Origin of the sequence: Acidiphilium sp. (assembly GCF_049977125.1) — a bacterium.
In the GTDB taxonomy this organism is placed as follows: Bacteria; Pseudomonadota; Alphaproteobacteria; order Acetobacterales; family Acetobacteraceae; genus Acidiphilium.
In genome coordinates this window covers 3,776-61,446 of sequence record NZ_JBMFGY010000005.1, presented here as the reverse complement: position 1 = coordinate 61,446, position 57,671 = coordinate 3,776, and the positions used below count along the sequence as shown (strand labels likewise).

46 protein-coding genes and 3 tRNA genes (1 of these 49 cut by a window edge) are annotated in these 57,671 nt (G+C 62.9%); 40 read left to right on the top strand and 9 right to left on the bottom strand.

All coding sequences use genetic code 11. The annotated features are described in order from the left end of the window. From ACP5E6_RS01945 to ACP5E6_RS01930, 4 genes are all read right to left on the bottom strand, one after another. Nucleotides 1-686 carry the 5' portion of a gamma-glutamyl-gamma-aminobutyrate hydrolase family protein gene (locus ACP5E6_RS01945; RefSeq protein WP_427950931.1) on the bottom strand. It extends 58 nt beyond the left edge of the window, so the window shows 686 of its 744 coding nt (coding positions 1-686); its start codon is at nucleotides 684-686; its stop codon lies off the left edge, out of view. A 21-nt stretch (nucleotides 687-707) separates the two neighbouring features. After that, a complete protein-coding gene (locus tag ACP5E6_RS01940; protein WP_427950929.1) occupies nucleotides 708-1,925 on the bottom strand; it encodes a multidrug effflux MFS transporter in 1,218 nt (405 codons plus the stop codon). Nucleotides 1,926-1,996: 71 nt separating this feature from the next. Continuing rightward, nucleotides 1,997-2,392 carry a YidH family protein gene (locus ACP5E6_RS01935; protein ID WP_427950926.1) on the bottom strand — a complete coding sequence of 132 codons (396 nt, stop codon included), beginning with the start codon at nucleotides 2,390-2,392 and terminating at the stop codon, nucleotides 1,997-1,999. A gap of 21 nt (nucleotides 2,393-2,413) precedes the next feature. After that, nucleotides 2,414-3,313: a branched-chain amino acid aminotransferase gene (locus ACP5E6_RS01930; protein WP_427950923.1), complete on the bottom strand. Its 900-nt coding sequence runs from the start codon at nucleotides 3,311-3,313 to the stop codon at nucleotides 2,414-2,416. A 201-nt stretch (nucleotides 3,314-3,514) separates the two neighbouring features. Here ACP5E6_RS01930 and ACP5E6_RS01925 point away from each other — a divergent pair, with 201 nt between their 5' ends. From ACP5E6_RS01925 to ACP5E6_RS01910, 4 genes are read left to right on the top strand one after another with little or no spacing between them, the layout of a single operon-like run. Further along, nucleotides 3,515-4,033, top strand: coding sequence for a MarR family winged helix-turn-helix transcriptional regulator (locus ACP5E6_RS01925; protein WP_427950920.1), 519 nt, complete (start codon nucleotides 3,515-3,517; stop codon nucleotides 4,031-4,033). 13 nt (nucleotides 4,034-4,046) lie between these two features. After that, complete coding sequence (locus ACP5E6_RS01920; RefSeq protein WP_427950917.1) at nucleotides 4,047-4,742, top strand: response regulator; 696 nt, start codon at nucleotides 4,047-4,049, stop codon at nucleotides 4,740-4,742. Then, a complete protein-coding gene (locus ACP5E6_RS01915) occupies nucleotides 4,739-6,064 on the top strand; it encodes an ATP-binding protein (RefSeq protein ID WP_427950914.1) in 1,326 nt (441 codons plus the stop codon). The genes ACP5E6_RS01920 and ACP5E6_RS01915 overlap by 4 nt, the downstream gene beginning before the upstream one ends. Then, nucleotides 6,064-6,570, top strand: a complete 507-nt coding sequence (locus ACP5E6_RS01910) for a GNAT family N-acetyltransferase (RefSeq protein ID WP_427950911.1) — start codon at nucleotides 6,064-6,066, stop codon at nucleotides 6,568-6,570. Before ACP5E6_RS01915 ends, ACP5E6_RS01910 begins: the two co-directional genes overlap by 1 nt. 24 nt (nucleotides 6,571-6,594) lie before the next feature. Here ACP5E6_RS01910 and ACP5E6_RS01905 read toward each other — a convergent pair whose 3' ends face one another. Both ACP5E6_RS01905 and ACP5E6_RS01900 read right to left on the bottom strand, forming a co-directional pair. Beyond that, nucleotides 6,595-7,500, bottom strand: coding sequence for a GDP-mannose 4,6-dehydratase (locus tag ACP5E6_RS01905; RefSeq protein WP_427950908.1), 906 nt, complete (start codon nucleotides 7,498-7,500; stop codon nucleotides 6,595-6,597). A 9-nt stretch (nucleotides 7,501-7,509) separates the two neighbouring features. Then, on the bottom strand, nucleotides 7,510-8,481 hold the full coding sequence (locus ACP5E6_RS01900) for a GDP-mannose 4,6-dehydratase (protein ID WP_427950905.1): 972 nt from the start codon (nucleotides 8,479-8,481) through the stop codon (nucleotides 7,510-7,512). A gap of 371 nt (nucleotides 8,482-8,852) precedes the next feature. Between ACP5E6_RS01900 and ACP5E6_RS01895 the strand changes: the two genes are divergently transcribed. After that, nucleotides 8,853-10,220 (top strand): glycosyltransferase family 4 protein, encoded by a 1,368-nt coding sequence (locus ACP5E6_RS01895; RefSeq protein ID WP_427950902.1) that lies wholly within the window; start codon nucleotides 8,853-8,855, stop codon nucleotides 10,218-10,220. Here the strand turns inward: ACP5E6_RS01895 and ACP5E6_RS01890 are convergent. After that, the gene (locus tag ACP5E6_RS01890; RefSeq protein WP_427950899.1) at nucleotides 10,162-10,887 is read right to left on the bottom strand and encodes an SIMPL domain-containing protein; all 726 of its coding nucleotides are present in this window, start codon (nucleotides 10,885-10,887) and stop codon (nucleotides 10,162-10,164) included. The two genes, ACP5E6_RS01895 and ACP5E6_RS01890, sit on opposite strands and share 59 nt — an antisense overlap. 201 nt (nucleotides 10,888-11,088) lie before the next feature. On the opposite strand from ACP5E6_RS01890, the gene ACP5E6_RS01885 reads away from it, so the two are divergent. The 4 genes from ACP5E6_RS01885 (at nucleotide 11,089) to ACP5E6_RS01870 (ending at nucleotide 16,227) form a co-directional block, all read left to right on the top strand. Then, entirely contained in the window at nucleotides 11,089-12,210 is a 1,122-nt protein-coding gene (locus tag ACP5E6_RS01885) for a glycosyltransferase family 61 protein (protein ID WP_427950896.1), read from the top strand. Next, nucleotides 12,207-13,250, top strand: a complete 1,044-nt coding sequence (locus tag ACP5E6_RS01880) for a hypothetical protein (protein ID WP_427950893.1) — start codon at nucleotides 12,207-12,209, stop codon at nucleotides 13,248-13,250. Before ACP5E6_RS01885 ends, ACP5E6_RS01880 begins: the two co-directional genes overlap by 4 nt. A 215-nt stretch (nucleotides 13,251-13,465) precedes the next feature. Next, nucleotides 13,466-15,004 (top strand): DEAD/DEAH box helicase, encoded by a 1,539-nt coding sequence (locus tag ACP5E6_RS01875; protein WP_427950891.1) that lies wholly within the window; start codon nucleotides 13,466-13,468, stop codon nucleotides 15,002-15,004. A 5-nt stretch (nucleotides 15,005-15,009) separates the two neighbouring features. Continuing rightward, complete coding sequence (locus ACP5E6_RS01870) at nucleotides 15,010-16,227, top strand: acyl-CoA dehydrogenase (protein ID WP_427950955.1); 1,218 nt, start codon at nucleotides 15,010-15,012, stop codon at nucleotides 16,225-16,227. A gap of 118 nt (nucleotides 16,228-16,345) precedes the next feature. On the opposite strand, the gene ACP5E6_RS01865 is transcribed toward ACP5E6_RS01870, so the two are convergent. Then, nucleotides 16,346-17,161 (bottom strand): N-acyl amino acid synthase FeeM domain-containing protein, encoded by an 816-nt coding sequence (locus ACP5E6_RS01865; RefSeq protein WP_427950889.1) that lies wholly within the window; start codon nucleotides 17,159-17,161, stop codon nucleotides 16,346-16,348. Nucleotides 17,162-17,792: 631 nt separating this feature from the next. On the opposite strand from ACP5E6_RS01865, the gene ACP5E6_RS01860 reads away from it, so the two are divergent. Next, nucleotides 17,793-19,730, top strand: a complete 1,938-nt coding sequence (locus ACP5E6_RS01860; RefSeq protein WP_427950887.1) for a putative bifunctional diguanylate cyclase/phosphodiesterase — start codon at nucleotides 17,793-17,795, stop codon at nucleotides 19,728-19,730. On the opposite strand, the gene ACP5E6_RS01855 is transcribed toward ACP5E6_RS01860, so the two are convergent. After that, nucleotides 19,651-22,398 (bottom strand): hypothetical protein, encoded by a 2,748-nt coding sequence (locus tag ACP5E6_RS01855; protein ID WP_427950884.1) that lies wholly within the window; start codon nucleotides 22,396-22,398, stop codon nucleotides 19,651-19,653. The genes ACP5E6_RS01860 and ACP5E6_RS01855 overlap by 80 nt on opposite strands. A gap of 79 nt (nucleotides 22,399-22,477) precedes the next feature. Between ACP5E6_RS01855 and mutS the strand changes: the two genes are divergently transcribed. The 30 genes from mutS to proS form a co-directional block, all read left to right on the top strand. Next, nucleotides 22,478-25,132 (top strand): DNA mismatch repair protein MutS, encoded by a 2,655-nt coding sequence (gene mutS, locus ACP5E6_RS01850; RefSeq protein WP_427950881.1) that lies wholly within the window; start codon nucleotides 22,478-22,480, stop codon nucleotides 25,130-25,132. 1 nt (nucleotide 25,133) lies between these two features. Then, nucleotides 25,134-27,962, top strand: coding sequence for a [protein-PII] uridylyltransferase (locus ACP5E6_RS01845; RefSeq protein ID WP_427950879.1), 2,829 nt, complete (start codon nucleotides 25,134-25,136; stop codon nucleotides 27,960-27,962). 161 nt (nucleotides 27,963-28,123) lie between these two features. Next, the gene (locus ACP5E6_RS01840; protein WP_427950876.1) at nucleotides 28,124-30,082 is read left to right on the top strand and encodes an autotransporter domain-containing protein; all 1,959 of its coding nucleotides are present in this window, start codon (nucleotides 28,124-28,126) and stop codon (nucleotides 30,080-30,082) included. 99 nt (nucleotides 30,083-30,181) lie between these two features. Further along, nucleotides 30,182-30,263 (top strand) — tRNA-Leu (locus tag ACP5E6_RS01835). A gap of 36 nt (nucleotides 30,264-30,299) precedes the next feature. Beyond that, nucleotides 30,300-31,622, top strand: a complete 1,323-nt coding sequence (gene tig, locus ACP5E6_RS01830; protein ID WP_427950873.1) for a trigger factor — start codon at nucleotides 30,300-30,302, stop codon at nucleotides 31,620-31,622. Between the two features lie 156 nt (nucleotides 31,623-31,778). After that, nucleotides 31,779-32,441 (top strand): ATP-dependent Clp endopeptidase proteolytic subunit ClpP, encoded by a 663-nt coding sequence (gene clpP / locus ACP5E6_RS01825; RefSeq protein ID WP_427950870.1) that lies wholly within the window; start codon nucleotides 31,779-31,781, stop codon nucleotides 32,439-32,441. A 135-nt stretch (nucleotides 32,442-32,576) separates the two neighbouring features. Then, entirely contained in the window at nucleotides 32,577-33,833 is a 1,257-nt protein-coding gene (gene clpX / locus ACP5E6_RS01820) for an ATP-dependent Clp protease ATP-binding subunit ClpX (RefSeq protein ID WP_427950867.1), read from the top strand. Nucleotides 33,834-34,025: 192 nt separating this feature from the next. Next, a complete protein-coding gene (gene lon / locus ACP5E6_RS01815; protein WP_427950864.1) occupies nucleotides 34,026-36,485 on the top strand; it encodes an endopeptidase La in 2,460 nt (819 codons plus the stop codon). 163 nt (nucleotides 36,486-36,648) lie between these two features. Further along, the gene (locus tag ACP5E6_RS01810) at nucleotides 36,649-36,951 is read left to right on the top strand and encodes an HU family DNA-binding protein (protein WP_427950861.1); all 303 of its coding nucleotides are present in this window, start codon (nucleotides 36,649-36,651) and stop codon (nucleotides 36,949-36,951) included. A 79-nt stretch (nucleotides 36,952-37,030) separates the two neighbouring features. Then, nucleotides 37,031-37,102, top strand: a tRNA-Val gene (locus ACP5E6_RS01805). A 244-nt stretch (nucleotides 37,103-37,346) separates the two neighbouring features. Continuing rightward, a tRNA-Asp gene (locus tag ACP5E6_RS01800) sits at nucleotides 37,347-37,423 on the top strand. 213 nt (nucleotides 37,424-37,636) lie between these two features. After that, nucleotides 37,637-38,002 carry an NADH-quinone oxidoreductase subunit A gene (locus ACP5E6_RS01795; RefSeq protein ID WP_427950953.1) on the top strand — a complete coding sequence of 122 codons (366 nt, stop codon included), beginning with the start codon at nucleotides 37,637-37,639 and terminating at the stop codon, nucleotides 38,000-38,002. Between the two features lie 93 nt (nucleotides 38,003-38,095). Further along, nucleotides 38,096-38,656, top strand: coding sequence for a NuoB/complex I 20 kDa subunit family protein (locus ACP5E6_RS01790; protein ID WP_427950858.1), 561 nt, complete (start codon nucleotides 38,096-38,098; stop codon nucleotides 38,654-38,656). Next, nucleotides 38,649-39,284, top strand: a complete 636-nt coding sequence (locus ACP5E6_RS01785; RefSeq protein ID WP_427950855.1) for an NADH-quinone oxidoreductase subunit C — start codon at nucleotides 38,649-38,651, stop codon at nucleotides 39,282-39,284. The genes ACP5E6_RS01790 and ACP5E6_RS01785 overlap by 8 nt, the downstream gene beginning before the upstream one ends. Continuing rightward, entirely contained in the window at nucleotides 39,281-40,492 is a 1,212-nt protein-coding gene (locus ACP5E6_RS01780) for an NADH-quinone oxidoreductase subunit D (RefSeq protein ID WP_427950853.1), read from the top strand. Before ACP5E6_RS01785 ends, ACP5E6_RS01780 begins: the two co-directional genes overlap by 4 nt. 15 nt (nucleotides 40,493-40,507) lie before the next feature. Next, nucleotides 40,508-41,119 (top strand): complex I 24 kDa subunit family protein, encoded by a 612-nt coding sequence (locus tag ACP5E6_RS01775; RefSeq protein WP_427950851.1) that lies wholly within the window; start codon nucleotides 40,508-40,510, stop codon nucleotides 41,117-41,119. Continuing rightward, nucleotides 41,119-42,414, top strand: coding sequence for an NADH-quinone oxidoreductase subunit NuoF (gene nuoF / locus ACP5E6_RS01770; protein WP_427950848.1), 1,296 nt, complete (start codon nucleotides 41,119-41,121; stop codon nucleotides 42,412-42,414). The genes ACP5E6_RS01775 and nuoF overlap by 1 nt, the downstream gene beginning before the upstream one ends. Nucleotides 42,415-42,460: 46 nt before the next feature. After that, nucleotides 42,461-44,518: an NADH-quinone oxidoreductase subunit NuoG gene (nuoG, locus tag ACP5E6_RS01765; protein WP_427950846.1), complete on the top strand. Its 2,058-nt coding sequence runs from the start codon at nucleotides 42,461-42,463 to the stop codon at nucleotides 44,516-44,518. Between the two features lie 4 nt (nucleotides 44,519-44,522). Beyond that, entirely contained in the window at nucleotides 44,523-45,539 is a 1,017-nt protein-coding gene (gene nuoH / locus ACP5E6_RS01760; RefSeq protein WP_427950843.1) for an NADH-quinone oxidoreductase subunit NuoH, read from the top strand. A gap of 168 nt (nucleotides 45,540-45,707) precedes the next feature. Continuing rightward, the gene (gene nuoI / locus ACP5E6_RS01755; protein ID WP_427950841.1) at nucleotides 45,708-46,196 is read left to right on the top strand and encodes an NADH-quinone oxidoreductase subunit NuoI; all 489 of its coding nucleotides are present in this window, start codon (nucleotides 45,708-45,710) and stop codon (nucleotides 46,194-46,196) included. A 6-nt stretch (nucleotides 46,197-46,202) separates the two neighbouring features. Continuing rightward, nucleotides 46,203-46,886, top strand: a complete 684-nt coding sequence (locus ACP5E6_RS01750; RefSeq protein ID WP_427950838.1) for an NADH-quinone oxidoreductase subunit J — start codon at nucleotides 46,203-46,205, stop codon at nucleotides 46,884-46,886. Next, nucleotides 46,883-47,191, top strand: coding sequence for an NADH-quinone oxidoreductase subunit NuoK (nuoK, locus tag ACP5E6_RS01745; RefSeq protein ID WP_427950836.1), 309 nt, complete (start codon nucleotides 46,883-46,885; stop codon nucleotides 47,189-47,191). The genes ACP5E6_RS01750 and nuoK overlap by 4 nt, the downstream gene beginning before the upstream one ends. Before the next feature lies 1 nt (nucleotide 47,192). Continuing rightward, on the top strand, nucleotides 47,193-49,121 hold the full coding sequence (gene nuoL, locus ACP5E6_RS01740; protein WP_427950834.1) for an NADH-quinone oxidoreductase subunit L: 1,929 nt from the start codon (nucleotides 47,193-47,195) through the stop codon (nucleotides 49,119-49,121). A gap of 5 nt (nucleotides 49,122-49,126) precedes the next feature. After that, on the top strand, nucleotides 49,127-50,635 hold the full coding sequence (locus ACP5E6_RS01735; RefSeq protein WP_427950832.1) for an NADH-quinone oxidoreductase subunit M: 1,509 nt from the start codon (nucleotides 49,127-49,129) through the stop codon (nucleotides 50,633-50,635). Beyond that, nucleotides 50,632-52,080, top strand: coding sequence for an NADH-quinone oxidoreductase subunit NuoN (gene nuoN / locus ACP5E6_RS01730; protein WP_427950829.1), 1,449 nt, complete (start codon nucleotides 50,632-50,634; stop codon nucleotides 52,078-52,080). Before ACP5E6_RS01735 ends, nuoN begins: the two co-directional genes overlap by 4 nt. Further along, nucleotides 52,077-52,805, top strand: a complete 729-nt coding sequence (locus ACP5E6_RS01725) for a biotin--[acetyl-CoA-carboxylase] ligase (protein ID WP_427950826.1) — start codon at nucleotides 52,077-52,079, stop codon at nucleotides 52,803-52,805. The genes nuoN and ACP5E6_RS01725 overlap by 4 nt, the downstream gene beginning before the upstream one ends. A gap of 22 nt (nucleotides 52,806-52,827) precedes the next feature. Next, complete coding sequence (locus ACP5E6_RS01720; protein ID WP_427950823.1) at nucleotides 52,828-53,628, top strand: type III pantothenate kinase; 801 nt, start codon at nucleotides 52,828-52,830, stop codon at nucleotides 53,626-53,628. Nucleotides 53,629-53,650: 22 nt separating this feature from the next. Then, a complete protein-coding gene (locus tag ACP5E6_RS01715; RefSeq protein WP_427950820.1) occupies nucleotides 53,651-55,312 on the top strand; it encodes a ribonuclease J in 1,662 nt (553 codons plus the stop codon). A gap of 248 nt (nucleotides 55,313-55,560) precedes the next feature. Next, nucleotides 55,561-56,655 (top strand): acyltransferase family protein, encoded by a 1,095-nt coding sequence (locus tag ACP5E6_RS01710; RefSeq protein ID WP_427950817.1) that lies wholly within the window; start codon nucleotides 55,561-55,563, stop codon nucleotides 56,653-56,655. Between the two features lie 35 nt (nucleotides 56,656-56,690). Further along, a partial coding sequence (gene proS / locus ACP5E6_RS01705; protein WP_427950815.1) for a proline--tRNA ligase occupies nucleotides 56,691-57,671 on the top strand: 981 nt, incomplete at its 3' end.

The following is a 57,671-nucleotide window of genomic DNA, read 5'->3' as shown; positions in this document are numbered from 1 at the left end:
AACAGGCGCTGTCGATCCGGCGCGCCGAGTACATCCCACTCCGGATGCCACTGCACCGCCAGGGCGAAATTGCGGGCGGCTTCGACGCGCACCGCCTCGATCGTGCCATCGGGCGCCACCGCCTCGACCGCCAGACCCGGAGCCAATCGATCGATCGCCTGGCCATGCAGCGAATTCACCATGATGCTTTCAGCACCGCAGATCCGTGCGAGACTGCCGCTGAGGGTAACAATGTGGCGCACCGCATATTGCTCGGCCCTGGTGCCGATGCCGCCGCGATGATCCAATCGCCCGGCCAGTGTATGGACCTGCTGGTGCAGTGTGCCACCGAACGCAACATTCAGCTCCTGCAGACCGCGGCAGATTCCCAGCACCGGCATGCCGCGCGCGATCGCAGCCCGGATCAGCGGCAGAGTGGTGGCGTCGCGGTCGGGGTCGTGCGCGTCGGGTGTTTCATCACCTGCCACGCCATAGCGGGTCGGCATTACGTTGCTCGGACTGCCGTTGACGAGTAGGCCGTCCAGCCGGTCGAGCACGGCCAGCATCCGTTCGCCTTCGGGCGGGATCAGTAGCGGCACTGCGTCGGCAGCGCGAATCAGCGCCTCGCCGTAGCGCGCCGGCGTGGCATGCTGGTGGTGGTTGGCAATCATCTTGGTGCAGGCGGGAATCCCGATGATACTGGTCATGATGATGATCCTATAGCATTTTCAGAGCAGGTTTTGCGGCCGGAATGCGCCAGTCCCCAAGGCCAGCACGGCACAGCCGAGCATGGTGAGCGCCATTGGCCGCGCGGTTCCGTCGGCAAAACCACCGACCAGCGACCCAGCGATTGCGCCCCCCAGATACTGCCAAGTCCCCATCAACGCCGAGGCCGACCCAGCATGGGCCTGATGGCGCGACAATGCCGCAACCATGGTGCTCGGCAGCGCGAAGCCGTAACTCGCCTGGCAGATCAGGAGCGCGCCGATGATCGCGATCGGACCGGCATTGCTCATGGCGCCGATGGTCAGTGCCAGCGTGCCAATGAGCAACAGCGCAATCGCCGTCGTGACCACCGGCCGCAGCCCGAACCGGGCCACCAGATGGGGGTTCCATTGATTGAAACCGATATAGAGAGCCGCATTCATGCCGAACAGGGCAGCATAGCTGAGCGGTTGCCAGTGAAACTCACCGATGAAAACGCCGGGCGTCCCTGTGAGATAGGCGAACAAGGCCCCGATCGCGAATGTGCCGGTCAGAGCATTGGTCAGAAATCCCCGATCACTGGCGATATGGCCATAGCGGACCAGAATCGAGCGAAATCCGACCATGCTGCGTCGACCGGCTGCCAGCGTGTCGGGCAGTTTGAACCAGACCAACGCCAGGGCGATGACGCCATAAGCCGCCGCGAGGACGAAAATCCAGCGCCAGGAGCCGACCGACACGATTGCGCTGCCCAGAATTGGCGCGATGATCGGGGCGACGCCCATCACAAGCATCAGCTTGGAAAATAGCATTGCCGCGGCCGGTCCGTCTGCCACGTCACGCACCATTGCGCGGGGCACCACCACGGAAGCGGAGCCGCCGAATGCCGCAAGCAGACGGAAGCCGATGAGCGAATCGGTACTCCAAGCCAGGGCGCATCCGAGCGAGGCAAGGGTGTATATGGTCAGACCGATCAGGATGGGTAACCGTCGACCGGTTCGGTCGGAGAACGGCCCCTGGGTCATCTGCCCGATGGCCAAACCAGCGAAATAGGCCGCGAGAGTCAATCCAGGTGCCGCGGGATCATGAAAATCCCTCGCGATGGTCGGGAAAGCCGGCAGATACATATCGACCGAGACCGGACCGATCGCGATCAGAAACCCAAGCAGTAGCGCGAGGTGACGGGTGGTCGGCGGCGATATTGTGGCGGGCGGCACCAGGGCGATCGGAGCAGTGGACATTGAGGGGATTTACGGCCTTGGTGCTGCCGGGAGAATGAGCGATCCGCGCAACGCTGCCGGTCGCACGCGGCTCACCCCTGTTTCGCGCCGTGCAGCATGGTCAGGCCGAGATAGATCGCAAGTGCGACGCCAAGCACCACGATCAGCCCGGCCAGGACCAAGTCGAGCCGGTCGCTGGTGGCGCCGTGGGTTTGATCGTCGGCGATGTCGGCACGGTTACGCACGAACCGCAGCATCGCGGCCATGACCATTAGAGCGCCGGCGACGATCAGCGCCAGCCCGACCAAGCTGCCGGCGACCTGACCTGACATTGTTACGGTTTTGCCGAGCGACTTACCGGCGATTTTGAGAAAAATATCGAAACGTTCGACCAGGAAACCAAACGCCATCACGGCGATGGCGGTGCGGACCCAGGCCAGAAACGTCCGCTCATTGGCAGCGTGGTCGGTGAAATGCGGAACCGTCACGTTGTGGTCAGTGCGGATGGCTCATGCGGCGCGCCTGGCAACCTCGTCGGGCGACATCCGCACAAGGGCATCGTAATCGCCAATCAGCACCTGGGTAATGCGGCCGGGGTTGAAATGGAGATCGCCGATCTGGCGGACCGGTGTAACCTCGGCAGCGGTGCCGGCGAGAAACACTTCGCTCGCCTGCGCCATTTCCTCGGGTTTGATATGGCGCTCAACAACGGGGATCTGGCGGGCGCGCGCAAGCGCCATCACCGTGCGCCGGGTGATGCCATCGAGGAAACTGTCCGGCGTCGGCGTGTGCAGCGCACCATCGATCGCGAAGAAAATATTCGCCCCGGTCGCTTCAGCGACGTTTCCATCCAGCGTTAACATCAGCGCGTCATTGAACCCCTCGGCCTCGGCCGCGTGCTTTGACAGGGTGCCGATCATATAAAGGCCGGCAGCCTTCGAGGCGGTGGGGGCGCTGCGTGGATCGGGCCGACGCCATTGCGCCATGCCGAGGGTAATACCCTTCATCCGGTCCGAACCGAACAGATTGGGCCAGGCCCAGGCGGCAATCGCAAGATGAATCCGGGTCTGCTGCGCCGAGACCGAGAGTTGTTCCGAGCCGCGCCAGGCGATCGGGCGTATGTAAGCATCGGTGAAGCCATTGGCGGCCAGCACCTCATTACATGCGGCATCGATTTCGGCGGCGGTATAAGGGATATCAAACCCAAGTATTTTGCCTGACTGGATCAGCCGGTTGGTGTGGTCGCGCAAGCGGAAGATATTGCCGGCATAGGCGCGTTCGCCTTCAAAAACGGCCGAGGCATAGTGCAGCCCGTGCGAGAGAACGTGCAAATTGGCCTCGCGCCACGGACGCAAGGCGCCGTCCCACCAGATCATGCCGTCGCGGTCGTCGAATGGAATCAGGCTCATGGTCGCGTCCCCTCTCGATCGGGCCGCGGATCGATGCGGCCGTAGTTCATATCACCACCTTTAGATTGTCGGCGGTCGGTGGCCAAGGGGCGAGTCTCGGGTCTGCCCAGACAAAATCCGGTTTGCCATGGGCATTTTGTGCAATCGGGTATAAACACTGTCTTATCACATACCTCCTATACCAGTAATAATGAGTGCGTCATGCATGAAAAATCCGCTCAAACCGGTCAGACCGCCGGCCTGCTATTCCTTCGCGAGGACGAACTCCGTCTGGCGCAAGATATGATTTTTTTCGCCAATCGCGATTTGGTCGCGACTGCTGATGCGATGCTGGCCGAAATGGGGTTCGGCCGCGCGCATCACCGGACCCTGCATTTCATCGGCCGCAATCCCGGTCTGCCGGTCGGCGAGTTGCTGCATATTCTCGGGATCGCCAAGCAGAGTCTCGCCCGGGTGCTCGGACCGTTGATTCGTGAGGGTTATGTGAAGCAAACTCCTGGCCGCACCGACCGCCGGCAGCGGCTGTTGTCGCTCACGCCGGAGGGAGTCGCGCTGGAACGCCGTCTGTTCGAAACTCAGCATGAGCGCCTGACGATGGCGTTTCGCGAGGCCGGGGGGCCGGCCGTCGAGGGGTTTCGCAAGGTGCTGCGCGGGATGATGAAGGATGATGCCCGCGCCTGGCTCGATCGCGCCGAGGCGGCCCGCGCATCGAAACGATGATCGCGGCCACGTCGTGAGCGGCACCGCCGCACATATCCTGCTTGTCGATGACGATGCGCGGCTGCGCGCACTGATGTCGCGGTATCTGATCGAGAACGGCTTTCGTGTCACAACCGCCGACAGCGCCGCCGCCGCGCGCGAAACACTGCGGATCGTCGATCCCGACATGCTGGTGCTCGATGTCATGATGCCTGAGGAATCGGGGCTGGCTCTCACCGAATCGCTGCGCGCCGATCGGGCGCCGACCCTGCCGATCCTGCTGCTCACGGCGCGCGGGGCGCCAGAGGATCGTATCGCCGGCTTCGAGGCTGGAGCCGATGATTACCTGGGTAAGCCGTTCGATCCGCGCGAATTGCTGCTCCGCATTCGCGCCATGCTACGCCGGACCACCACGCCCGCGCTGAATACCGGACCGGTCCAGCTTGGTCGGGCCAGTTTCGATCCGGACCGCGGCGAATTGATCACCGAACGGGGGCCGATCCGGCTGACCGGCGGTGAAGCAAGCCTGCTTGGCGTGCTGGCTTCCCGTGCGAACGAAATCCTCTCGCGCGAGGTGCTGGCCCAGATTCTGAACATGGACGAAGCGGGGGAACGCGCGATTGATGTTCAGGTGACCCGTCTGCGCCGCAAGATCGAGAGCGATCCGCGCGAGCCACGCTACCTGCAAACGGTGCGCGGCCGGGGTTATATCCTCAAACCCGGTCCATGAGACTGGTTCCCCGCGGTCTCGAACCGGACCGCGCGCTCCGCAAAATTCTGCCGCGCAGCCTGTTCGGTCGTACCCTGCTGATCGTGGTGCTGCCGCTGATCCTGCTCGAAGGGGTGGCGCTACAGATTTTCTATGGCAGCCACCTCGATACCCTGTCGCGCCGCCTTGCCGGCAGCGTCGCCGGGGAAATCGCCTTCGTGCTCGATCAGGCGGATGTGTTTCCCGACGCGCGACGTCAGATCTTCGCCAATGCCGCCTACCGCTTCGAATTCGCGTTCCATTTCCATCCTGGCCGTACCCTGAGGCCTCATCGTCTGCCGCACGCGTTCGGTCCGGTCGATACCGATCTGGCGAACGCGCTCGCCACTGGACTTGGGCGTCCTTTCGCATTGGTCTGGCACGGCCCGCCGGGGATGGTGCGGGTCGATGTCCAGGTGTCCGACGGCGTGCTGACCATCGATGTGCCGCGCAAGCGGCTCTATATCGGGGAGCTTTATATTTTTTTCGCCTGGCTCGGGGGGACGACGCTGATACTGCTCACCCTCGCGATTCTGTTTTTGCGGAATCAGGTGCGGGGTATTCGACGCCTTGCCCTGGCCGCCGAAGCCTTCGGCATGGGGCGCGATACCGGCCCGATCCGTCCCGAGGGCGCAACCGAGGTACGCCGGGCCGGCACCGCCTTCAACCGGATGCAGGACCGGGTTCGCCGCTTCCTCGCCCAACGTACCGCCATGCTGGCCGGGGTGTCGCATGATTTGCGTACACCACTGACCCGGTTGCGCCTTGCCATCGCGATGCTCCCGGAAACGACGGCTGACATCGAAGGCATGACCAGCGACATCGATGAAATGGAACGTCTGGTGGCGCTGTATCTCGCCTTTGCCCGCGGTGAGGGGGCCGAAGCCCCTCAGCCGACCGATTTCGGGCTATTGATCGAGGAAGTCGCCGCCCGTGCCGCGCGTGGCGGTATAACCGTTGCTCTCGCGCTCTCGCCACTGCCGAGCGTTGTGCTACGCCCCGAGGCGATGCGCAGGGCGCTGGCTAATCTCCTCGATAATGCCGCGCGTCATGCCGGGCGGATCAACCTTGCCGCCGCTCCGGACGGTGCCAGCAGCGTCCGCGTGGTGATCGATGACGACGGTCCCGGGATTCCACCCGACCGGCGTGAGCAGATGTTTCGTCCGTTCGAGAGCGGCAGCGCCAGCGGCACCGGCCTTGGCCTCGCCATTGCGCGCGACATCATCGCGGCGCACGGCGGCGATATCCGGCTCGATGACAGTCCACTCGGCGGGCTCCGCGTGACAATCGTGCTGCCGCTATGATGCTGCGATTGCTTGAGGCCAGCGACGCCGACGCCTTGATCGCGGCCAACCGGGCCAGCCGCGACTATCATGCCCCCTGGGTGCAACCACCGCTCGATCGTGCCGCGTTCGAACAATGGTTCGCCGGTGTCGATCACCGACGCGCGGTCTCGATGATCGGATTGACCGACGATGGTACGATTATCGGTGTTTTCAATTTTAGCGAGATCGTTCTGGCTAATTTCCGCTCGTGCTATCTTGGCTATTACGGCATGGTCGCCTGCGCCGGACAGGGTCTGATGAGCCTGTGCTTGCGGGCCGGCCTGATCCATATGCGTGAAATCGTCGGTTTGCATCGAGTTGAGGCCAATATCCAGCCGGGTAACGTGCGATCGATCCGGCTGGTTCAACGCCTCGGATTTTGCCGCGAGGGGTATTCGCCGGACTACCTGTTCATCGACGGTGCCTGGCGCGATCACGAGCGTTGGGCGATCCTGCTCGATCAGGTGTCGGCGCGGGTGCCGTAGACACTTGACCGCCAGTGGTTGTTTTCAGCTCCGATTGGGCAGCATCGCCCGCAGCGTCGTGGCGAGATCGATCTGCGGCTCCCATCCCAGATCGCGCCGCGCGGCGGCGGCATTGCCAAACGCCATTGGAATATCGACCGGGCGCAGCCGGGCAGGATCGATCTCGATGGCGATCGGCCGACCGGCTGCTGCGATCATTGTTTCAAGCAAATCGCCAATCCGGCGTGGGGTGCCGGAGGCCAGATTGAACACCGCATCCGACGCCAGCGCTTCGGCATGGGCGATGGCCAGCGCGTAAGCCCGCACCACGTCGCGGACATCGAGAAAATCCCGCGCCGCCTCCAGATTGCCGACCTTGATCACCGGCGGCTGGGTCTGTGCCATGATCGCGGCGATCTGAGCGGCAAATGCGGGGATGACGAAGGCGCCGGATTGACCCGGACCGGTGTGGTTGAACGGTCTGAACCGCACCAGACGCAATCCTGATTCGCCCGCCATGGCTCCGAGGGTCAGATCCGCCGCCGCCTTCGTCGCGGCATAGATATTGAGCGGCGCCAGCGGTGCGGTTTCATCCAGCGCGATACCGCTGCGGAAGCTTGCACCGTAGGCCTCAGCACTGCCGACATGGATCATCAGGCAGCGCGGCGACGTTTCGATGATCGCGCGCGCCACCGCGATGCTGCCGCCGAGATTGACCGCGAAGGCCCGATCGGGCTCCTGCCGCGCCGCTGGCACCGAGGCGATGCCAGCCAGATGCACCACGACATCAGGCGCGCCCGATTTGATCATGCGGTGAACCGCCGCGGTATCGGTGACATCGGCAGCACCGGCGATCACGGTGGCATCCGGCCACATCGCGGCCAGTTCGGCACGCAGATAGCCGCCGACGAAACCGCTGCTGCCGGTGATCAGAATACGATGCGGTGTCACGTCAGCCCCTCAGCGCGACAGACGGGCCAGATCGGCCTCGACCATTTCGGCGGCCAGTTGTTCGAGCGTGACGCTCGCCTTCCAGCCCAGGACGCGCTCGGCCTTGCGCGGGTCGCCGAGCAGTAATTCGACCTCGGCCGGGCGCATCAGCGCCTGATCGGTGCGGACGTGATCATCCATCGACAGACCGGCGGCGGCGAACGCCAGCGCGGCGAAATCGGCCACCCGCATGGTTCGACCCGTCGCAATGACGTAATCATCCGCTACATTTTGTTGCAGCATGAGCCACATTGCACGTACATAATCTCGGGCATGACCCCAGTCGCGCTTCGCCTCGACATTGCCAAGCGTCAGATGATCAGCGAGGCCGAGCTTGATCCGTGCCACTCCGTCGGTAATCCGGCGGGTGACAAATTCGATGCCGCGCAACGGGCTCTCGTGGTTGAACAGAATTCCCGAGGAGGCGTGCATGCCGAAGCTCTCGCGATAGTTCACCGTCATCCAGTGAGCATAGAGTTTCGCCGCCGCGTAGGGGCTGCGTGGATAAAACGGCGTGGTCTCCGATTGCGGGATGGCCTGCACCTTGCCGAACATTTCCGAAGACGACGCCTGATAGAACCGTGCCTGCGGGCGGGCGATCCGCACAGCTTCGAGCATCGTGACCGCGCCGAGACCGGTGACCAGCCCGGTCAGCGACGGTTGTTGCCACGACGTGGCGACAAAGCTCTGCGCGGCCAGATGATAGACCTCGTCGGGTTGATAGGTCTGCACCGTGCGGATCAGGCTGCCCAGATCGGTCAGGTTGCCCTCCACCAGGGTGACCTTGTCGATCACGCCGAGCCAGCGCAGACGCTCACCGATCACATCAGAGGAGGCCGAGCGGCGCATCAGGCCGATCACCCGATAGTTCTTGCCCAACAAAAATTCACTCAGATACGCGCCATCCTGGCCCGTGATGCCGGTGATCAAGGCTGTCTTCATTTTGACTCCACAAATCCCATATCAAGAAAAAGAGTTGAAATCCGGCGCCGTTCTGGACGTAATCTGCGAAGCTGGCTAGAGGGGGCCGATAAGAAGCGATGAAATCGTCGATCAGTTATATTCCGGAGATGTATTTTGAGTAATGTAAAGTTGGTGACATGACGGTCTGGGTCGATATTGAAGATCTATTGGTCCATTTTTATGCCACCAGCCGCCCGAGCGGTATCCAGAGGCTCTGTTTTGAAATCTATCGCGAGTTAGACCGCAAAAAGACCGGTGCGTGTCCGATACGTTTTGTTCGTCATCTGCCAAACGGTCGCGACCTCGAGGAGGTTTCCTGGCTCGATGTCGAACATCGCATCACACAGGCGATGATCAGCGACCCCGCCGCCGTGCCGGCCGAGGCGGTGCCGCCGGGTGGGCTCGATCAGTCCCAGGCTGCGGTTTCCATGACGGACCCGTCGCCTAACGTGTCGTCGCTACGGCGATGGGGCCAGACGCTCCCGGCCGATCTGCGCGCTCCGATCGCCGCGTTCGTGCGGGCGCAAAGCAATAGTGGTCAGGCGCTTCGGGCCAGTCTGAGCATGGCGCGTACCGCTTTGGTCGCGCAGCGCCATGCTGGTCGCGCCTTGTACGACACGGTCAGGGGGGGGCGTCGCTATCTCGGCCTCGGTGGAACCGGTTCACTGGTACCTGCCACAACGCTGCCGCCCGGCGAGACTGAGAACGGTTCCACCACCCCCGGTATCGTTGTCGGCAAGCCGGTCGATCTGGCCCGCGGCGATGTCATCCTGTCGATCGGAGCGTCCTGGCCCGGCGGCTACTATCCGGCGATGATCCAGAGGCTGAAGGATCAGTTCGGTGTCCGCTTCGCCGTGATGATCTATGATCTGATCCCGCTGAACTGGCCGGAATGGGCGGTGATGGCGCTACGGCGGCAATTCGTTGCCTGGCTCGGTCCGATCATTGGTCTGGCCGATGTGCTGTTCACGATTTCACAGGCCACAGCCTCCGATATCGTCGCATTCGCCAACCGTGAGTCGATCCCGATCCGGACCCCGCAGATCGTGCCGATCGGTGTGACGTTTCCCGACCGCACGCCGCGGCCGCCGATCCAGACCCAGCCCTACGTTCTGTTCGTTTCGACCATTGAGACCCGTAAGAACCACATCCTGATGTTTCGTCTGTGGCGACGCATGATGAACACGCTGCCGCCAGAGGCGATTCCCAATCTGGTCTTCGCCGGCAAGATCGGCTGGTTGACCCATGATCTGATGATGCAGATTGAGAACTCGTCGAACCTCGACGGCAAGTTGAAAATTGTTGAAAGCCCGAGCGATGAGGATCTTGCCTCGCTCTATCAACATTGTCTGTTCACGGTGTTTCCCTCGTTTTACGAGGGGTGGGGCCTACCAGTCACCGAGAGCCTCTCGTTTGGCAAGACCGTCGCCGCCTCGAGCCGGGCATCGGTGCCTGAAGCAGGGGGTGAGTTCTGTGTTTATTTCGATCCCGACGACCTGAACGACGCCTATCGCGTGATCACCCGCTTCATCCTGGAACCTGAACGGGTCGCCACTCTCGAAGCCAAGATCGCGCGAGCATTCCGTCCGCCCTCATGGAGTGACAGTGCTACGGCGATTCTGGCGGCTATCGGCGCCGACGACGATGCCCACGAGCGGCTTACCGTTTCGAACCGGCTGACGGTGCCGGATGTAACTCAACTGTCGCGAACAGGCTGATCTGCTCGGTTATCGCGCCCGGTTGCGTCTGAGGCAGCACCACTTCTGCCGAACGCATGGCCAGCATCAGCGGGTGGAAGGGGGTCTGACCGGTGAGGGTTATCCTGGTGATCGCGCCGACCCGATCGCCGAGGGCTGATGCGGTGGCAGCGGCTTCGGCCCGCAATTGGCGTACCGCATCCGCGATCGCCCGTTCACGTGTGTCACGGGCGGCCGCGGAACTGAGACCCCCTGCGATACCGTCAAGCACAATCGATCTCGCCTGGAACGAGCCGATCAGGCGGCGCACCGCCGCGGTGGCCGCTGTGTTGGGTGAGGCGGCGTAGCGCAGTATCATCGTCTGCTGCGCATGCCAGGCTGTGTGTTTCGGATCCGTCGGAGCCACATCATAGCTCCCGGTGGTGACATGCAGTCCCTTGATCGCCTCAGCCTGAGCCAGCGCCAGTCCCATCGTCCGGTTCACCGCCGCCTGAGCCGAAGCGGCGGTCGGCGCGTCATCCTGAACCGACATTCTGGCGACAAGCTGGTCGGGTGTGTGATCCGCCCGCCCGATCACCGTCAGGCTGAGTACGGTCGCGGCGGAGGGTGCTGCCGCCGCTCTCGCGCCGGAGCCGGCGAGGAAACCCATCCCGATCAGAATTCCGATGATCGTATGATTTGCTGTCATCACGCTAAAATCGCCGATCTTATGCTTTGAGGCCAGAGGTCTGTGACCTCGATTGCAACGTTGACATGTCTCACCATAACCCAGATGTAGCGTTATTCCGCGCTCACCACAGGCAGAACGCAACCCACGGCACCGAATATGGATGGACCACCGATCTCCTCCGCGCCGATTCGCCGCTTCTCCAGCGATGATCTTCCGGCCGTGTCTGGGTTTGCCGCGCTCAGGCGGGCGGTGCGCGACCCCGAGGCGGTCGATTGCCAGCTTCGTCACACCCCGGATCGGTTTCTCGATGTCGTACCTCACGGTTTGGTCGCTGGGCGCACCGTGTTCGGCGCTGGCCAGCCCACGATTGCCGCCTTGCGCGATGATCCGGTCCACCGGCTACAGCATGTCGCCAGCGTTCTGCTCAACGAGGCGATCCTTGCCCCGGATTCGATGGCCGTGCTGAACGCGCGACAGGCATTTTTCGAGCCATCCATCGCCAATCTTGCCATGTGGAACGGCGAGTTATCACTGATCGACGGAAATTTCACCACCGCCAAGGATGGCTGGCGCTTTGCCGATTCCAACCGCAACATTGACTATTCGCCGATGATCGCCCTGCCGGTCGGTGGTGTTGGCGGCAATAATTATGGCCATTTCCTCTATGATGGTCTGCCGGCGGCGCTGCATCACCGGCTGCTCCTCGGCCCCGGCGCGGTGCTTGCCGGGCGGACGCTGCTGCCCTGGCAGGCGGAAATACTCGAAGCTCTCGATCTGCTCGATGGCTACATTGCGCTCGAAGCACCGACGCGGTTTCGCAAGCTGCTCACCAGCACGATGGTTTCGTTCACCGTTTCCTATCCCAACCGTTTCATCCGTACCGTGTTCGACCGTCTTCGGTTTCGCTTTGGCACGGAGCGCACCAGCGGACGCCGTCTGATGATCTCGCGTGATACGCCGGACAATCGCCGGATCATGGACAATCGCAGCGAAATCGAAGCAATCGCTGCTGATTTCGGATTTGAATTGGTCCGCCCCGCCACCATGAGCGTGGCCGAGCAGGCGCGGCTTTTTGCCTCCGCTGTTGGCGTGATCGGCGAATCCGGTGCGGGCCTCGCCAATCTGGGCTTCTGCGATCCGGGCACGCGGGTGTTGGAAATTCAGCCGGATCGGTTTTCCGATGGTTGGACCCGCGCGTCATGCCACTTGTTTGGATTGAGGTGGCAGGTCTTTTTCGCGACCGGTGCGCCCGCGGAGATCGGTACTGCCCGTGAATTCCAGTTCACCGTCGATCCCGGCGCATTTCGCGCTGCCCTCGCCACCGTGTTCGGGCCGCGATGAGCGACCACGAGGTATTTTGCCACCTGATGCCCGGTGCCGCCGATATGGTGCCGCGCGGCATGGTCCATGACGTTACCTGGTTCGGGGTCGATCGTCCCGATCGCACACTGGCCAATCCGGCAGTACCGATGCCGGGGTGGGAAACCGTCATGCTTGATGACGCGCTGGTAATTCCGACCCCCTTTGCAATTCTCGATGCGGCGGGCGCGCTCCGCCACGGTGTGATGCCATCGCATATCGCCGAACCGATCGCCGTTCATCCGGGCACCGGCGTACTGGCACCGCTGGCGGCGGGCGCCGACGAACCGTTGGGCCGGTTTCTTGGCGAGACTCTATCGATCGCCTCACTGCAATGTCGCGCGGGCGGCGTCCCCGGCCTGATCGGCGCCCCGCTCACGCTGGCGCAGATCGATGCGCTGGCAGCGATGAACCTGCTCGATCGTTATACCCCGATCGCCACCCCGACCCGGATTGCCCGGCTCTGTCTGACCCGGCCGGTTGGCAGCGGCGTCTCGCGCATGATCCGTCCCGCGATCGAGTCGTTGCGCTTCATGGTCGAACCCTACGAAGTCAGCGCGCGCATCGCGATTCTGGCGCCGGCCGATGAAGCCCGGTTCACCCGTGCCAATCAGGCCAGTGTGCTGGCCTGGCTGCGCGCCCGTGGCTTCGCGGTCCTCGACGTCGCCGCCATGCGCCTCGGCGTGAACCAACTTGGCCTGACCGACCTCGTGGCGTCATTGGCGGCATCACGCGTCATCGTCATCGATGATCCGGCTCAGGCGCCGCTGCTTGGGTTCTGCGATCCCGGCACGATGGTGCTCGAGCTCGGCATCGATGGCTGGCGCGACACCACGATTGCCGCCTGCGCGCGGATGTTCGGTCTGGAATGGCGATTGATCCTGTCACCGGCACCCCGCTATCCGGTCAGAACCGCTCTGCCGTTGGGCGAGCGTCACATGTTGCAAACCGAGGTGGACATCGCCGCCCTTGCGCGCGGTGTGCTGCGCGCCGAGACGGCGCTGGCATCACTGATCTCTTGACTTTTTTGCCGAGTCCAAGGATACAGGCGCGGTGAGGTGCGTGAAATCGCGCCAAAATTTTCACGTCTGATCCGGTATCATTAAGCCCGGTCAACGCCCTCTTTTCCGAACTGGTCGACAATTTGCCCGAAACTCAGGATTTCGATGCCTCTGCTTCAGAAGCATCTGACGCTTCGAAAAACCCAACGCCGGATGCGCCGATCGGCGCCGCGTTCATGACTGATCCGGACGCGCTGAACGAGGCGACCGGTTTCGCCGCTCTTGGTCTGTCCGAACCAGTGCTGCGGGCATTGCTCGAAAAAGGCTACACCACGCCGACACCGATCCAGGAGCAGGCCATCCCGATGGTACTGATGGGGCGTGATGTACTTGGCTGCGCGCAGACCGGCACCGGCAAGACCGCCAGCTTCACACTGCCGATGCTCGATATTCTGTCCGGTTCACGCGCCCGCGCCAGGATGCCCCGCTCGCTGATCCTGGAGCCGACTCGTGAACTCGCCCTGCAGGTCGCGGAAAATTTCGTGCAGTATGGCAAGCATCTCAAACTCACCCACGCGCTGCTGATCGGCGGCGAGAGCATGGGCGAGCAGCGCGATGTGCTGACCCGCGGCGTCGATGTCCTGATCGCGACGCCGGGAAGGCTGATCGATATTTTCGAGCGTGGCGGTCTGCTGCTCTCGGATGTGCGGGTGCTGGTGATCGACGAGGCCGACCGCATGTTGGACATGGGCTTCATTCCAGATGTCGAGCGGATCGTCGCCATGTTGCCGAAGCCGCGGCAAACCCTGTTTTTCTCAGCGACCATGGCGCCGGAGATCAAGCGCCTCGCCGATGCGTTTCTCTGGAATCCCAAGGAAATCAGCGTCTCCAAACCAGCCTCGGTCGCAACCACCATTACCGAAGGACTGTTTCTGGTCGCCACCCATGATAAGCGCGAGGCGCTGCGCCGCCTGGTGCGCACAGAGGACGTGCAGAATGCCCTAGTGTTCTGCAACCGCAAGCGAGACGTCGATATCCTCTATAAATCCCTGTCCAGGCACGGTTTTTCGACCGGAATGCTACATGGCGACATGCCGCAATCGGCGCGCTTTGCAACCCTGGAGGCGTTCAAGGCCGGCACGATCCGTTTGCTCGTCTGTTCGGATGTCGCGGCGCGCGGCATCGACATCGGTGGGCTATCGCATGTCTTCAATTTCGACGTGCCGCATCACGCGGAAGATTACGTCCATCGGATCGGTCGCACCGGCCGCGCCGGGCTTGAAGGCCGTGCGCTCACCCTCGCAACGCCGGATGACCGTCTAGCGGTTGAGGCGATCGAGAAATTGACCGGCCATGCCATTCCACCCCTCGCGGTCGAGGGGCTTGATCCGGTCGAATGGGCGGTAAGTGAAAAACGGGGTCGGAGCCGCGGCCGCACATCCGCTCCCGCAGCGCGGTCAAAATCAATGGCCCGCGCCGATGCGCCCGCGGTCGAAATCACCACGCCGCCACGCCGCGAAACCCCGGTCGAGGCCGCTCGAGGAGACGATCGAAAATCATCCCGCCTCCCGCCTCGTGCCGCACCCCGGCGCGACGCGCCGCGACCTGCCCGCCGCGACAGCGATATCGTCGAGGATCGGAGCATCGTGGTCGGATTCGGCGAGGATGTTCCCGCCTTCATGCACATAACTCGGCGCCGCCGTACAACGGAGCCGGAACCGGCCTTCCATGATGGGGAGGACACTCATAACGACGACACGGAGATTGCGGCGTGAATGAAATGCTCAAGGTGATCGCTCCCGGACCCGCAACCGCTCCGAAGAAAGGGGGATTCATCCCCTTCGACTGGGCCGATCCGCTGCACCTTGAACCACAATTGAGCGAGGACGAGCGCGCCATCCGCGACGCCGCCCATGATTACGCCCAGGAGAAGCTGCTCCCCCGCGTGCTGCACGCCTTTCGCACCGAAACCTTCGATCGTGCCATCGTTTCCGAAATGGGCGCGATGGGGTTTCTGGGCGCGACGCTCGCCAGCCACGGTTGCGCCGATGTCTCCTACGTCGCCTACGGTTTGATCGCGCGCGAACTGGAACGGGTTGATAGCGGCTATCGCTCGGTGTTCTCCGTGCAATCCTCATTGGTGATGTACCCGATCGCCGCCTTCGGATCGCCGGCGCAGCAGGATAAATACCTGCCCAAACTGCGTAGCGGTGACTGGGTCGGCTGCTTCGGCCTGACCGAGCCGGACGCCGGGTCGGACCCCGGATCAATGCGGACGCGCGCACGGAAGGTTGACGGCGGCTATCTGCTGAACGGCTCCAAAACCTGGATCAGCAACGCGCCGATCGCGGACATGGCGCTGATCTGGGCCAAGGACGATGCCGACGTTATCCGCGGCTTTCTGGTTGATCGTGCGAGCAAAGGCTTTGAGACCCCGAAAATCGAGGGCAAGTTTTCGCTCCGTGCCTCGATTACCGGCATGATCATGCTGTCCGACGTGTTCGTGCCGGACGATCATATGCTGCCCGGCGTGAAGGGACTGCGGGGACCATTTTCCTGCCTCAACAACGCGCGCTATGGCATCGCCTGGGGTGCGCTCGGTGCCGCCGAGTTTTGCTGGCATGCCGCCCGGCAGTACACGCTGGATCGTCAGATGTTCGGCCGTCCGCTCGCCGGCACACAATTGGTTCAGAAAAAACTGGCCGATATGCAGACTGAAATCACCCTCGGGCTGCAAGCCGTACTCCGCCTCGGTCGCCTGCTTGATGCCGGCGAAGCGGCGCCAGAAATGATTTCGCTGTTGAAGCGCAACAATTGCGGCAAGGCACTCGACATCGCCCGCCTGTCGCGCGACATGCACGGCGGCAACGGGATCGTCGATGAATACCATGTCATCCGTCATCTGTTGAACCTTGAAACCGTGAATACGTATGAAGGCGCGCACGATGTGCATGCCCTTATTCTGGGGCGGGCGCAGACCGGTCTCTCTGCCTTCTAGCTACAGCCTTCGATCTGACTGAACCGGCGGGGTTCAGTCGGAATTGAGTCTTGGCGGTTCCCCGATTTTTGTTAGATGAATAGATTCGTTACATTCGCCTGATGCGTGGGCGCGCCCCTCAGGCGATTTTTCGAACACCGGTTTCAGTGCCCCGCGCGTCGGTACGGTTGCTGATCAATCGGCTGGAGACGTCGGTTACGGCGTCCTCAAACACGGGTACTTTGTTGCCGCCAATGAAATCCGCATAGATCAAACTCGATCGGGACACACTGCCCAATATGGCAACCTGCCGCTGTACGCTTGTGAAATCATCGCGAAAACAAGCCATCAGACCGGTTTCGACATCCAAACCAGGATAGGCTTTAGGCGCCGCGACGATCTGATATCCCATTCGGCGGTAGAGCGGCATGTGATTTTTTGTGACAGCCACGAACACGATGTCCGCATTGTTGGCGATGATCAGATACCCAACCATTCGAAACATCGCCCATAGCACGCGCCGATCATCCAGGCGTTCCGGGTCGCGCGCCAAGCGGGTGATCTCGACAGCCCTGCGAGGCGCCGTAGAATGCGGTGGCACGGTTAAGAGATTGTCAATTTCTTCGTGAAACATCCTGGATGCGGGCAGATCGATCGCGTCCGGCTTGGCGCGATCCAACACGCAGACCCGGATCGACCCCACCGCTTGTTCGCCGCGATAGATCAGGATTGTTTTGCTTGATGGACGATCATCGTATATGTCAGAAAAACTATGATGGTCGATGTTTTTGAGATAACCCGCATTGAAATACGCCCGGTATCGCAGTGCGAAGGCTACTTCGAAATCCTGCGCATCTGTTACAATTTTTGCGAACAACTGTTCGGCGATGCTGCCTTCGAGGGACTCATTGCTAAGGCGATTTATATGAGTCGTTGCCACTCCAGGATCATTCACCACGGTAACTCCTTTATCTTCGGTTGTACCTCATGACAAAATACTTAACAGAAGATGTAAAGGCCACGACGTTTTCAATAAATTTAACGTTGCCGAATCACAACTTTGAGGAGTGTCAAATTGTCGCCCTCGCTATCACGCTCGTGCGATGACGATGCCGTTTGCTCAGCGACTGAGAATGCTGTTGGAGACCGGGAACGCCAACGCCCGGGAGTCGGAGGATCTTGTTCGGCAAGTTGAAAACGATCAGTTTATCGTTCGGGCGAAACTCAGCGCGACTTCCGCGCTAATCGGAATCATAATCACGGTTGCAATTTATTTTGAATTTCAAAATAACCGATATAACGCTTTTGCAAATGCGCTTTTTATTTCACTAATATTATTATACACGTTACTATCAACGTTCTGTCGAACATATCAATATATGAAATTCTTTTCGATTGAATCAGGTCGCTTTAAAAATATATATAACATATTGATATTTTTGATTGGTAGTGACTGGATTATCTATATCGACAGATTGATGTCGTTTGCGGATAAACTCCAAAGCGGATTATTGTTCGGTGTTGTGATCGGCCTCATTTCAACGGCGACAACGGCAGGACCAATCCTGTCATCACTGTTATTCGTTATGCCGATCATCACGGGTACCGTCGTGATTATCGTTTTGAACTACAAGTTCGAAGTCTGGCCCATTGTTGTCTGCTTTCTAGGCTACAGTTTTTTGGCGATTTCATCGATATTCTATGTCAATCGACGATTGTTTGAACGCAACATCGGCTCCATTCGCCTCGCTCAAACCACTGAAACCATCCGCATCCTGCTGCGCGATTTCGAGGAAAATGCCAGCGACTGGTTGTGGGAAACCGATGCTTCGGGTCAGATCAAACAGGTATCGGCCCGTTTCGCCGAAGTGGCACGACGGCCCGTGGAGGCGATCGGCGGTGATCTGTTCACCTTCATGGCCGGCGCCGACGAGACCCTGCGCCGACCCTCGGTGGCAGCGGGAGACGCCTTCGAGGCGATGCGTCGGCAGATGGCTGCACGCAAGCCATTCCGCGATCTGGTGGTCCCGGTCAGCATGGGCAGTGAACGACGCTGGTGGTCGATGACCGGCAAACCGATCGAGGATCGCCGCGGCAATTTCATCGGGTATCGTGGCGTCGGGTCCGATGTCACCGCCATGCACCGCTCGCGCGAGCGCATCGCCCATCTGGCCCGCCACGATTCCTTGACCGACCTCGCCAATCGTACCGAATTCAACAATACCCTGAGCCAGTGGCTCAGCGATGATCGTCAGCCGGGGGCGGCGCTGCTCTGTCTTGATCTTGATCAGTTCAAGGCGGTCAATGATTCCTATGGCCATGGGATGGGTGATTCGGTCCTGCGCGCGGTGGCGCACCGGATTCGCGGCGCGATCCGCGATCGCGACGTCGCCGCTCGTCTCGGAGGGGATGAATTTTCCATTGTCCTGCCGTCGGATGATGAGTTCGAAGCGACATCTGTGGCCGAACGGGTCATCGACCGTGTGGCCCGCCCTTATAAATTCGATGGGGTTACCGTCGAAATCGGTGTCAGCATCGGCATCGCACTCGCCCCACGGGACGGTACCACAGCCGAGGATCTGTATAAAAACGCCGATCTCGCCCTGTATCGTGCGAAAGATTCCGGTCGCGGCACCTGGCGGCTGTTCGATCGCACGATGGACCGCCATTTACAGGATCGGCGCGGCCTCCAGCGCGACATGAAACGCGCCTTGCGTGACGATCAGTTGTTCGTCGAATTCCAACCGGTTATCGCCCTTGCCTCGAGCAGCATTGTCGGTCTTGAAGCCCTGGTGCGCTGGCGCCATCCGGAACGCGGCATTATCCCACCCGGTGATTTCATCGAAATCGCTGAACGCAGCGGGCTGATCAGCACCGTCACGGCCTTCGTGCTGGCCGAGGCCACCGCGCTCGCGGCCAAGCTGCCTCCGGCCATCACTGTCGCGGTCAATCTCTCGCCGCTGCACCTGCGCGAGGCCTGGCTGGTCGACCAACTCCACGCAATCATCGAGGCGGCCGGCGTCACCCCCGCTCGGATCGAATTCGAAGTCACCGAATCCGCCGTGCTCGAAACCGAAGGGCGCACAATCGAACATCTGCACGGGCTGCGCGCCCTTGGGTGCCGCATCGCAATCGACGATTTTGGCACTGGCTATTCCTCCCTCGCGACGTTGCGCCGCTTTCCGTTCGACCGTCTGAAAATCGACCGCAGTTTCATCAACGATCTCGCATGCAACGAAAACGATGCGCCGATCGTCAAGGCGATCATCGAACTCAGCCATACGCTGGGTCTGCGCGTAACGGCCGAGGGCATCGAAACCGAACGTCACGCCGCGGTGCTGAAAAGCTATGGCTGCAACGACGGGCAGGGTTATCTGTTTTCGCCGCCGGTGCGCGCGGACAAAATCCTCGATTTGTTCGAAACGGGTCGAACCGTCACCAGCTTCACCGTCGGGCGCGGCGCGCCCGCAGAACCGATGCGAGCATCAGGCCGAGCCACATTGCGAGTCCTGCCAGAGCCATAGCGCAACTTATCCGAATGAACGGTGGGCGATAGAAAAACCGCACCTTGCTGCGCCCCGCGGGCAATGCCACGGACTGAAAGATCGATTCTGTCCGCTCGATCGGCACGGCTCGCCCAGCGATGCGCGCGTGCCATCCCGGATAATAGGCTTCAAGCCGCAGCAGCCGCGCCGGTGCCGGGCAGTCGGCATCCACCGCATCGATCGCGAGGCGGGTCAGGTGGCAAGCCGGAACGGTGGTAAAAAATTCGCGCGGCCGATCCAGCCGGTAGATCCGCATGACCTGGTTGGCAAACACCAGCGGTGGTGCATCGCGCGGTGTGTCGATCAGCCGGAGCAGCGGTGCGTGCGGCGGCGCGATGCCGCCCACCGCCAGCGCCGGCGGCGCATCGATCCGAAAGCTGCCCAGCCAGATCGCCACCGCCGCCCCGTGCCGATGGGTGAACCGGTAGCGCAATCCGGCATCGACCGGCACATCCAGGCGGTGATCGAGCTTGATTGCCAGAAAATGATCATCCTGTGCTGTTGCAAGTTCGGCATGGCCCGTGGCGCATATTTTGCGAGTACACAGTTGCACACTCAGTGCGCCGCGGGCCGCGCCGTCATAGGTGCCGATCAACACATCCACCCGATCGACATGGCGCAAGGAGATCGTGCCGGCCGGAATGTCGCCGCTCAGCACACCGCCCGCAGGCAGGGCAAATGGCACCTGCCCGGCCGAGGTCACCGGCAGATCCGCGTGGGTGACGAACGGATTCTGATCCGGTGGCGTCAGCACGTATTTCACCCCAATCGCGCCGTATGCCGCGAGATGGCGCCGCAATTCGGCACTCTGATCGGGCGGCGTCACCGAGCGTTGTGGACGGATGAACACGCCATCGCGCAACGCCGCCGCCGCGCGCGGCAGCAGGGTGCAACCTATGCTGCGTGCCTGAGAGCCGGTGAACATCACCACATCGGCATAGGGGTCGAGATGGCGATGGATGTAGTCGTTCCATGCTGCGGGCACCGGTAATTCATTTTCATCGATCGCCGCCAGCCCGAACGCCGCCGGATAATTCGGCCCGAACGGCTGCAATGAATAAAGCCGCGCCAGCCTCAGATGACGTTGCAAATACGCAACACCGCTAAGGTCGATCGTGCCATGACGAGGCGCCGCGAACTGGCTGAGTGCTGCGGTCGCGAAACACTCCGTCCCGACGACGAGCGTAAGCGCGAGCGTCGTCGCTCGACCCGGTGGACGGGTCAACAGCGTCACCGCCGCAACCGCAAGAGCGAGTTCGATACCCGTGGCCCCCAGCGCAAATCCCAGCATCGCGGTACCGGGCGCGAACCAGTCAATCAGACTGCGCAGCGCTGGCAGCACCGCGAACAGACCGATCGCGGCACCGAGCGTACTCAGGCACCAAACGGCGCGGCGATCGAACGCTCCACCGGTCTGCCAGCGATCGACGGTGATCGCGAGCAGGATGAAACAGGCGAGTTCCATTGCCGGACCGCTGAACCTGATCGCATTGGTGCGCGCCATCAACGGAATCCGGTCGATCAGCCAGACCGCCGGAGGAAATCCCCAGATGCGCAACTGCCAGACCAGAATAAATCCGGTCAGCACGAAGCCCAGTCCACGCAGCCGCCCCGGCCGGATAATCGCGGCCAGACCCAGCAGCGCCGCCAGCGGCCCGAACCAGCCACCGAGCTGGTTCCAACTCGCCGTGATCAGATTGGACAATACCGGTGACACGCCCGGAGGCGTCAGCGCGCCGATCGGCCCGTAAATGAACGGAAACAATTGCAACGGTGCGCCGGGCGGCAACAACCAGATCCAGCTATATAAATCAGCGTGCTGCCCAAGGTAGGACAGACGGACATACTGGAAAAACGGCACCACCAGCGGCAGGCTCATCACCAGCCCGATGCCGCAGCCCAGAACAATCTTGCGGGCGAATCGCCACCGTGCGGCGCCCGCGCCGGCGAAGCGCCAGATCGTCCATACCGCCGCCAGCGTTGCGTCGGCATAAGCAACTTCGGGGTAGCCGCCATAAATCGAATACGCCAGCGCCACCGGAATCAAACCGAAGCCCAGCCCCCTGCTGTCGCGCGCGGCCCGATCGGCGCGTTCGATGCCGAGTAGTAGCAGCGGTGCGAACGGCAGCGGCCCCATTACATGCGGCACCAGATAAATCGTCGGTGAAAGCGCAAAGAACAGCGCTCCCAGCCCAGCGGCCAGCCGGGTCAGGCGTAACTCGATCAGCAGCGCATAGGTGAACAATCCACACAGGATCTGGATGATGAGTTTCAACGCCAGCCAGCCGCCCCAGAATTTCAGCAGCAGCACGAACGGCAAAAAAAATGACATCGTCTGCATTTCCGCCGCCAGCGGCATGCCGACGCCGGAATACGGGTTCCACCAGGGAACAATGCCGTGCAACCAATCGCGCGCACTCAACATCCCAAGGGGCTGGGTGATCAACCCGATCGTCGGATCGCGCCAACCCGGCGCGCCCGGCAGCCACCCGCCAACCAATCCTCGGGTCAGAAACATCACGAAAATCGCAGGGTTGCCATGCGTGATACCGGCAAGCATCAGCCCGTTCGCCGCGATGGGCAGGACGATCAACGCCAGGATCGGGATCAAATGCCGGTTCGTGACGGCGCGCGGCGGCAATGTCATGCAACGCCCGCTTAACATCTCGTCCGCCGGCCAGCAATCGGCGCTTCGCAGCAGCGCGCGCCTCGATTAGTATCGGATTATGGATCTCGATCGCGCCGCCGGCGCAACCCCCGCCATGGCGCAATGGTTTGCAGCGAAGGCCGAATACCCGGATGCGCTGATTTTTTTTCGCATGGGCGATTTCTATGAGCTGTTCTTCGACGATGCCGAAGCCGCGTCCGCGGCGCTGGACATCGCCCTGACCGCGCGCGGTACCCACCAGGGCGCACCGATCCGCATGTGCGGCGTTCCCGTCGCGCAGCGCGACGTCTATCTGGGCCGCCTGGTCAAACGTGGCTTTCGGATCGCCATTGCCGAGCAGATCGAGGCACCCGAGGCCGCCCGCGCGCGCGCGGCAAAGACAGCGGGTGGCAAGTCCCTGATCGAGCGCGCCGTGGTGCGACTGATCACGCCCGGCACCATCACCGAGGAAGCCCTGCTCGAGGCCGGCCGATCAAACCTTCTGGTCGCACTCGTGCCGGATGACGCGCAAATCGGCGCCGCCTGGATCGATGTCTCGACCGCCGCCTTCGACACGGCCTTGATCGCACGCGTCGATTTGCCGGCCCTGCTCGCAAGGCTCGACCCCGCCGAAATCCTGGCTTCCGATCAAGCCGATCTCGGCGCCCTGGCCGTCCGCCGCGCCCAAACCGATCCGCCCCCGCCCCCCGCCATCGCGCGTCGCCACCTCGCCCGCGTCTTTGCCGTTGCGTCGATCGATGCATTCGGAGCCTTCAGCGATCTCGAGTCGCAGGCCGCCGCGATGGCGTTGCGTTACATCGAGCGCAGCCAGGGCGGTAATCTGCCGCGCATCGGCCATCCGGTGCGCGCGGGTGAGGCCGGGCTGCTCGCGATGGACGCCGCCACCCGCGCCAGCCTCGATCTGCTGCGCACCCGCGATGGCGGCGAAGCCGGCAGCCTGTTCGGTGCGATCAGACGCACGGTAAGCGCCGCCGGCGCGCGTCATCTCGCCCGCTGGATCGCCGAACCGCTCGATGCGATCGAACCGCTGCGTGCCCGCCAATCCGGTTGGCAGAGCCTTCTGATCGAGCCTGATTGCCTGCAAGCGATCCGCCACGCTCTGCGCGGCGCGCCCGATCTCGCCCGCGCCCTCGCCCGTCTCAGCCTCGCGGCCGGCAAATCCGGACGCCTCGCGCCGCGCGATCTGGCCCAGGTACGCGACGCCCTGTCCGCCGCCGCCGCGCTGCGCGCCGCGCTTCCGGCCGCCAGCACCGACCCGACCCACCCGCTCGCCGCCGATGCGCTCGCCCTCGATCCATCGGCCGAACTCACCGATCTGTTGTGCCGCGCCCTGGTCGATACCCCCCCTCAACGCCCCGGCGACGCCCCGTCGATCGCCCCCGGATTCGACGGCGAACTCGATGGTGAACGCCGTCTGCGCGATGACACCCGACAGGTGATTGCCGCGCTGCAGATCGAGCTCGCCTCGAAATACGGTGTCGCCAGTCTCAAAGTGCGCCATCATCATCAACTCGGCTATGTGCTCGAAGCACCCTCCAGCGCGGTCGCGGCCCTGCGCGCATTCCCCGAACTCATCCTGCGCCAGGGCCTGGCCGCCGCCGCCCGCTTCACCCAACCGGAACTCTCCGAACTCGACCGCCGCATCGCCGAAGCGCATGAGCGCGCCGCCACGCGGGAGGCCCTGGTGCTCGATCACCTGTTGCACCGTGTCATGGCCGTGCAGGAGGCGCTTGCCGCCTGTGCGGACGCGCTGGCCCGCCTCGATGCCTTGCAATCCGCGGCTAGTCTTGCGCAAAACGGCCGCTGGGTCGCCCCGTGCCTGACCACCGAACATGATTTCACCATCGAGGCCGGCCGCCACCCGGTGGTCGAGGCGGCGCTGCCGCCCGGGGTGCCGTATATCGCCAACGACGCTGATCTCTCGCCCGCCCGGCGGCTCATGCTGCTGACCGGCCCGAACATGGCCGGCAAATCGACCTTCCTGCGCCAGAACGCCCTGATCATCATCCTCGCCCAGGCTGGCCTGCCGGTGCCGGCCGATGCCGCGCGGATCGGCCTGGTCGATCGGTTGTTCTCGCGCGTCGGCGCCGCCGACGATCTCGCCGCCGGTCGTTCAACCTTCATGGTCGAAATGATCGAAACCGCCGCCATCCTGCATCAGGCCGGGCCGCGCAGTTTCGTCATCATCGATGAAATCGGTCGCGGTACCGGTACGCGCGATGGTTTGGCGATTGCGCAGGCAGTACTCGAGGCGCTGCACGGACAGGTGCGCTGCCGAACCATTTTCGCGACACATTTTCATGATCTGATTCAACTGGGTGGCGCGTTGCCACGGCTCCACCCTTGTACGATGCGGGTGAAATCATGGCATGGCGAGGTAGTGTTTTTGCACGAGGTGATCGAGGGTGCTGCGGAACGAAGCTGGGGCGTGCATGTCGCCAAACTTGCCGGGGTGCCGGAGGGTGTGGTGCGCCGTGCCGATGTGCTGCTGCGCGCCGCTGAGCGCGGGCGCGGCGCGGCACCACCGCTGCCGCTGTTCGCCGGTCTCGATGAAGCGGCGCCACCGCCAGATCCCGAGGCGACGTCCTGGCGCGAGGCGCTCGCCGCCGCCTCACCCGATCAACTCACGCCGCGTCAGGCGCTCGACCTTATTTATGCGTGGCGCCGAAAGTTTCTTGGCGATGGCGCGCAAGGCGCGGTAGAGAATGACTGACATGTCCGATCTCATCAACCAGCCATTCTTCGCCACGGGTGGCCTGCCCCATTCCCAGGCCGACCTTCCCGTCGTCGCCGATGCCGAAGCAGACCGACCGAATATCGCGGCGGTTCTTGCAACGCTGATCCCCAAAGCGGCACCGCCGCCACGCGATCTTGCTCTCGGCGTGTTCCGCCGCCAGCTCGGCCGGTTACAGGCCCATGTGCAGGCCCGCTTCGAGCGGGGAAATCTCGGCGGCCTCACCGCCTCGCGCCTTCTCTCGGGGCTGATGGACGAATTCATCGGCGCCCTGATCGGCTATACGCTCGATCTGCTGCCGATCGAGTCCGACGACCGCCTCGCCATCGCCGCCACCGGCGGTTACGGCCGCGCGACGCTGGCGCCGTTCAGCGACATCGATCTGCTGTTCCTCACCGATCATGAACCCTCGGCACGGGTGGAGCGCGCGGTCGAATTCACCCTGTATTTCCTGTGGGATCTCGGTCTCAAAGTCGGGCATGCCACACGCTCGACCGCCGATTGTCTCACTGAGGCGCAAGGAGACATCACCATCCGCACCTCGCTGCTCGACGCAAGGTGCATCGCCGGCGACCGCGCCTTGTTCGCCCATTTCCAGATCGCATTCCGCGCGGATTGTGCCGCGGACAGTCCCGCCGGCTATATCGCGGCCAAGCAGGAAGAGCGCGCCACCCGCCACAAACGTTTCGGCGATACCCCCTTCATGGTCGAACCCAACATCAAGGAGGGCAAAGGCGGGCTGCGCGACCTCCAGACCCTGTACTGGGTCGCCCGGTATGTATTCGGCACGTTCGCCATGACCGAACTGGTCGGGGCCTCGGCACCCGGTGGGGGCATCCTGAGTGAGTCCGAGGCGCGCGCCTGCAAACGCGCATGGGACTATCTCTGGACCGTGCGGTTCCACCTGCATTACGTCGCCGGCCGTGCCGAGGAGCGCCTGACCTTCGACCTGCAACCCGTGATCGGGGCCCGCATGGGATACACCCGCCATGGGCGGCAGGACGGCGTCGAACGCTTCATGCGTCATTATTTCCTGGTCGTGCGCGAGGTTGCGCGCGTCACCGGCGTTCTGGAACCCGCGGTCATCCGCGCCGCCCTCGGCCCCCCCGCGATCGCCGCCGCGACGGATGCCGAACTCGCGGACGCCGGGTTTGTTCTGGCCGATGGCAAAATTCTGTTCGCCCCGGGTCGCGAGCCGATGGCCGAACCGCTGCAATTGTTCCGCATTCTGCGCTTCGCGCGCGACCGTGCGCTGACGCTGCACCCTCTCTCACTGCGTGCCATGATCCGCGGTGCCCGACGAACCGCCGAACTACGCGGCAATCCCGCGGCGGCGGCGCTCTTTCTCGATCTGCTCTGCGGTGCCACTGAACCCACGTCGGATGGCGCCGTCTGGCTCACCATCCTGAACGAAACCGGCGCTCTCGGTCGCTACCTGCCCGACTGGCGACGCATCGTCGGTCAGATGCAATTTGATTCCTATCATGTCTTCACCGTCGATATGCACACGATCCAGGCGATCAGCGTCCTCAACGCGATCGAACGGGGCGATCTCGCCGAGACCCTGCCGGTCGCCAGCGGCATCGCGCAGCACCTGCAATCGCGCCGGGCACTCTACGTCGCCCTGCTGATCCACGACATCGCGAAGGGCAGGGGGGGCGATCATTCCGAAATTGGCGCCGAACTCGCGCTCACCATCGGCCCCGCGTTGGGTCTCGAGCCCGAGGAAACCGAAATGGTCTCCTGGCTCGTGCTGCACCATCTGCTGCTCAGCCAGACCGCCTTCTCCCGCGACATCGACGATCCCAAAACCATTCTCGACGTTGCCGATGTGGTCCAATCGCCCGAACGTCTGCGCCTGCTGCTCATTCTCACGGTGGCTGATATCCGGGCCGTTTCGCCCAAGGTCTGGAACGGCTGGAAAGCGACTCTCCTGCGCGAGATCTACGCCCGCGTCGCCGAAGTGCTCGAGGGCGGTCTTGCCACCACGGAGCGCGATGTCCGCGTCGCGCGGGTCAAGCAAATGGTCGGCGAGTTGCTTGCCGATTGGCCGGCCGCCGATCGTGAACAATTTCTCGGCATGGGCTATCCCGGCTACTGGTTGAGCTTCGACCCCGACAGCATTGCCCGTCACGGTCGCCTGATCCAGGATGCGCGCACGCGCAAAATGCCGCTTGTCGTCTCCACCGTGCCGCTGCCCGCTCGCGCGGTAACCGAGGTCGTGGTCTATACCGCCGATCATGCCGGCCTGTTCAGCCGCATCGCCGGGGCGCTCGCCGTCGCCGGCGCCTCGATCGTCGATGCCCGCATCCATACCATGACCGACGGCATGGCGCTCGATACGTTCTGGATTCAGGATGCCGGGGGCGGTCCGCTCGATGCGCCGCACCGCCTGGCCCGGGTATCCGCCTTGATCGAACAGGTTCTGTCCGGTCGTCTGCGCCTCTCGGCCGAAATCCGCAAAGCCGGTCGCAGCGTGGTCAGTGGCCGCATGCGCGCCATCCATGTCCCGCCCCGTGTCGTGGTCGACAACAGCGCCTCGAATCGTCACACCGTGATCGAAATCAATGGTCGCGACCGGCCCGGTCTGCTGCACGATGTCACGGCCGCCATCAGCGCGCAGGGGCTGCAGATCGCCTCGGCCCACATCACCACCTACGGCGTCCGCGCGGTGGACGTGTTTTATGTGAAGGACGTGTTCGGCCTGAAAGTGGAAAACGAGCGTAAACTCGCGCAATTGCGCACCGCCCTGATCGCCTCGCTGGCGGATCGACCGGAGGATGCCGCCCGCGACCGCGCGCCGGCGTGATCAAGTTTCACACCTTCACGAGCATGGCAGAGATGCAACACTCGGTTACCAAATCGTCATCACCGCGGTTTCCTGCGTAAACACCGATTGACGCGAGTCTGACCCCTAGCGCACATCTGTTATCGTTAACGACAACGTTCGATAGCGCAAGGGAGTGAAACATGACTTTCAAGACAGCTCTGATGGGCGGCTTTGCCGCGTCTGCTCTCGCCATCGCTGTGGCCGCGCCGCTCGCCCGGGCGCAAGCGCCCGGCAGTCTCTATGTCTTTGGTGACAGCCTGAGCGATAATGGCAATATTCCGCGCCTGACCGGTATCCTCTACCCACCATCGCCGCCCTATTCAGGATATCGCTTTTCGAACGGGCCGGTCTGGGCCGAGTATCTACCGGCCCTGACGGGGCTGGGGTTCAAGGCCTCGAACGATTACGCCGTCGGTGGCGCGCTCAGTGGGCCGCTTGAAGCAAACGGACAAGTCTATAATAATTATATCAACTTTTCCGACCCGGCCTTTCCCGCGTTACCCAACGAGTTGCAGGAAATCCAGAGTTTCGCGGCGACCGGCGGCCATTTTTCACCATCCGATGTTGTCGGGATCTGGATCGGCGGCAACAATTATTTTTTAACCGAGGCGTTGGTGGCCGAAAATCCGGCGAACGCCCAGCAGATCGTCACGCAGAACGTCAGTACGGTGCTGCAACAGACGGCGCAGGCGATCGAGGCGGTCGGTCAACTCGGCGCGCGGCAAATCATTCTTCAGAACCTGGTTCCGTTTGGAAACGTGCCCACGGTCAACGATACGCCGCAGCAGGTCGCGCTCGGCGATGCGATCATCGGCGCCCATAACGCCGGCCTGAGTCAGGTCGCGGCGACACTGCATCAGAAACTCGGCCTGAATATTCTATTGATCAACCAACAGCAGATCTCCGCTGAAATCGATGCCAATCCCGGCGCTTATGGCATTTCCAACACAACCTCGGCCTGTCTCGACACGCCAAGCTGCGTCGCCGCGCCGTTGTCGGTGCAAAACACCTACCAATGGTGGAACGTGCATCCGACCACGCATAGTCATCTCATCATCGCGGAATATGTCGCCAGCGCCCTGAACGGGTTCGACTCCCTATCGGTTCCGGCCCGTCTGCTCGCCACCGGCGCGCAAGCCTTCTCGGCTTCGGTGACCGCCCGCATGGAAGCGTTGCGCGAGGGCGCGGGCGGTCTTTCGATCAATCTGCCCTCCGCCCCGATGCTCGCCGACGCCGCGATGGGGGATACCGGGCCGATGGGGGCGGGCGGCGATCACCGCCTGTCGGTCTATGTAACCGGTAATTACGACTACGGCAGCCGCACCAATGCGCCGGGCAATCTTGGCTTCACCGATAATATCGGCACTGTCACCGGCGGCGCCGACTACCGGTTCAACCCGCATATCGCCGCCGGTATCGCGTTCGGCTACGGCACCGACAGCGCAACGGTGAACGGCGGGGAGACCATCCACGCCAATGCCTATCAATTCGCCGGCTACGTCATGGCGCAATCGCGTCATCTGTTTGCCGATGGCCAGGTCGATTACGGCGTCGATCAGTTCAACCAGATCAGCCGCCCCGGCGTGCTCGCCCCGATCACCGCGACACCAAATGGCCACACGGTCAGCGTCGTCGCCAATGCCGGCTATCTGTTCCATCGCGGCACGCTGACCTATGGTCCGGTGGTCGGATTCGATGCGGTTGAAGCCAATATCGGCGCCTACACCGAGCAGGGCGATCCGGCGCTGACCATGGCGGTGCAGAATCAGTCGCTATCGCGTGCGCTGTTTGACGCCGGCATCGCGGCTTCGGCGGCGGGGCATCTCGGCAGCTTGTCGATCACGCCCCATGGGTCGATCGAATTGCAAAGCGAAGTCGGCGGCAGTGGCGGCAGTTTCGCCAGCGTGTTCACCGACGAACCGCTGGTCGGCCTGACCACGACCTACCCGAACCAGGCGACGACCTGGGGCGTCGCCGATCTCGGACTTAGCGCCGCAGTGACCGGCCGGCTCGCCGCCACGGTCGATCTTGCCAGCACCTTCGCCCGTTCGAACGGCGATCAGCGCATGGTCACCGCCGGGTTGCGCTATAAGTTCTGACCGTGGCGCCGCTCTCGCTTGTCGGGGGCGGCAATCCGCGCTAGGTGCGCCGCGAGAACCCGCGTGAGCAACCGCACACGGGGGCTGGTGTTCGTTCGGGCGGGCGTGGTGGAATTGGTAGACACGCCAGATTTAGGTTCTGGTGGCGAGAGCCGTGGGGGTTCGAGTCCCTCCGTCCGTATTTTTCTATAGGCGTAACGTAAGGATTTTGTTCGATATGCAGGTTACCGAAACCCTGACCGAAGGTCTGAAGCGCGGCTTCACCGTGGTCATTCCGAGCGCCGATCTGAGCGAAAAGCGTGAAAAACGCCTCGCCGAATTGTCGAGGACGATGCAGATGCCGGGGTTCCGTCCGGGCAAAGTGCCGCTTTCGATGGTGCGCAAGCGATTCGGCCAGGCGGTCGATGCCGAAATTCTCGAAGCCTCGGTCAACGAGGCGACCGACCAGATGATGGCTGAACGCAGCCTGCGCCCCGCCGTGTCGCCCAAAGTCGAGGTGGTCAATCCGGGCACCGATGCCGATCTCGAGTTCAAGGTCGAGATGGAAATCCTGCCTGATGTCGCGATCCCCGATCTCAAGTCCCTCACCCTCACGCGCCCGACCGCACCGGTTTCCGATTCCGAGGTCGATGAGGCGATCGCCAAATTCGCCGAACAGCGCGCCACGATGGAAACCATCGAGGAGGTCCGTCCCGCCGCGACGGGTGACATCGTCACCGTCGATTTTCTCGGCAAGCTCGACGGTACGCCGTTCGAGGGTGGCGCCGCACAGGACGCCAATGTCGAAATCGGCGGCAACGGCTTCATTCCGGGCTTTGCCGAGCAAATCGAGGGCATGTCGGCCGGCGAATCCAAAGTCATCAACGTCACGTTCCCGGCGGAATATCACGCAGCCAATCTTGCCGGCAAAGACGTCACCTTCGATATCACGGTCAAGGCACTCAAGCGCAAGGTGGCGCCCGTGATCGACGATGCGTTCGCCGAAGCCAATGGCTTTGAAAATCTTGAAGAATTCCGCAAATTCTTCAAGGACCGGATCGAGCAGCAGCGTGCCGGCGCGAGCCGCATGAAGGTCAAGCGCGCCTTGCTCGACGAATTGGCGAAACAGGCCGATTTCGCCGCCCCTGAAACCCTTGTTGAGGCCGAGTTCGCCGAAATCTGGCGTCAGGTCGAGTCCGAACGCGCCGCCGGCCGTCTCGATGCCGAAGACGCCGCCAAGGATGAAGACACGTTGAGGGCCGAATATCGCGCCATCGCCGATCGTCGAGTGCGACTCGGCCTGCTCGTTGCCGAAATTGGCCGCAGCACCAATGTCCAGGTGACCGAGCAGGATATGCGCCAGGCGATGATCAACGAGATGCAGCAGTTTCCGGGCCAGGAAAAAATGATCATCGATTTCTACCAGAAAAACCCGCGCGCGATGGATCGTCTGCGCGGACCGATTTTCGAGGATAAAGTCGTCGATTACGCCCTCGAACTCGCGACGGTGACCGATGAGGAAGTCACGATTGAGGCATTGTTCGCCGACGACGAGGATTGATCGCGCCGGGCAGGGGTTTACGCCAACCCGATCTCGGGTCATCTTAAGCCCCTGTGATCGCGATTCCGGCCTCGGTGAGGCGGTAGGCGGTTGACAGGTAAAAGACAGTTCATGCGGGTGCGGCGGCTCCGGCCCGCAACCAGGAGACAGACGCCGATGGAACGCGACCCGACCGAGATTTACATGAACAGCCTGGTGCCGATGGTCGTCGAACAGACCGCCCGCGGCGAGCGCTCCTACGATATTTTCTCCCGGCTGCTCAAGGAGCGCATCATCTTCCTGACCGGCACGGTCTATGATCAGGTCGGCTCGCTGATCGCAGCACAATTGCTGTTTCTGGAAAGCGAAAACCCGTCGAAGGATATTTCCTTCTATATCAACAGTCCCGGCGGCGTTGTTTCCGCCGGCCTCGCGATCTACGACACGATGCAATACATCAAATCGCCGGTCTCGACCGTATGCATCGGTCAGGCCGCCTCGATGGGCAGCCTTCTGCTGGCAGCCGGTGAGAAGGGTAAGCGCTTCGCCCTGCCCAACGCACGGATCATGGTCCACCAGCCCTCCGGCGGTGCCCAGGGTCAGGCCGCCGACATCGAAATCCAGGCCCGCGAGATCCTCACGCTGCGCCGCCGCCTCAACGATATCTATGTGACGCACACCGGCCAGACCCTTGAGGATATCGAGCAGGCGCTGGAACGCGACCGGTTCATGTCCGCCGATGAGGCCAAGGTTTTTGGCCTGGTCGATGAGGTGATGGCCCACAAGCCCACCGGCCCGTCGGATCAGACCGCCAGGGTCGCCAAGCAGGAAGCCGCCTGATCCGGGCGTCATCGCGGGGTGTTGTTGCAATCCGGTGTCAGTTTTTACCGGAATGCTTGTGTCATTCGGGGTTGAGGGCTAGTCTCTCGCCGATAACTGATGCGCCGCCATTTGTGGGGCGCGGCTGGAGCGCCGATGAGCACTAAATCCGGAGATTCGAAGAATACCTTGTACTGCTCGTTCTGCGGTAAATCGCAGCATGAGGTGATCAAGCTGATCGCTGGACCCACCGTATTCATCTGCAATGAATGCGTCGAATTGTGCATGGATATCATTCGCGAGGATAACCGGACCCATCTGGTCAAAACCCGCGACGGTGTGCCGACCCCGCGCGAGATCTGCAAAGTTCTGGATGACTACGTGATCGGCCAGAACCAGGCCAAAAAAGTGCTCAGCGTCGCGGTGCACAACCACTACAAGCGTCTCGCGCACGCGCAGAAGAACAACGATATCGAAATCGCGAAATCCAACATCCTCCTGCTGGGGCCGACCGGTTCCGGCAAGACATTGCTGGCCCAGACCCTGGCCCGGATACTCGATGTCCCGTTCACCATGGCGGACGCAACGACATTGACCGAAGCCGGCTATGTCGGCGAGGATGTGGAGAATATCATCCTCAAACTGCTGCAATCGGCTGATTACAATGTCGAGCGCGCCCAGCGCGGCATCGTCTATATCGACGAGGTCGATAAAATCAGCCGCAAGTCGGACAATCCGTCGATCACGCGCGACGTCTCGGGTGAGGGCGTGCAGCAGGCACTTCTGAAAATCATGGAAGGCACCATCGCCTCGGTGCCGCCGCAGGGCGGCCGCAAGCACCCCCAGCAGGAATTTCTTCAGGTCGATACCACCAATATCCTGTTCATTTGCGGTGGCGCGTTCTCCGGCCTTGAAAAAATCATCTCCCAGCGTGGCAAGGGATCGGGAATCGGCTTCGGCGCCGACGTCCAGGACCCGACCGATCGCCGGACCGGCGCCATCCTGCGCGAGGTCGAGCCCGAGGATTTGCTGAAATTTGGCCTGATCCCCGAATTCATCGGTCGCTTGCCGGTTGTCGCAACCCTCGAGGATCTCGACGAGGCGGCATTGATCGAGATTCTGACCAAGCCCAAAAACGCCCTGGTCAAGCAGTATGGCCGCCTGTTTGAAATGGAGGGCGTCAAGCTCAACTTCACCGAGGATGCCTTGCGGGTGGTCGCGTCCCGCGCGATTCAGCGCAAGACCGGCGCCCGTGGCCTGCGCTCCATCATGGAGCAGATCCTTCTCACCACAATGTTCGACCTGCCCGGGCTCGACAGTGTTGAGGAGGTGATGATTAACGGCGAAGTCGCGGAAGGCCGGGCGGAGCCGTTGTTCCTGCATGGCAAGGAACGGGCCGAGACCGCTTCTTGAGCGACGGAATAGGCGCTGCCCCCGGTCACGCGGGTCACGATTCTACGACAGGGCCGGGCTTCGCCGTGAGCGCATCGACGCTCTGTTGCGGTATTGCGACCCTCGCCCCATATTGCTGTTGTGGCCGGATCAGCCGGCACCGCGTTCTGTGCCGCAACAGGGCAGGGCGCGTGGCTCACGAAAGGTAGTCTGATGTCAGAGACCAATCCCAAAAAATCCAAATCGGTGTCCGCCGCCTCCGTCAGAACGACACCGCCGGCTCCCACCACCGGAGAGGCCTTGTCGGTGTTGCCCCTGCGCGATATCGTCGTGTTTCCGCACATGATCGTGCCGTTATTCGTCGGCCGTGAAAAATCGGTTCGGGCGCTCGAAGGGGTGATGAAGGAAGATAAGCAGATTCTGCTCGTCGCCCAACGTAACGCCCAGCAGGACGACCCGCTGGCGGCCGACATCTACAACGTCGGCACGGTCTCGACCGTGCTTCAACTCTTGAAACTGCCGGATGGCACGGTCAAGGTGCTTGTCGAGGGGGTGCGTCGCGCGCGCATCACCGGCTACCATGAAACCGAGACCCATTTCGAGGTTCTGGCCGAACCGATCGACGATATCGTCGATAAATCCAAGGAAACCGAGGGTCTCGCCCGCGGCGTGGTGACCCAGTTCGAGCAATATATCAAGCTGAACAAAAAAATCGCGCCGGAAGTTCTGGTTTCGATCAATCAGATCGACGATCCGTCGAAACTTGCGGATACCATCGCCAGCCATCTCGGCTTGAAAATCGCCGACAAACAGGAATTGCTCGAGACCGCCTCGGTCGCCGAGCGGCTGGAACGGGTGTTCGCCCATATGGAAGCCGAAATCGGCGTCCTTCAGGTCGAGAAGCGCATCCGCAATCGCGTCAAGCGCCAGATGGAAAAAACGCAGCGCGAATATTACCTCAACGAACAGCTGAAAGCGATCCAGAAGGAACTGGGCGAGGGCGAAGAGGGCAAGGACGAGACCGCCGAGATCGAGGAAAAGATCAAAACCCTCAAGCTGAGCAAGGAAGCCCGTGAAAAAGCCACCGCGGAGCTGAAAAAGCTCAAGACCATGAGCCCGATGAGCGCGGAAGCAACAGTGGTGCGCAACTATCTCGACTGGCTCCTCGGCATCCCCTGGAAAAAACGCGCGAAAATCAAGAACGACGTGATCGAGGCCGAGCGCGTGCTCGATGCCGATCATTACGGGCTGGACAAAGTCAAGGAACGCATCATCGAATACCTGGCGGTCCAGTCCCGCAGCCCGAAACTGCGCGGCCCGATCCTGTGCCTGGTCGGCCCGCCGGGCGTCGGTAAAACCTCGCTCGGCAAGTCGATCGCCAAGGCGACCGGCCGCAACTTTGTTCGGATGTCGCTTGGTGGCATGCGTGACGAGGCCGAGATCCGGGGCCATCGCCGCACCTATATCGGTTCGATGCCCGGCAAGGTGATTCAGGGCATGAAGAAAGCAAAGACGTCTAACCCCCTGTTTCTGCTCGATGAAATCGACAAGCTGGGGGCCGATTGGCGTGGCGATCCCACCTCGGCTCTGCTCGAGGTGCTGGACCCCGAGCAGAATGCCAATTTCAACGATCACTATCTGGAAGTTGATTACGATCTGTCGGATGTGATGTTCGTGACAACCGCCAACACCCTGCGGATGCCGCAGCCGCTCCTTGACCGGATGGAGATCATCCGAATCCCCGGCTATACCGAGGATGAAAAAGTCGAGATCGCCAAGCGTCATCTGGTCGAGAAACAGGCCGAGGCGCATGGGCTGAAACCCGGCGAGTGGTCGGTCTCCGATGAGGTTCTGCACGAATTGATCCGCACCTACACCCGCGAGGCCGGCGTGCGTAACCTCGAGCGCGAGCTTGCCAATCTGGCCCGCAAATCGGTCAAGGAAATCGTCACCAAAAAAGTCAAGACCGTCGCCATCACCCTCGACAATCTGGAAGCCTTCGCCGGCGTGCCGCGTTTTCGCTTCGGCGAGACCGAGGCGGAGGATATGGTCGGCGTTGTCACCGGCCTCGCCTGGACCGAGGTTGGCGGCGAAATCCTCACGATCGAGAGTGTGCTGCTGCCCGGCAAGGGCAACGTCAAAAACACCGGCAAACTCGGTGACGTGATGCAGGAGAGCGTCTCGGCCGCAATCTCCTACATCCGCTCACGCGCGATCACCTTCGGGATCAAACCCACCCTGTTCGAAAAACGTGACATTCACGTCCACGTGCCGGAAGGCGCGACACCGAAAGATGGCCCGTCGGCGGGTATCGCCATGGCGGTATCGATCGTCTCGGCATTGACCGGCGTGCCGGTGCGCAAGGACATCGCCATGACCGGCGAGATCACCCTGCGTGGCCGGGTCCTGCCGATCGGCGGCCTGAAGGAAAAACTTCTGGCCGCCCTGCGTGCGGGAATTACCACCGTGCTGATCCCGAAGGACAACGAGAAGGACCTGGCCGACATTCCCGACAACGTCAAGAAATCCCTGACCATCATCCCGGTCTCCCATGTCGACCAGGTGATCGCTCAGGCGCTGGCGGGAACCCTGGTGCCCATCGAATGGGAGGAACCGGTCGAGCCCATCGCCCCCCGTGCCGCCGAATCATCGGGTGCCGCGCTGGCCCATTGAGCGCAGCCCGGTAAAACCAGCGTCCCGCGCCTTAAATGACGCTCATGGGGCCGGATTTGCCGCCGTCTTCGTTGACGGCAGCAAACCGGCCCCTCTAAAGTGCAACCTTCGATTCGGATACAGGACATCGCGGCCGGGGTACCCTCCGACCGCTCCATGTTCTGTGCATTTTTTACAACTGGGAGAGCAACCCGTGAACAAAATGGATCTTGTCGCAGACGTGGCAGAGCAGACCGACCTAACCAAAGCCAAAGCGACCGAGGTTGTTGACGCCGTGTTTTCGGCGATCGAATCGGCGCTGAAGCAGAAGCAGGAAGTCCGTCTGGTCGGCTTCGGCACTTTCGCCACCGCCGAACGTAAAGCCGGTACCGGCCGCAACCCCCGCACCGGCGAGGAAATCAAAATCCCGGCATCAACCTCGGTTCGTTTCAAGCCCGGCAAGACCCTCAAGGACGCCGTGAATTAAGCAGCCGGACGAAACCGGTCCTGCCGGTTCGCCCCATACCGTGATAGGGTGGTTTGTCGAATCGGCAGACTGCCTATTCGGGCGGTTAGCTCAGCGGTAGAGCGTCTCGTTTACACCGAGAGGGTCGGCGGTTCGATCCCGTCACCGCCCATACGTCCGCCGTCGACCCGATCAAAATCGGCACGGCCGCCGGCCGCCCGTCGGGTCAGCGGACCAATCATCCCCTGGTTTCAAGCGGACTGCGCAGCGAAACTCGACTCCGTGCCCCGGCTCGTCGCCCTCGCATCGCGACCGGCGCACCCGGCATCGGGTATCCCGTCCACCCCCCCGCCTGCCGATCAGAAGCCGCCACGCTTGACGCTGCCACATCGCCGCGTTACGAGCACGGCAACGAAGCGGGTGTAGCTCAGTTGGTTAGAGCGCCGGCCTGTCACGCCGGAGGTCGCGGGTTCGAGCCCCGTCACTCGCGCCAGTTTCGAGCCAGTTAAAAACCATCGAATGTTTAGATCTGATGGAATACGATCGGGGGATCAGGTCCGTCACGGCAGGGTCAACGATCGGCCCGTTGGTGCGCGCATTGTTTGGCGCGCGGCAGGACGTTAACAGGTGGTGTTGGTCACGTCTCGTGCGACACCTGCACGACTTGGGGCTTGACACGACTTGGGGCATGAAAGGGCGAACCGCGATGCAGCCGAGCTTGATGAATTATTTCCCGATCCTGGTTTTCCTCGGCATCGCCGGCTTGCTCGGCGTCGCCTTCGTCGCCGGTTCGTTGCTGGTGGCGCGGCAGAAGCCCTATCGCGAAAAACTCAGCGCCTATGAATGCGGTTTCGAACCGTTCGGCGATGCGCGCCGCAAATTCGACGTGCGCTACTATCTGGTCGCGATCCTGTTCATCATTTTCGATGTCGAGGTCGCGTTTCTGTTTCCCTGGGCGGTCAGCCTCGCGCGGATCGGCACCTTGGGATTCTGGTCGATGATGGGGTTCCTGGCAATTCTCGTGGTCGGCTTCATCTATGAATGGCGCAAGGGCGCGCTCGACTGGGAGTAGGCGCATTTGTCTCCACCGCCCGCGGCACGACGCTTTGGCATCTCACCAGGATAAAGGTATTGACCGGACATCGGTCTGATCGGAACATCTGATATGAACGCCATACAGCAACCCGATATCGCCTGGAACCGCGACGCTCTGGCGCCCGGCCCCGAACAGGATGCGGTGATCCGCGGCATCACCGGCGAGATCGCCGGCAAGGGCTTCGTCGTCGCCAATCTCGACAAAATGGTGAATTGGGCGCGCACCGGCAGCCTGTGGCCAATGACCTTCGGCCTCGCCTGCTGCGCCATCGAAATGATTCACGCCTACATGCCGCGCTGGGACCTCGATCGCTTCGGCATCATCCCGCGCAACTCGCCGCGTCAGAGTGATGTCATGATCGTCGCCGGCACACTGACCAATAAAATGGCGCCCGCCCTGCGCAAGGTTTACGACCAGATGCCCGAGCCCCGCTGGGTGATCTCGATGGGCAGCTGCGCCAATGGCGGCGGCTATTACCATTTCTCCTATTCGGTGGTGCGCGGTTGCGACCGGATCGTGCCGGTCGACATCTATGTCCCCGGTTGTCCGCCAACCGCCGAGGCTTTGGTTTACGGCATCATGCAGCTGCAAAAAAAGATCCGCCGCACCGGGACGATTTTCCGTGAGTGAGACCGATCCCGCCGCGCCGGCGGCCCCGGTCGATCGCGTCACCGCCGCCCTGCGCGCCCTGCCGGGCGTCCAATCGGTGTGGCTGGAACGCGATGAGCGAATCGCCACGGTCGCGCGTGACGCATTGCCCGCGATCATGCGCACCCTCCGCGACGATCCCCGCTTCGCCTTCGCGCAGTGCATGGATGTGTGTGGCGTTGACTGGCCGCAGCGCGCCGAGCGGTTCGATGTCGTCTATAATCTGCTCTCGATCGGCCGCAACGACCGTCTGCGCATCATCGTGACCACCGACGAAGCCACGCCGGTGCCGAGCGTCACCCCGATCTGGCCCGGCGCCGCGTGGTGGGAGCGCGAGGTGTTCGACCTGTTCGGCATCAGCTTCGACGGGCTGCTCGACCATCGCCGCATCCTCACCGACAATGGTTTCGAGGGCTATCCGCTGCGCAAGGATTTTCCACTGACCGGCTATGTCGAACTCCGCTACGATGAGGAGCAAAAACGCGTGGTCTATGAAAAAGTCGCTCTCGCCCAGGAATTCCGCAATTTCGATTTCCTCTCGCCCTGGGAAGCCATGACCACGCTGCCCGGCGACGAAAAAGCCACACGGAAACCGGAGGCCGCGTCATGACGGCGGCGAGCGAACGCCAGAACGTGGTGCAGGAATTCACCCAGGGCGAGCGCCACACCATCAATTTCGGGCCGCAGCATCCCTCGATGCACGGCGTGCTGCGCCTGATCATGGAGCTGGACGGCGAAACGGTCACCCGCGCCGATCCCCATATCGGGCTGCTGCATCGCGGCACCGAAAAACTGATCGAATACAAATCCTATCTCCAGGCCGTGCCGTATTTCGACCGTCTCGATTACGTCAGCCCGATGGCGTGCGAACATGCCTTCGCCCTGGCGACCGAGAAGCTGCTCGGCATCACCGTGCCGGATCGCGGTCAATGGATCAGGGTGCTGTTCGCGGAAATCACCCGCATTCTCAACCACACCCAGAACGCGGTTCATCTCGGCCTCGATGTCGGCGCACAGACACCGAGCCTGTGGGGCTATGAAGAGCGCGAAAAACTGTTCATTTTTCATGAGGCCGTCTCCGGCGCGCGGTTCCACGCCAATTATTTCCGCCCCGGCGGCGTCTCGAAAGACATGCCGGAAGGTCTGGCCGAACAGATCTGGGCGTGGAGCGAAGGGTTCCCGAAATTTCTCGATGATCTGGAAGGTCTTCTCACCGGCAACCGCATCTTCAAACAGCGATTGGTCGACATCGGCATCATCTCCGCCGAGGACGCGCTGGCCATGGGATTCTCCGGCCCCAACCTGCGCGCCACCGGCATCGCATGGGATCAGCGCCGCGCCCGGCCGTATGACAAATACGCCGAGGTCGAGTTCGACATTCCGGTCGGAAGGCATGGCGATTGCTACGATCGCTATCTGGTGCGCCTGCACGAAATGCGCGAAAGCGTCAAAATCATCCGCCAGGCGCTCCAGAAAATGCAGCCCGGCCCGATCAAGGTGCAGGACAACAAGATCACCCCGCCCAAACGCGCCGAGATGAAGCGCTCGATGGAGGCGCTGATCCATCATTTCAAACTCTATACCGAAGGCTATCACGTGCCAGCGGGAACCACCTATACCACGGTGGAAGCCCCCAAGGGGGAGTTCGGGGTGTATCTCATCGCCGATGGCACCAATCACCCCTACCGCTGCAAAATCCGTCCGACCGGTTTTGCCCATCTGCAAGCGATCGAACGTCTGGCGAAAAATCATCTCCTCGCCGATGCCATCGCCGTGCTCGGCTCGATCGATGTGGTGTTCGGTGAAGTGGACCGTTAAGCGATGAGCGAAATGATGAACGACACAGCAAACGAAGCCTTCAGCTTCGATGAGTTCAGCGAGGCCCGGATTCCCGGCATCATCGCGAAATATCCCGAAGGCCGTCAGGCCAGCGCCGTGATGCCGTTGCTCGATCTCGCCCAACGCCAGATGGCGCGCACCACCGATCATGCGTGGGTGCCGCGCGCCGCCATGGATGTGATCGCCGATCGTCTCGGCATGCCCCGCATCCGCGTCTATGAGGTCGCGACCTTCTACACCATGTTCCATCTCAAGCCGGTGCAGAAATTCCACCTTCAGGTCTGCACCACCACGCCCTGTTGGCTGCGCGGGTCGGACGGCGTGCGCGACGCCTGCCGCCGTGCCGTCGCTGACCACGGCGAGGTCTTCAGCCTGGAAGAGCTCGAATGTGTCGGCGCCTGCGTCAACGCGCCGGTTCTCGTGGTCAACGACGATTATTACGAAGACCTCGACGAAGCCCGCACCGTGGCGCTGCTCGAGGCGTTCCGCCGCGGCGATCCCCCGCAACCCGGCTCCACGATCGGCCGGCAGAATGCCGCCCCCGAAGGCGGACGCACCACGCTATTCGCCGCTGTCACCCAGCCGGAACCCGGAGCAGAGACCTGATGCTGAGCGATCGGGACCGTATTTTCACCAATCTTTACGGCCTCCACGACTGGCGCCTCCCAGGCGCCCGCGCCCGCGGCGACTGGGATGGCACCGCCGCCATTCTCGCCCGTGGCCGGGATGCGATCGTCGAGGAGATAAAAACCTCCGGACTGCGCGGCCGTGGCGGCGCGGGCTTCCCGACCGGGCTGAAATGGTCGTTCATGCCCAAAACCAGCGATGGCCGGCCGAGCTATCTCGTGGTCAACGCCGATGAAAGCGAGCCTGGCACCTGCAAGGACCGCGACATCATCCGCCACGATCCGCACAAGCTGGTCGAAGGCTGCCTGATCGCGAGTTTCGCGATGGGCGCGCACCGGGCCTTCATCTACATAAGGGGCGAATATTACAACGAATTCCTGCATTTGCAGACCGCGGTCGATGAAGCCCGCGACGCCGGGTTGATCGGGCCGGATGCCTGCGGGTCCGGCTGGGATTTCGACATCACAATCCATCGCGGCGGCGGCGCCTATATCTGCGGCGAGGAATCCGCTTTGCTCGAAAGCCTTGAGGGCAAGAAGGGCATGCCCCGGATGAAGCCGCCGTTCCCGGCCGCCATGGGGGTGTATGGCTGCCCGACCACGGTCAACAACGTCGAGTCGATCGCGGCGGTATCGACCATCCTGCGGCGCGGTGGCGGCTGGTTCGCCGGGCTTGGCCGCCCCAAAAACGCCGGCACCAAGCTCTATTGCATCTCCGGTCACGTCAACAAACCATGCACCGTCGAGGATGAACTCGGCATTCCGATGCGTGAGTTGATCGACCGTCACGCCGGTGGCGTGCGCGGCGGGTGGGACAATCTGCTCGCCGTGATCCCCGGCGGTTCCTCGGTGCCGATGATCCCGAAATCGGTCTGTGACAATGTGCTGATGGATTTCGACAGTTTGCGCGAGGCCGGCAGCAGCCTCGGCACCGCCGCGGTCATCGTGATGGATAAATCGACCGATCTGATCCGCGCCATCGCCCGGATTTCGGCTTTCTACAAACACGAAAGCTGTGGCCAGTGCACCCCCTGCCGCGAAGGCACCGGCTGGGTGATGCGGATGATGAACCGCATGGTCGAAGGCCGCGCCGAAGTCGCCGAGATCGACCTGATGGAACAGGTGACCCGCCAACTCGAGGGCCACACCATCTGCATGCTCGCCGATGCCGCCGCCTGGCCGGTCCAGGGCCTGCTCCGCCATTTCCGCCCGATGGTCGAGCAGCGGATCGCGGACTACAAGGCGCGCACCGCACCGAGGATTGCAGCGGAATGACCCTCAAAGCCCATCCGATGTCACGATCGATTGGAAGCCGGAACTGATGCCCAAAGTCACGATCGACGGAATCGAACTCGACGTCCCCACCGGCTTTTCGGTCCTCCAGGCGGCCGAGGCGGCGGGCAAGGAAATCCCCCGCTTCTGCTACCACGAGCGCCTCTCGATCGCCGGTAATTGCCGGATGTGCCTGGTCGAGATCGAAAAAATGCCCAAACCGGTCGCCTCCTGCGGCCAGCCGGTCGCCGAGGGCATGGTCATTTTCACCGACACCGAAAAAGTGCGCCAGTCACGCCGCAACGTGATGGAATTCCTGCTGATCAACCACCCGCTCGACTGCCCGATCTGCGATCAGGGCGGCGAATGCGATCTGCAGGACGAGGCGGTCGGTTACGGCCGCGACCATACCCGCTATCACGAGGTCAAGCGCGCGGTGACCGACAAGAATTTCGGCCCCCTGGTCAAAACCGTCATGACCCGCTGCATCCAATGCACCCGCTGCGTCCGCTTCCTCGCCGAGGTCGCCGGCGTGCCGGAACTCGGCGGCATTTCGCGGGGCGAGAACCTCGAAATCACCAATTACGTCGAACGCGGCCTGACCTCCGAGCTTTCCGGCAACATCATCGACCTCTGCCCGGTCGGCGCGCTCACCGCCAAGCCCTACGCCTTCATCGCCCGCACCTGGGAACTCCGCAAAACCGATAGTATCGACGTGTTCGACGCGCTCGGCACCAATATCCGTATCGATTCCCGTGGCGGTGAAGTGCTGCGCATCCTGCCCCGCATCAACGACGCCGTGAACGAGGAATGGCTGGCCGATAAATCCCGCTTCGCGCTCGACGGCCTGAAGCGCAAACGGCTCGACCGGCCCTGGATACGCCGCGACGGCAAACTTCATGCCGCGACCTGGGATGAAGCGCTCGCCGCCGTGGTCGCGCGCCTGAACGGGGCCGAACCCGCCCGCATCGGGGCGATTGCCGGCAATCTGTGCGATGCCGAGAGCATGATGGCCTTGAAGGACCTGCTGACCTCAATCGGCGTGCCCAATCTCGATTGCCGTCAGGACGGCGCCGCGCTCGAAACCTCCCGTCGCGAATTCTATCTGTTCAACACAACGATCGAAGGCATCGATGAAGCGGACGCCGTCCTGTTCGTCGGCGTCAATCCGCGCCACGAAGCCCCGGTGCTGAACGCCCGCATCCGCCGCCGCTGGGTCGAAGATACCAAATTCGTCGCCGGCCTGATCGGCGCACCAGCTGACATCACCTACGGCTACACGCATCTCGGCAGTGACGGCGCCGCCTTGCGCGCCCTGCTCGACCCTGAAGCCGCCTTCACCAAACAACTCGCCGCCGCGAAAAAACCGCTCCTGATCGTCGGGCAACAGGCGCTGGCCCGACCCGATGGCGCCGCGGTTTTCGCCGCCTGCTGGCAGATCGCCGAAGCCACCGGCATGCTCACCCCCGACTGGCACGGGTTCAACGTGCTGCACAACGCCGCCGCCCGCGTCGGCGGCCTCGATCTCGGCTTCGTCCCGACGCCGGATGGCAAGGATGTCGCCTCCATGGTCGCCGGCGGCGTCGATGTGCTCTGGCTGCTCGGCGCCGACGAGATCGACATGACGGCGATCCCGCCCGAAACCTTCGTGATCTATCAAGGCCATCACGGCGACCGCGGTGCCGCCCGCGCCGACATCGTCCTGCCCGGCGCCGCCTACACCGAAAAACCCGGCATCTATGTCAACACCGAGGGCCGCGTTCAGCTCGCCCAGCGCGCGGTCTTCCCACCCGGCGCGGCGCGGGAGGATTGGACCATCATCCGCGCCGCCAGCGCCCTGCTCGGCAAGCCGCTGCCCTACGACACGATCGAGACCCTGCGTCACCGCCTCGCCCAGGCCAACCCGATCTTCGCCACGCCCGACACGGTGGGCCGCACCGCTCACGCCGGTCCAAAACCAATGGGCGACGCCACGCAACTGAGCGATGCGCCGTTCACCCCCGCCTTCGAAACCTACTACCAGACCGACCCGATCAGCCGCGCCAGCCCGACCATGGCGAAATGTGTGACCGAAATTCTCGCCCCCCTGCAACAGGCGGCGGAGTGATGTCATGAGCACCGGTTTCTTCGCCTCCGATCTCGGCATCCTGATTCTCACTTTGCTGAAATCCCTCGCCCTGATCGTGCCCCTTCTGCTCGGCGTCGCCTATCTCACCTATGCCGAGCGCAAGGTGCTGGCCGCGATGCAACTGCGCCGCGGCCCCAACGTCACCGGCCCGTTCGGCCTGTGGCAACCCTTCGCCGACGCGATCAAAATGCTGTTCAAGGAAACCATCATCCCTGACGGCTCCAACCGGCTGCTGTTCCTGTTCGCGCCCATCATCACCTTCGGCCTCGCGATCATCGCCTGGGCGGTAATTCCGGTGAACGACCATTGGGCGATCGCCAACATCAACGTCGGCATGCTCTATCTATTCGCGATCTCCTCGCTCGGCGTCTATGGCATCATCATCGCCGGGTGGGCGAGCAACTCGAAATACGCCTTCCTCGGCGCGTTGCGCAGTGCCGCGCAAATGATCAGCTACGAGGTTTCGATCGGGCTGGTGATCGTCTCGGTGCTGCTCTGCGCCGGCAGTCTCGACCTCAACCGGATCGTTCTCGCCCAGCGCACCATCTGGTTCGCGATCCCGCTGTTGCCGATGCTGGTGGTGTTCTTCATCTCCGGCCTCGCGGAGACCAACCGCGCCCCGTTCGACCTGGCCGAGGGCGAGAGTGAAATCGTCGCCGGCTTCTTCGTCGAATACAGCGCCATGAGCTTCGCGCTGTTCTTTCTCGGCGAATACGCCAACATGATCCTGATGAGCGGCATGACCACCATTCTCTTCCTCGGTGGCTGGCTGTCGCCCGTTCCGCTGGCGCCCTTCACCTGGGTCCCCGGCCCGATCTGGTTCATCCTCAAGGTCGCGGCCTGCCTGTTCGTGTTTCTCTGGGTGCGGGCCACGCTGCCGCGATTCCGCTACGATCAATTGATGCAACTCGGCTGGAAAGTCTTCCTGCCGTTCTCGCTCGCCTGGCTCGTGCTCACCGCCAGCGTGCTCGAGATGTTCGGGTGGTTGCCGCATGCTTGAGCAAGGGAAAAGAGAAGACTTCTTTTTTGAAAAAAAGAAGCAAAAAACTTCTATTCGCAGGGTCTCGGGCGTTGTCACGGGTACGCCCCCAATCAACAAAAGTTTTTTTGCTTCTTTTTTTACAAAAAAAGAAGTCCTTCTCCCTTCGCTGTTTCGGAGGCGTCCTCAATGCCCCTGCTAGACCGTACCGCCCGCCGCTTCCTCCTGCTGGAAATCCTCTCCGGCATGGGAATCACCTTGCGCTATTTTTTCAAGCGCAAGGCCACGCTGAACTACCCCTACGAGAAAAACGCGATCAGCCCGCGCTTCAAGGGCGAACACGCGCTGCGCCGCTACCCGAACGGCGAGGAACGCTGCATCGCCTGCAAACTCTGCGAGGCGATCTGCCCGGCCCAGGCGATCACCATCGAGGCCGAACCCCGCGCCGACGGTTCGCGCCGCACCACACGCTACGATATCGACATGTCGAAATGCATCTACTGCGGCCTGTGCGAGGAAGCCTGCCCGGTCGATGCCATCGTCGAAGGCCCGAATTTCGAATTCGCGACCGAAACCCGCGAGGAATTGCTCTATGACAAAGCGAAACTGCTCGACAACGGCGATCGCTGGGAGTCTGAACTGGCCAAGCGCCTCGAACTCGACGCGCCCTACCGGTAGCGCCGCATGATCGCCGCCATCGCCTTCTATGTCTTCGCTGGCATCCTGCTCGCCGCTTCCTGCATGGTGATCACCGCGCGCAATCCGGTGCATTCCGTTCTGTTCCTGATCCTCGCCTTCATCAACGCGGCCGCCCTGTTCGTGCTCGCCGGCGCTGAATTCCTCGCGATGGTTCTCGTCATCGTCTATGTCGGCGCGGTCGCGGTGCTATTCCTGTTCGTGGTCATGATGCTCGATGTCGATTTCGCCGCCCTGCGCGAGGGGTTTCAGCGTTACGCGCCGCTCGGCCTGACCATCGGCTTCATCCTGATGATCGAAATCGGGCTGATGGCGGTCAACTGGACCATCGCCCCCGCCGCCCATCTCGCGACCATGGTGCCCATCCCGGCCGGGCTGCCCAACACCAACGCGCTGGGCGATCTGATCTACACGCGCTACATGTTCCCCTTCGAACTGGTCGCGCTGCTCCTCCTGGTTGCCATGATCGGCGCCATCGTGCTCACCCACACCGACCGTCGCGGCGCCCGCCGTCAGAACATCCGCGCCCAGCACGATCGCGAGGTCGGCGACACATTGACGATGGTGACGATGAAACTGGGCGAGGGCGCGCGCCGCATCACCCCGGCGACGGCCGCACCCGCCATCGACCCCGCCGTTGACCCCGCCGTTGACAAGGAGATCGCGCAATGACCATCGGGTTGGCTCATTACCTCGTGGTCGCCGGTCTGTTGCTGGTGATCGGCGTGTTCGGCATTTTCCTCAACCGCAAAAACATCATCGTCATCATGATGTCGATCGAGCTGATCCTGCTGGCCGCGAACATCAATTTCGTCGCCTTCTCGGCGGCCCTGCACGACATGATGGGCCAGGTGTTCACCATGTTCGTCCTCTCGGTCGCCGCGGCGGAATCAGCGATCGGTCTGGCCATCGTCGTGGTGTATTTCCGCAACCGCGGCTCGATCGAAGTCGAAGACGTCACGTTGATGAAGGGCTGACATGTTCATCGCCATCGCCGTTCTGGCACCGCTCGCCGGTGCCTTGCTCGCCGCCCTGTTCCGTCCCTTCGCCAGCCGCGCCCTCGCGGTCGGGCTCAGCGTCGCTGGCCTGATCATCGCCGCCGCGGCCGCCATCGCCACCGATTATCGCCATCTCGTCCTGAACCTGCCCGATCACCGCGTGATGTTCGGCGCCTGGATTGCCGTCGCGCAATTCACCCCCCATTGGTCGCTGCGTCAGGACACGCTGTCTTTGGTCATGGTCGGCATGGTCACGGTGGTCTCCGCGATCATCCACATCTACAGCATCGGCTACATGGCGCACGACCGTACCGAGCCGCGCTTCTTCGTCTATATCTCCCTGTTCACCTTCGCCATGCTGATGCTGGTCACCGCCAACAACCTGATCCAGCTGTTCTTCGGCTGGGAGGGGGTCGGCCTGATGTCCTATCTGCTGATCGGCTACTGGTACGACCGCGCGAGCGCCAACGAAGCCGCGATCAAGGCGTTCATCGTCAACCGGATCGGCGATCTGTTCTTCGCGATCGGCATCGCCCTGACCTGGCTGACCTTCCACAGCGTCAGTTTCGACGTGATTTTCGCTGGCGTTCCCGCCGCGATCCCGCTGACCTACCCGTTGTTCGGCAGCGCGTTGCCGGTGCTCGAAGTGATCTCGATCCTTCTGTTCATCGGCGCCATGGGCAAATCGGCGCAATTATTCCTGCACACCTGGCTGCCGGACGCGATGGAAGGCCCCACCCCGATCTCCGCCCTGATCCACGCCGCCACCATGGTCACCGCCGGGGTCTTCCTGATGGTGCGGATGACCCCGCTGATCGATCATGCCCCGGTCGCGCTCGACCTCATCACCCTCATCGGCGCCGCCACCGCGTTCTTCACCGCCACGATCGGCTGTGTGCAAAACGACATCAAGCGCATCATCGCCTATTCCACCTGCTCGCAGCTCGGCTACATGTTCATCGCGGTCGGCGTCGGTGCTGCGCCCGCGGCGATGTTCCATCTGGTCAACCACGCCTTCTTCAAGGCCCTCCTGTTCCTCGGCGCCGGCTCAGTGATCCACGCTTTGGCCGATGAGCAGGACATCCGCAAAATGGGCGGCCTGTGGCGCAAACTGCCGATCACCTACGGCACAATGTGGTTCGGTGCCCTGGCCCTCGCCGCGATCCCGCCGTTCTCGGGTTATTTCTCCAAGGACGCGATCCTCGCCGCCGCCTTCGCCAACCACTCGCCCACCGCTCTGTTCGGCTGGTTCGCCGGCTCGCTCGGCGCCGGGCTGACCGCCTTCTACATCGTGCGGCTGATGCTTCTGGTGTTTCACGGCAAGCCGCGCGGCCCGGCCGAAACCATCGCCCACGCCCACGAAAGCCCCGTCGTCATGCTCGGCCCTCTGCTCATCCTCGCGATCGGCGCCCTGACCAGCGGCTTCCTGCTGGCGCCGATTTTCATCGGCACGCATTTCGCCGCGTTCTGGGGTGCCAGCGTCGCTCTGCCGCACCACGGCGCCGCCCTTCTCCTGCGCGACACCATCCCGGCATGGGGGGCGGAGCTGCCGCTGCTGCTGGCGATCGGCGGCATCGGCATCGCCTACTGGTTCTACGAAATCGCCCCGGCGATGCCGGAAAAACTCGCGAAATCACTGCCCGGACTCTACGCCTTCGTGCTGAACAAATGGTATTTCGACGAAGCCTACGACATCATCTTCGTCCGCCCCGCCTTGCGTCTCGCCCGGCTGATCTGGCGCGTCGGCGATGATGAGGTGATCGATGGCGTTCCCACCGGCCTCGCCCGCCTCACCAGCGAGGCGTCGGGCCAGGCCGCCCGCCTGCAAAGCGGATCGATCGCGGTCTATGGCTTCGTCATGCTGATCGGCCTGATGGTGCTGGTCACCATCTTCCTGCTGGCGCGGTGAGCACCATGATGTTTCCCCTCCTCTCGCTGATGATCTGGTTGCCGCTGATCGGTGCCGCGCTTATCTTCGTCCCGCAGGGCAGCCTCGCTGCCAGCGCGCGCAACGCCCGCTGGATCGCGCTCTGGACCAGCCTGCTCGTCCTGGTGCTCGCCGCGATCATGCTGTCCGATTTCAACCCGCAGGCCCATGGTTTCCAATTCACCGAAACCGCCCCGTGGATTCCGCAATTCCATATCGCCTACCGTCTCGGCATCGACGGCATCAGCCTGTTCTTCGTCGCCCTCAGCGCGCTGCTGACCCCGATCGCCATCCTCGCGAGCTGGCGCGAGAGCCGCCGCGTGCGCGAGTACATGGCCGCCTTCCTGCTGCTGGAAACCATGACGATCGGCATGTTCTGCTCGCTCGATTTCCTGATGTTTTACATCTTCTTCGAGGGCGTGCTGATCCCGATGTATCTGATCATCGGAATCTGGGGCGGCGAGCGGCGCATCCACGCCGCGCTCAAATTCTTCCTGTTCACTCTGGCCGGCTCGTTGCCGATGCTGCTCGCCCTGGTGTGGATGTGGCACAACGCCGGCACCACCGACATGATCACCCTGATGCACACGCCGATCCCGCCGCATATTCAGGATTGGCTGTTCCTCGCCTTCCTCGCCTCGTTCGGCGTCAAGGCCGCGGTCTGGCCGCTGCACACCTGGCTGCCCGATGCTTATGGCGAAGCGCCGCTGCCCGGCACCATCATGCTCGCCGCCGTGCTCTCGAAAATGGGCGCCTTCGGCTTCCTGCGCTTCTCCCTGCCGATGCTGCCGCAAGCCTCGCAGTATTTCGCACCGCTGATGTTCGCCCTCGGCATCATGGGCGTCATCTACATCTCCTTCGCCGCCCTCGCGCAAACCGACATGAAGCGCATGATCGCCTATTCCTCGGTCGCCCACATGGGGCTCATCATCGTCGGCATCTTCACCTTCACGGTCATCGGCATCGAAGGTGCGTTGTTCCAGATGGTCTCGCACGGCCTGGTCATCGCCGGCCTGTTCCTCTGCGTCGGCATCCTGCTCGCGCGCGGCCATTCGCTCCGGCTCGACCAGCTGGGCGGGCTTGCCACCCGCATGCCGATTTATGCGGCCTTCCTGATGTTTTTCGTCCTCGCCAATATCGGCCTGCCCGGCACCTCCGGCTTCGTCGGCGAAATCCTGGTCATGATCGGCGCCATCCAGGTCAATTTCTGGGTCGCCCTCCTGGTCAGCACCGGCATGATCCTGAGCGTGATCTACATGCTGGTCATGGTCCGCCGCGTCCTGTTCGACCATGCGCGCAGCATCGCGAACGCCGTCATCAGCGACCTCACCGGCAAGGAATGGCTCATGCTCGCCCCGCTCGCCGTCCTTGTCCTCGGGCTTGGCTTCGTGCCCGGCGGTCTGACCGAGGCGTTCCACACCGCGGTGACCGATCTGGTGCGCGCCCATGTCGCCGCCCTTCAGCTGCCGGCAACGCTTGCGATGGCCAAACCATGAGTGCCGCGATGATCATGTTCAACACCATGCTCCCCCTCCTGTTCCTCGCCATCGCCGGCATGATCATGTTGATGTCCGGCGTGTTCACCGCGCGCGATCATAGTTTCGCGATCACCGGCAGCGCCATCGTGATCCTGGCGATCACCGCCCGCCTGATCTTCGCCGCACCCGATGGCGAGGTCTTCCACGGCCTCTACCTCACCAGCGATTTCACCCGCTTCGCCGACATGCTGGTGCTGCTCGGCGCCGCCGGCGCGCTGTCGCTCTCGGTCGCGTTCAACGAGCGCACCGGCATCACCCGTTTCGAATATCCGGTGCTGATCATCTTCGCCGTGGTCGGCATGATCGTGCTGATCTCGGCCGGCGACCTGCTGACGCTGTATCTCGGCTTCGAGATCATGTCGCTCGCCCTCTACGTGCTCGCCGCCTTCGCGCGCAACAATCTGCGCTCCTCCGAAGCCGGGCTGAAATACTTCGTCCTCGGCGCGCTGTCCTCCGGCATCCTTCTCTACGGAATTTCGCTGGTCTATGGCTTTTCCGGCACCACCAATTTCGAGGGCATCGCCCGCGCCCTCACCGGCAGCGCCGCCGCGTCGCTGGGGTCGACCGTCGGCATCGTCTTCGTCCTGGTCGGCCTCGCCTTCAAAATCTCCGCCGCCCCGTTCCATATGTGGACGCCGGATGTCTATGAAGGCGCGCCCAGTTCGGTCACCGTCTTTTTCGCCACCGCGCCGAAACTCGCGGTGTTCGCGCTGCTGTTGCGCGTGATGCTCGGCCCGTTCGGGCCATTGTTCATGCAATGGCAGGATCTGGTCGAAATCCTCGCCGCCACCTCGATGATCGTCGGCGCGCTCGGCGCGATCGGGCAGACCAACATCAAGCGCCTGATGGGGTATTCCTCGATCGGGCACATGGGCTACGCCCTGATGGGTCTCGCCGCCGGCACGCTCATGGGCATCCGCGCGACCCTGATCTACCTCGCGATCTACCTCGTGATGTCGCTCGGCACCTTCGGCTGCATCATCGCGATGTCGCGCAAGGGCCGCCCGGTCGAACGCATCGCCGATCTCGCCGGCATGGCGAGCGAGGACGGGCGCTACGCTCTGGTGCTCGCGATCATGATGTGGTCGATGGCGGGCATCCCGCCGCTGGCGGGCTTCTTCGGCAAATTCTACGTCTTCGCCGCCGCGATCGACGCGCGTCTCGACATTCTGGCGGTCATCGGCATCATCACCAGCACGATCGCCGCGTTTTATTATCTCCGCGTGATCAAAGTGATGTATTTCGACACGGGCTCCCCCGGTTTCGACCGGCGCAGCGCCGGCATCAACCTCGTGATCGGTGTGAGCGCGATCGCGATCGCCTTGTTCGTCTTCTACCCCGCGCCGTTGTCCACCGTCTCCTCGCTCGCGGCCCACGCGCTGTTTCCGAGCCAGGGCTTTTGACGGCCGAGCCGGGGTGGCGGTTCGCCTGTCATGAGACCCTCGCCTCCACCTCCGATCTTTGCGCCGAGCGCGCCCGCAACGGTGAGCCCGACCGCCTGTTCGTCACCGCGACACGCCAGACCGCCGGGCGCGGCCGCGCCGGTCGGGTCTGGTCCTCGCCGTCGGGTAATTTCTACGCCTCCGCCCTGCTGCGCCCCGCCATCCCGGCCGCCGAGGGAGGAATGTTCGCCCTGATCGCCGGATTGTCGCTGCTCGAGTCGCTCGATCCCATGCTGCCCCACCCGTCGCCGCTCAGCCTCAAATGGCCGAACGACCTCATGGCCAACGGCGCCAAACTCGCCGGCATCCTGCTCGATGCCACGGTCGAGCAGGGCATGATCGCCACGCTGATCATCGGCTTCGGCGTCAACCTCGCCCATGCCCCCGAAATCGAGGGCCGCGCCACCACCAGCCTCGCCGCGCTCGGTGGCCGCGCCACCCCGGCCGACCTCCTCCCGACACTCTGCGCCCGGCTCGACCACTGGCAAGCCAGCCTCGCCGCCGATCACGGCGCCACCCTCCGCGCGGCGTGGCAATCGCGCGCCCACCCCCAAGGTGCCGCCCTCACCATCGACGGCGGACGCCGTACCGGAACCTTCGCCGGGATTGACGCCGCGGGCAGTTTATTGCTCCGACAGGGCGACACCATCACCACCATCCGCAGCGGCGACGTCGCCCTGCTATGAGCAGCGCCAGGGACCGAACCACATGAGACTGGTCATCGATGCCGGTAACACCAACATCGTCTTCGCGGTGCATGACGGCATCGCCTGGCGCGGCACCTGGCGCATCGCGACCGATGCGCAGCGCACGTCCGATGAATACGGCGTCTGGCTCGGCTTTCTGCTCGAACGCAACGGCATCGCGGTCGCGGCGATCACCCGCGCCGTCATCGGCACCGTGGTTCCCGCCGCCCTCTACCACCTCCGCCGCCTCTGCCGTGACTGGTTCGGCATCGAACCCCTGATCGCCAGCGCCACGCTCGACTGGGGCTTCGCCATCGCGGTCGACAATCCCGCCGAGGTTGGCGCCGACCGTCTGCTCAACGCGCTCGCCGCCCATCAGACCTATGGCGGCCCCTTGATCGTGGTCGATTTCGGCACCGCCACCACCTTCGACGTCGTCGATCAAACCGGCGCCTATATCGGCGGCGCGATCGCACCCGGCATCAACCTCTCGGTCGAGGCGCTGCACCAGGCCGCCGCCCGCCTGCCGCGCATCGGCATCGGCCGCCCGCAGCGGGTGATCGGCACCTCCACCATTCCCGCCATGCGCTCAGGCATCTACTGGGGCTATGTCGGCCTGGTCGAAGGCCTGATCACCCGGATCGAAGCCGAATTCGGCGCGCCGATGAAAACCATCGCCACCGGCGGCCTCGCCCCCCTGATCGCCGAGGGCAGCCCCCGGATCGAGCGCACCGACCCCGATCTCACCCTTGAAGGGTTGCGCCTGCTGGCGCTGCGCAACCCATCCCCGCCATTGCGCAACCGCGAGCCGGAAAACGACTGACGATCATGAAAGACCATCACGAATGACCAAAAAACCCACAAAATCCAACGCCGGCTTCACCTTCACCCCGCTCGGCGGCACCGGCGAAATCGGCATGAACCTCAATGTCTACGGCATCGATGACGAGCTGCTGGTGGTCGATTGCGGCATGGGCTTCGCCGGGCCGGAAGCCCCCGAAGCCGAATTGCTGGTCCCCGACCCCGCCTATCTCAGGGCCAACCGCGACCGCATCACCGGCCTCGTGATCACCCACGCCCATGAAGACCACATCGGCGGCATCGCCCGCATCTGGGATGCGCTGCGCTGCCCGATCTACGCCACCCCCTTCACCGCCGCCCTCATCCGCTACCGTCTCAGCGAAGCCGGCCTGCTGCGCAGCGTGAAAATCCACGAAACCGCCCCCGGTTCCGCGTTCAAAATCGGCGGGTTCGACCTGCAATACATCCGCATGGCCCACTCCACCCCGGAAGCGCAGGCGCTCGCCATCACCACCAGGGTCGGCACCATCCTGCACACCGGCGACTGGAAACTCGACCCCGAACCCCTGGTCGGCCCGCCGACCGACGAAGCCGCCCTCAAGGCGCTGGGCGATCGGGGCGTGCTCGCGATGGTCTCCGATTCCACCAACGCCCAGGTCGAAGGCCATTCCGGCTCGGAGGCCACGGTGCGCAAAAGCATGACCGCGCTGATCGCCGGGCTGAAGGGCAGGGTGGTCGTCACCTGTTTCTCGAGCAACATCGCAAGGATCGACACGGTGGTAAAAGCCGCCCTCGCCGCGGATCGCCACGTCGCTTTGGTCGGCCGCAGCCTCGCCAAATATGTCGAAGCCGCGCAGGAGACCGGCTACCTCCAGGACCTGCCCGATTTCGTCCCCGAGGACGAAGCCGGCCGCATCCCCGACGACAATCTCCTGATCCTCGCCACCGGCAGCCAGGGCGAAAAACGCTCCGCCCTCGCCCGCATCGCCGCCGACACCCACCGCAATATCGCCCTCGGCGAAGGCGACACCGTCATCTTCTCCTCGCGCATGATCCCCGGCAACGAGCGCGCGATCGGCAACGTCCAGGACGATCTGGTCCGCGCCGGCGTCAACGTCATGACCGCGGATGACCACATGGTTCACGTCTCCGGCCACCCCGCGCGTGACGAGCTGCGCCATCTCTACCGCCTGGTCCGCCCGAAATACATCATCCCGACCCATGGCGAATGGCGTCACATGGCCGCCCAGGCCGATCTCGCCGAAGCCGAGGGCATCAGCACCCTCCTGCTCGAAGATGGCGACGTCGCCCGCCTCGGCCCCGGCGAACCCGAGGTGATCGATTCTGTCCCGGTCGGACGCCTCGCGGTCGATGGCGATCGCCTCGTCCCGATGCAGGGCGGCGTCATGGCCGCGCGCCGGCGCATGATGTTCAACGGCGTCGTGATCGGCAGCATCGCGATCGACCAATCCGGCCGGGTCAAGGGCGGCGCGCAGATCACCGCGCCGGGTCTGTTCGACACCGAGGATTCCGCCCTCGCCGCCCTCGAAGCCGATTTCGTCACGAGTTTCGAGGAACTTCCCGCCAGCCTGCGCACCGATCGCGGCGCCGTGAAGGAAGCCGCGCAATCCGCCCTCCGCCGCGTCCTCGGCCGCCGATTCGGCAAGCGTCCCATGGTTGATGTCCACGTCATCCAGATCGGTTGATTATCTCATAGGCAAAAACACCAAGTCACAGCATAAAATGCACACAAAATGAGCAACAACCGCCTCAAAGTGCATTTTTTATGAATAATCCCCGCCGATTTTCCTTTACGCCCGCGATGGTGCGATGCATCATGCGTCATAGAGTGAAGGTTGGTTCTTTACTCTGCCGTGTGACTGGCGTTTCCTCCCTGAACTTGGCCCGCTGGCCCTTTGGTCGGCGGGCTTTTTTCTGGCAATAAGCCCAAGTGATGAACAAAACACGCGAATTGACGGATCTGACCGCCTGCCGCGCCCTTTTCGCGCTCTGGGTCTTCGCCTATCACGTCAACCTCCACGCCCAGTTCAGCCATTGGTTCGGCCCGCTCGGCATCGTGATCGACCATGGCTATCTCGGAGTCGATGGCTTCTTCGTCCTCTCCGGCTACATCCTCGCCCGGGTCGATGCCAAAATCCCGCTGACCCGGCCCGGCCTGCTCCATTTCTGGGGCAAGCGCCTGGCCCGCCTCTATCCGGTCCATCTCGCCGTCATTCTCCTCCTCGTCGTCATCTTCCTCGGCGGCATCGCGATCGGCCTCACCCCCCGCCAGCCCGACCGTTTCGGCACCATGGCCCTGATCGACAATCTGCTGCTGATCCAAAGCTGGGGCACGCTGAACCACTGGACCTGGAACTACCCCTCCTGGTCGATCAGCACGGAATGGGCCGGCTATCTTCTGTTCCCCTTCATCGCCGCCAGTTTCTCCCGGTTCTTCAACCTCGCGATCGTCGCCGCGATGCCGCTGTGCTTCTTCATCCTCTGCGTCGTCTCGTTCGAATTCCACGGCTTGAATCTCACCTTCGCCGCCTCGCTGCTGCGCTTCTTTCCCGAATTCATCGCCGGCATGGCCACCGCCATCGTCGTCCCGATGTTCGCCGATGAATGGCCCGGCGCCCGAATCGGCCTCATCGGCGCCCTCGCCGCCGCCGCCGCCGCCTGGGGCGGGCACGACGCTCTGACGGTGTTCGGCATCTGGCTGATGATCTACGGTCTCGCCATGCAGGGCGATGCCGAAAAACCCGCCTATCTCGGCCGCATCAAACCGTTGCGCTTCATCGGCATCATCTCCTACCCGCTCTACATGAGCTTCGCCCCCGCCGAGCTCGTCACCTCGCAACTCTTCCGCCGCCTGCACCACCCTCCCGCCAGCGTCCCGCTCGCCTATGCCGGCATGCTGATGGGCCTGACATTCGGCCTCGGTCTCCTCCTCCACGTCCTGATCGAAAAACCCGCCCGCGTCGCCCTGAACCGCCGGCTCGACCCCGAACGCGCCCAGGCTCTGGCCGAGGGCACCGTGCCGCTGTAGGAGAACGGGCACCAACCCCTCGCTCAGGACATCGCATGCGCCTCTCCCGCTCGCTCATCCCCACCCTCAAGGAAACCCCCGCCGAGGCGCAGATCGTCTCGCACCGGCTGATGCTGCGCGCCGGCATGATCCGCCAGCAATCCGCCGGCATCTATGCCTGGCTGCCCACCGGCCTGCGCGTGCTCCACAACATCGCCAACATCGTCCGCGCCGAGCAGGCGAGGGCAGGGGCCCAGGAAATCCTGATGCCCACCATCCAATCCGCCGATCTCTGGCGCGAAAGCGGCCGCTACGACGCCTATGGCCCCGAAATGCTCCGCATCCGCGACCGCCACGATCGCGAAATGCTCTACGGCCCGACCAACGAGGAAATGCTCACCGCCATCATGCGCGACAGTGTGCAATCCTACCGCGACCTGCCGCAGATGCTCTATCAAATCCAGTGGAAATTCCGCGACGAGGTCCGCCCCCGCTTCGGCGTCCTGCGCGGCCGCGAATTCTACATGAAGGACGGCTACAGTTTCGACCTCGACTATGCCGCCGCCGTCGCCTCCTACCGCCGCATGATGCTCTCCTACATGCGGATCTTCCGCACCATGGGCGTGCGCGCCATCCCGATGCGCGCCGACACCGGCCCGATCGGCGGCGATCTCTCCCACGAGTTCCACATCCTCGCCCCCACCGGCGAAAGCGGCGTGTTCTACGACAAAGCCTTCGAATCGATCGACCTCGGCAACGACACCTATAATTACGAAACCAATGCCGATCTCGACGCGTTCTTCGACCAAATGACCACGCTCTACGCCGCGACCGACGAAAAACACGACACCGCGGCCTGGGCAACCATCCCCGAGGCCGACCGCCGCGAAGGGCGCGGTATCGAGGTTGGCCAGATCTTCTATTTCGGCACCAAATACAGCGAAAAAATGGGCTTCTCCGTCGTCGGCCCCGATGGTGCCAGAATCCACCCCGAAATGGGCAGCTACGGCATCGGCGTCTCCCGCCTCACCGGCGCG

Bases quoted from the DNA above. Each gene is read 5' to 3' on its own strand.
- ACP5E6_RS01940 (WP_427950929.1), bottom strand. From the start codon at position 1,925: ATGTCCACTGCTCCGATCGCCCTGGTGCCGCCCGCCACAATATCGCCG.
- ACP5E6_RS01930 (WP_427950923.1), bottom strand. From the start codon at position 3,313: ATGAGCCTGATTCCATTCGACGACCGCGACGGCATGATCTGGTGGGAC.
- ACP5E6_RS01925 (WP_427950920.1), top strand. From the start codon at position 3,515: ATGCATGAAAAATCCGCTCAAACCGGTCAGACCGCCGGCCTGCTATTC.
- ACP5E6_RS01915 (WP_427950914.1), top strand. From the start codon at position 4,739: ATGAGACTGGTTCCCCGCGGTCTCGAACCGGACCGCGCGCTCCGCAAA.
- ACP5E6_RS01910 (WP_427950911.1), top strand. From the start codon at position 6,064: ATGCTGCGATTGCTTGAGGCCAGCGACGCCGACGCCTTGATCGCGGCC.
- ACP5E6_RS01900 (WP_427950905.1), bottom strand. From the start codon at position 8,481: ATGAAGACAGCCTTGATCACCGGCATCACGGGCCAGGATGGCGCGTAT.
- ACP5E6_RS01895 (WP_427950902.1), top strand. From the start codon at position 8,853: ATGATCAGCGACCCCGCCGCCGTGCCGGCCGAGGCGGTGCCGCCGGGT.
- ACP5E6_RS01890 (WP_427950899.1), bottom strand. From the start codon at position 10,887: ATGACAGCAAATCATACGATCATCGGAATTCTGATCGGGATGGGTTTC.
- ACP5E6_RS01880 (WP_427950893.1), top strand. From the start codon at position 12,207: ATGAGCGACCACGAGGTATTTTGCCACCTGATGCCCGGTGCCGCCGAT.
- ACP5E6_RS01875 (WP_427950891.1), top strand. From the start codon at position 13,466: ATGACTGATCCGGACGCGCTGAACGAGGCGACCGGTTTCGCCGCTCTT.
- ACP5E6_RS01870 (WP_427950955.1), top strand. From the start codon at position 15,010: ATGCTCAAGGTGATCGCTCCCGGACCCGCAACCGCTCCGAAGAAAGGG.
- ACP5E6_RS01860 (WP_427950887.1), top strand. From the start codon at position 17,793: ATGCCGATCATCACGGGTACCGTCGTGATTATCGTTTTGAACTACAAG.
- ACP5E6_RS01855 (WP_427950884.1), bottom strand. From the start codon at position 22,398: ATGACATTGCCGCCGCGCGCCGTCACGAACCGGCATTTGATCCCGATC.
- mutS (WP_427950881.1), top strand. From the start codon at position 22,478: ATGGATCTCGATCGCGCCGCCGGCGCAACCCCCGCCATGGCGCAATGG.
- ACP5E6_RS01845 (WP_427950879.1), top strand. From the start codon at position 25,134: ATGTCCGATCTCATCAACCAGCCATTCTTCGCCACGGGTGGCCTGCCC.
- ACP5E6_RS01840 (WP_427950876.1), top strand. From the start codon at position 28,124: ATGACTTTCAAGACAGCTCTGATGGGCGGCTTTGCCGCGTCTGCTCTC.
- tig (WP_427950873.1), top strand. From the start codon at position 30,300: ATGCAGGTTACCGAAACCCTGACCGAAGGTCTGAAGCGCGGCTTCACC.
- clpP (WP_427950870.1), top strand. From the start codon at position 31,779: ATGGAACGCGACCCGACCGAGATTTACATGAACAGCCTGGTGCCGATG.
- clpX (WP_427950867.1), top strand. From the start codon at position 32,577: ATGAGCACTAAATCCGGAGATTCGAAGAATACCTTGTACTGCTCGTTC.
- lon (WP_427950864.1), top strand. From the start codon at position 34,026: ATGTCAGAGACCAATCCCAAAAAATCCAAATCGGTGTCCGCCGCCTCC.
- ACP5E6_RS01795 (WP_427950953.1), top strand. From the start codon at position 37,637: ATGCAGCCGAGCTTGATGAATTATTTCCCGATCCTGGTTTTCCTCGGC.
- ACP5E6_RS01790 (WP_427950858.1), top strand. From the start codon at position 38,096: ATGAACGCCATACAGCAACCCGATATCGCCTGGAACCGCGACGCTCTG.
- ACP5E6_RS01780 (WP_427950853.1), top strand. From the start codon at position 39,281: ATGACGGCGGCGAGCGAACGCCAGAACGTGGTGCAGGAATTCACCCAG.
- ACP5E6_RS01775 (WP_427950851.1), top strand. From the start codon at position 40,508: ATGAACGACACAGCAAACGAAGCCTTCAGCTTCGATGAGTTCAGCGAG.
- nuoF (WP_427950848.1), top strand. From the start codon at position 41,119: ATGCTGAGCGATCGGGACCGTATTTTCACCAATCTTTACGGCCTCCAC.
- nuoG (WP_427950846.1), top strand. From the start codon at position 42,461: ATGCCCAAAGTCACGATCGACGGAATCGAACTCGACGTCCCCACCGGC.
- nuoH (WP_427950843.1), top strand. From the start codon at position 44,523: ATGAGCACCGGTTTCTTCGCCTCCGATCTCGGCATCCTGATTCTCACT.
- nuoI (WP_427950841.1), top strand. From the start codon at position 45,708: ATGCCCCTGCTAGACCGTACCGCCCGCCGCTTCCTCCTGCTGGAAATC.
- ACP5E6_RS01750 (WP_427950838.1), top strand. From the start codon at position 46,203: ATGATCGCCGCCATCGCCTTCTATGTCTTCGCTGGCATCCTGCTCGCC.
- nuoK (WP_427950836.1), top strand. From the start codon at position 46,883: ATGACCATCGGGTTGGCTCATTACCTCGTGGTCGCCGGTCTGTTGCTG.
- nuoL (WP_427950834.1), top strand. From the start codon at position 47,193: ATGTTCATCGCCATCGCCGTTCTGGCACCGCTCGCCGGTGCCTTGCTC.
- ACP5E6_RS01735 (WP_427950832.1), top strand. From the start codon at position 49,127: ATGATGTTTCCCCTCCTCTCGCTGATGATCTGGTTGCCGCTGATCGGT.
- nuoN (WP_427950829.1), top strand. From the start codon at position 50,632: ATGAGTGCCGCGATGATCATGTTCAACACCATGCTCCCCCTCCTGTTC.
- ACP5E6_RS01720 (WP_427950823.1), top strand. From the start codon at position 52,828: ATGAGACTGGTCATCGATGCCGGTAACACCAACATCGTCTTCGCGGTG.
- ACP5E6_RS01715 (WP_427950820.1), top strand. From the start codon at position 53,651: ATGACCAAAAAACCCACAAAATCCAACGCCGGCTTCACCTTCACCCCG.
- ACP5E6_RS01710 (WP_427950817.1), top strand. From the start codon at position 55,561: ATGAACAAAACACGCGAATTGACGGATCTGACCGCCTGCCGCGCCCTT.